The organism is Hymenobacter lucidus (assembly GCF_020447265.1).
GTDB lineage: Bacteria > Bacteroidota > Bacteroidia > Cytophagales > Hymenobacteraceae > Hymenobacter > Hymenobacter lucidus.
Window position 1 is genome coordinate 1 of record NZ_JAJADR010000001.1, and the last position, 55,149, is coordinate 55,149.

Annotated in this window: 53 protein-coding genes (1 of these 53 only partly in view); 22 read left to right on the plus strand and 31 right to left on the minus strand. The window is 59.8% G+C overall.

Features of this window, described 5'->3' with window-relative positions:
• Window positions 1-305: 305 nt before the first annotated feature.
• Window positions 306-1,877: an alpha,alpha-trehalase TreA gene (treA, locus tag LGH74_RS00005; RefSeq protein ID WP_226170014.1), complete on the minus strand. Its 1,572-nt coding sequence runs from the start codon at window positions 1,875-1,877 to the stop codon at window positions 306-308.
• Window positions 1,878-2,035: 158 nt separating this feature from the next.
• A complete protein-coding gene (locus LGH74_RS00010; protein WP_226170017.1) occupies window positions 2,036-2,542 on the minus strand; it encodes a COG3415 family protein in 507 nt (168 codons plus the stop codon).
• Between the two features lie 350 nt (window positions 2,543-2,892).
• Between LGH74_RS00010 and LGH74_RS00015 the strand changes: the two genes are divergently transcribed.
• A complete protein-coding gene (locus LGH74_RS00015) occupies window positions 2,893-3,939 on the plus strand; it encodes a LacI family DNA-binding transcriptional regulator (protein WP_226170020.1) in 1,047 nt (348 codons plus the stop codon).
• A 246-nt stretch (window positions 3,940-4,185) separates the two neighbouring features.
• Here LGH74_RS00015 and LGH74_RS00020 read toward each other — a convergent pair whose 3' ends face one another.
• Window positions 4,186-4,521: an ASCH/PUA domain-containing protein gene (locus LGH74_RS00020; protein ID WP_226170023.1), complete on the minus strand. Its 336-nt coding sequence runs from the start codon at window positions 4,519-4,521 to the stop codon at window positions 4,186-4,188.
• A gap of 154 nt (window positions 4,522-4,675) precedes the next feature.
• The gene (locus LGH74_RS00025; protein WP_226170026.1) at window positions 4,676-5,890 is read right to left on the minus strand and encodes an MFS transporter; all 1,215 of its coding nucleotides are present in this window, start codon (window positions 5,888-5,890) and stop codon (window positions 4,676-4,678) included.
• Window positions 5,891-6,025: 135 nt separating this feature from the next.
• Here LGH74_RS00025 and LGH74_RS00030 point away from each other — a divergent pair, with 135 nt between their 5' ends.
• Window positions 6,026-6,886: an AraC family transcriptional regulator gene (locus tag LGH74_RS00030; RefSeq protein WP_226170029.1), complete on the plus strand. Its 861-nt coding sequence runs from the start codon at window positions 6,026-6,028 to the stop codon at window positions 6,884-6,886.
• Window positions 6,887-7,019: 133 nt separating this feature from the next.
• Window positions 7,020-8,426, plus strand: a complete 1,407-nt coding sequence (aspA, locus tag LGH74_RS00035) for an aspartate ammonia-lyase (protein WP_226170032.1) — start codon at window positions 7,020-7,022, stop codon at window positions 8,424-8,426.
• A 104-nt stretch (window positions 8,427-8,530) separates the two neighbouring features.
• Here aspA and qhpG read toward each other — a convergent pair whose 3' ends face one another.
• The 7 genes from qhpG to LGH74_RS00070 form a co-directional block, all read right to left on the minus strand.
• Window positions 8,531-9,997, minus strand: a complete 1,467-nt coding sequence (qhpG, locus tag LGH74_RS00040; protein WP_226170035.1) for a flavin-dependent monooxygenase QhpG — start codon at window positions 9,995-9,997, stop codon at window positions 8,531-8,533.
• A 14-nt stretch (window positions 9,998-10,011) separates the two neighbouring features.
• Complete coding sequence (locus LGH74_RS00045; RefSeq protein WP_226170039.1) at window positions 10,012-11,385, minus strand: radical SAM/SPASM domain-containing protein; 1,374 nt, start codon at window positions 11,383-11,385, stop codon at window positions 10,012-10,014.
• Between the two features lie 11 nt (window positions 11,386-11,396).
• Window positions 11,397-13,670, minus strand: coding sequence for a hypothetical protein (locus LGH74_RS00050; protein WP_226170042.1), 2,274 nt, complete (start codon window positions 13,668-13,670; stop codon window positions 11,397-11,399).
• Between the two features lie 16 nt (window positions 13,671-13,686).
• The gene (locus tag LGH74_RS00055) at window positions 13,687-15,198 is read right to left on the minus strand and encodes a ferritin-like protein (RefSeq protein ID WP_226170045.1); all 1,512 of its coding nucleotides are present in this window, start codon (window positions 15,196-15,198) and stop codon (window positions 13,687-13,689) included.
• 223 nt (window positions 15,199-15,421) lie between these two features.
• Entirely contained in the window at window positions 15,422-16,396 is a 975-nt protein-coding gene (locus LGH74_RS00060) for an alpha/beta fold hydrolase (protein WP_226170048.1), read from the minus strand.
• Between the two features lie 257 nt (window positions 16,397-16,653).
• Entirely contained in the window at window positions 16,654-18,774 is a 2,121-nt protein-coding gene (locus tag LGH74_RS00065) for a M13 family metallopeptidase (protein WP_226170050.1), read from the minus strand.
• A gap of 111 nt (window positions 18,775-18,885) precedes the next feature.
• Window positions 18,886-21,024 (minus strand): M13 family metallopeptidase, encoded by a 2,139-nt coding sequence (locus tag LGH74_RS00070; protein WP_226170053.1) that lies wholly within the window; start codon window positions 21,022-21,024, stop codon window positions 18,886-18,888.
• 122 nt (window positions 21,025-21,146) lie between these two features.
• On the opposite strand from LGH74_RS00070, the gene LGH74_RS00075 reads away from it, so the two are divergent.
• The gene (locus LGH74_RS00075; protein ID WP_226170055.1) at window positions 21,147-21,548 is read left to right on the plus strand and encodes an NUDIX hydrolase; all 402 of its coding nucleotides are present in this window, start codon (window positions 21,147-21,149) and stop codon (window positions 21,546-21,548) included.
• Window positions 21,549-21,693: 145 nt separating this feature from the next.
• Here LGH74_RS00075 and namA read toward each other — a convergent pair whose 3' ends face one another.
• The 3 genes from namA to LGH74_RS00090 all read right to left on the minus strand — a co-directional run bounded on the left by namA (window position 21,694) and on the right by LGH74_RS00090 (window position 23,919).
• Window positions 21,694-22,767, minus strand: a complete 1,074-nt coding sequence (namA, locus tag LGH74_RS00080; RefSeq protein ID WP_226170057.1) for an NADPH dehydrogenase NamA — start codon at window positions 22,765-22,767, stop codon at window positions 21,694-21,696.
• 81 nt (window positions 22,768-22,848) lie between these two features.
• Window positions 22,849-23,457: a pentapeptide repeat-containing protein gene (locus tag LGH74_RS00085; RefSeq protein WP_226170059.1), complete on the minus strand. Its 609-nt coding sequence runs from the start codon at window positions 23,455-23,457 to the stop codon at window positions 22,849-22,851.
• A 48-nt stretch (window positions 23,458-23,505) separates the two neighbouring features.
• Window positions 23,506-23,919, minus strand: a complete 414-nt coding sequence (locus tag LGH74_RS00090) for a hypothetical protein (protein WP_226170061.1) — start codon at window positions 23,917-23,919, stop codon at window positions 23,506-23,508.
• Window positions 23,920-24,528: 609 nt separating this feature from the next.
• Here LGH74_RS00090 and LGH74_RS00095 point away from each other — a divergent pair.
• Together LGH74_RS00095 and LGH74_RS00100 are read left to right on the plus strand one after the other, a co-directional pair.
• Complete coding sequence (locus LGH74_RS00095; RefSeq protein ID WP_226170063.1) at window positions 24,529-26,301, plus strand: serine hydrolase domain-containing protein; 1,773 nt, start codon at window positions 24,529-24,531, stop codon at window positions 26,299-26,301.
• Between the two features lie 151 nt (window positions 26,302-26,452).
• Window positions 26,453-27,481 (plus strand): Gfo/Idh/MocA family oxidoreductase, encoded by a 1,029-nt coding sequence (locus LGH74_RS00100; RefSeq protein WP_226170065.1) that lies wholly within the window; start codon window positions 26,453-26,455, stop codon window positions 27,479-27,481.
• A 134-nt stretch (window positions 27,482-27,615) separates the two neighbouring features.
• Here LGH74_RS00100 and LGH74_RS00105 read toward each other — a convergent pair whose 3' ends face one another.
• Window positions 27,616-28,392, minus strand: coding sequence for a PPK2 family polyphosphate kinase (locus tag LGH74_RS00105; protein ID WP_226170066.1), 777 nt, complete (start codon window positions 28,390-28,392; stop codon window positions 27,616-27,618).
• Between the two features lie 205 nt (window positions 28,393-28,597).
• On the opposite strand from LGH74_RS00105, the gene LGH74_RS00110 reads away from it, so the two are divergent.
• The gene (locus LGH74_RS00110) at window positions 28,598-29,239 is read left to right on the plus strand and encodes an Hsp20/alpha crystallin family protein (RefSeq protein WP_226170068.1); all 642 of its coding nucleotides are present in this window, start codon (window positions 28,598-28,600) and stop codon (window positions 29,237-29,239) included.
• Window positions 29,240-29,518: 279 nt separating this feature from the next.
• Window positions 29,519-29,902, plus strand: coding sequence for an Hsp20 family protein (locus tag LGH74_RS00115; protein WP_226170071.1), 384 nt, complete (start codon window positions 29,519-29,521; stop codon window positions 29,900-29,902).
• 98 nt (window positions 29,903-30,000) lie between these two features.
• On the opposite strand, the gene LGH74_RS00120 is transcribed toward LGH74_RS00115, so the two are convergent.
• Both LGH74_RS00120 and LGH74_RS00125 read right to left on the minus strand, forming a co-directional pair.
• Entirely contained in the window at window positions 30,001-30,324 is a 324-nt protein-coding gene (locus tag LGH74_RS00120; protein ID WP_226170073.1) for a hypothetical protein, read from the minus strand.
• A gap of 132 nt (window positions 30,325-30,456) precedes the next feature.
• Window positions 30,457-30,732, minus strand: a complete 276-nt coding sequence (locus LGH74_RS00125; RefSeq protein WP_226170076.1) for a VF530 family protein — start codon at window positions 30,730-30,732, stop codon at window positions 30,457-30,459.
• A gap of 147 nt (window positions 30,733-30,879) precedes the next feature.
• On the opposite strand from LGH74_RS00125, the gene LGH74_RS00130 reads away from it, so the two are divergent.
• From LGH74_RS00130 to LGH74_RS00140, 3 genes are read left to right on the plus strand one after another with little or no spacing between them, the layout of a single operon-like run.
• A complete protein-coding gene (locus LGH74_RS00130; protein ID WP_226170080.1) occupies window positions 30,880-31,719 on the plus strand; it encodes a glycoside hydrolase family 25 protein in 840 nt (279 codons plus the stop codon).
• An 11-nt stretch (window positions 31,720-31,730) separates the two neighbouring features.
• Window positions 31,731-32,123 carry a septal ring lytic transglycosylase RlpA family protein gene (locus LGH74_RS00135; protein ID WP_226170083.1) on the plus strand — a complete coding sequence of 131 codons (393 nt, stop codon included), beginning with the start codon at window positions 31,731-31,733 and terminating at the stop codon, window positions 32,121-32,123.
• A gap of 39 nt (window positions 32,124-32,162) precedes the next feature.
• On the plus strand, window positions 32,163-32,357 hold the full coding sequence (locus LGH74_RS00140; protein WP_226170086.1) for a hypothetical protein: 195 nt from the start codon (window positions 32,163-32,165) through the stop codon (window positions 32,355-32,357).
• Between the two features lie 72 nt (window positions 32,358-32,429).
• On the opposite strand, the gene LGH74_RS00145 is transcribed toward LGH74_RS00140, so the two are convergent.
• Window positions 32,430-32,846 (minus strand): DUF6799 domain-containing protein, encoded by a 417-nt coding sequence (locus LGH74_RS00145; RefSeq protein ID WP_226170089.1) that lies wholly within the window; start codon window positions 32,844-32,846, stop codon window positions 32,430-32,432.
• 173 nt (window positions 32,847-33,019) lie between these two features.
• Here LGH74_RS00145 and LGH74_RS00150 point away from each other — a divergent pair, with 173 nt between their 5' ends.
• The 3 genes from LGH74_RS00150 to LGH74_RS00160 all read left to right on the plus strand — a co-directional run bounded on the left by LGH74_RS00150 (window position 33,020) and on the right by LGH74_RS00160 (window position 34,702).
• Window positions 33,020-33,358 (plus strand): DUF3140 domain-containing protein, encoded by a 339-nt coding sequence (locus LGH74_RS00150; protein WP_226170092.1) that lies wholly within the window; start codon window positions 33,020-33,022, stop codon window positions 33,356-33,358.
• A gap of 75 nt (window positions 33,359-33,433) precedes the next feature.
• A complete protein-coding gene (locus LGH74_RS00155; RefSeq protein WP_226170095.1) occupies window positions 33,434-34,369 on the plus strand; it encodes a DnaJ C-terminal domain-containing protein in 936 nt (311 codons plus the stop codon).
• 6 nt (window positions 34,370-34,375) lie between these two features.
• The gene (locus tag LGH74_RS00160) at window positions 34,376-34,702 is read left to right on the plus strand and encodes a chaperone modulator CbpM (RefSeq protein WP_226170097.1); all 327 of its coding nucleotides are present in this window, start codon (window positions 34,376-34,378) and stop codon (window positions 34,700-34,702) included.
• A gap of 4 nt (window positions 34,703-34,706) precedes the next feature.
• Here LGH74_RS00160 and LGH74_RS00165 read toward each other — a convergent pair whose 3' ends face one another.
• The 6 genes from LGH74_RS00165 to LGH74_RS00190 form a co-directional block, all read right to left on the minus strand.
• Window positions 34,707-35,444, minus strand: a complete 738-nt coding sequence (locus LGH74_RS00165) for a ZIP family metal transporter (protein WP_226170114.1) — start codon at window positions 35,442-35,444, stop codon at window positions 34,707-34,709.
• Window positions 35,445-35,590: 146 nt separating this feature from the next.
• On the minus strand, window positions 35,591-36,331 hold the full coding sequence (locus LGH74_RS00170; protein WP_226170117.1) for a cyclopropane-fatty-acyl-phospholipid synthase family protein: 741 nt from the start codon (window positions 36,329-36,331) through the stop codon (window positions 35,591-35,593).
• 211 nt (window positions 36,332-36,542) lie between these two features.
• The gene (locus LGH74_RS00175; RefSeq protein WP_226170120.1) at window positions 36,543-36,914 is read right to left on the minus strand and encodes a hypothetical protein; all 372 of its coding nucleotides are present in this window, start codon (window positions 36,912-36,914) and stop codon (window positions 36,543-36,545) included.
• A 117-nt stretch (window positions 36,915-37,031) separates the two neighbouring features.
• On the minus strand, window positions 37,032-37,670 hold the full coding sequence (locus tag LGH74_RS00180; RefSeq protein ID WP_226170123.1) for a hypothetical protein: 639 nt from the start codon (window positions 37,668-37,670) through the stop codon (window positions 37,032-37,034).
• Between the two features lie 113 nt (window positions 37,671-37,783).
• Complete coding sequence (gene nadC, locus LGH74_RS00185) at window positions 37,784-38,644, minus strand: carboxylating nicotinate-nucleotide diphosphorylase (RefSeq protein ID WP_226170126.1); 861 nt, start codon at window positions 38,642-38,644, stop codon at window positions 37,784-37,786.
• A gap of 143 nt (window positions 38,645-38,787) precedes the next feature.
• Window positions 38,788-39,186: a DUF4783 domain-containing protein gene (locus LGH74_RS00190; RefSeq protein ID WP_226170129.1), complete on the minus strand. Its 399-nt coding sequence runs from the start codon at window positions 39,184-39,186 to the stop codon at window positions 38,788-38,790.
• 151 nt (window positions 39,187-39,337) lie between these two features.
• Between LGH74_RS00190 and gpmI the strand changes: the two genes are divergently transcribed.
• Together gpmI and LGH74_RS00200 are read left to right on the plus strand one after the other, a co-directional pair.
• Window positions 39,338-40,891, plus strand: coding sequence for a 2,3-bisphosphoglycerate-independent phosphoglycerate mutase (gene gpmI, locus LGH74_RS00195; RefSeq protein ID WP_226170133.1), 1,554 nt, complete (start codon window positions 39,338-39,340; stop codon window positions 40,889-40,891).
• Window positions 40,884-41,468 carry a hypothetical protein gene (locus LGH74_RS00200; protein WP_226170136.1) on the plus strand — a complete coding sequence of 195 codons (585 nt, stop codon included), beginning with the start codon at window positions 40,884-40,886 and terminating at the stop codon, window positions 41,466-41,468. The genes gpmI and LGH74_RS00200 overlap by 8 nt, the downstream gene beginning before the upstream one ends.
• A 527-nt stretch (window positions 41,469-41,995) precedes the next feature.
• On the opposite strand, the gene LGH74_RS00205 is transcribed toward LGH74_RS00200, so the two are convergent.
• The 4 genes from LGH74_RS00205 to prfA all read right to left on the minus strand — a co-directional run bounded on the left by LGH74_RS00205 (window position 41,996) and on the right by prfA (window position 45,801).
• A complete protein-coding gene (locus LGH74_RS00205; RefSeq protein WP_226170139.1) occupies window positions 41,996-42,571 on the minus strand; it encodes a hypothetical protein in 576 nt (191 codons plus the stop codon).
• An 83-nt stretch (window positions 42,572-42,654) separates the two neighbouring features.
• The gene (locus LGH74_RS00210; RefSeq protein WP_226170142.1) at window positions 42,655-43,083 is read right to left on the minus strand and encodes a secondary thiamine-phosphate synthase enzyme YjbQ; all 429 of its coding nucleotides are present in this window, start codon (window positions 43,081-43,083) and stop codon (window positions 42,655-42,657) included.
• Between the two features lie 12 nt (window positions 43,084-43,095).
• Window positions 43,096-44,583, minus strand: coding sequence for a hypothetical protein (locus tag LGH74_RS00215; protein ID WP_226170144.1), 1,488 nt, complete (start codon window positions 44,581-44,583; stop codon window positions 43,096-43,098).
• A 147-nt stretch (window positions 44,584-44,730) separates the two neighbouring features.
• Window positions 44,731-45,801 (minus strand): peptide chain release factor 1, encoded by a 1,071-nt coding sequence (gene prfA, locus LGH74_RS00220; protein ID WP_226170147.1) that lies wholly within the window; start codon window positions 45,799-45,801, stop codon window positions 44,731-44,733.
• A 469-nt stretch (window positions 45,802-46,270) separates the two neighbouring features.
• Between prfA and thrA the strand changes: the two genes are divergently transcribed.
• The 5 genes from thrA to LGH74_RS00245 all read left to right on the plus strand — a co-directional run bounded on the left by thrA (window position 46,271) and on the right by LGH74_RS00245 (window position 53,124).
• Window positions 46,271-48,715, plus strand: coding sequence for a bifunctional aspartate kinase/homoserine dehydrogenase I (thrA, locus tag LGH74_RS00225; protein WP_226170163.1), 2,445 nt, complete (start codon window positions 46,271-46,273; stop codon window positions 48,713-48,715).
• Window positions 48,716-48,752: 37 nt separating this feature from the next.
• Window positions 48,753-49,706, plus strand: a complete 954-nt coding sequence (locus tag LGH74_RS00230) for a homoserine kinase (protein WP_226170166.1) — start codon at window positions 48,753-48,755, stop codon at window positions 49,704-49,706.
• Window positions 49,693-50,988 (plus strand): threonine synthase, encoded by a 1,296-nt coding sequence (gene thrC, locus LGH74_RS00235; RefSeq protein ID WP_226170168.1) that lies wholly within the window; start codon window positions 49,693-49,695, stop codon window positions 50,986-50,988. The genes LGH74_RS00230 and thrC overlap by 14 nt, the downstream gene beginning before the upstream one ends.
• A gap of 85 nt (window positions 50,989-51,073) precedes the next feature.
• On the plus strand, window positions 51,074-51,760 hold the full coding sequence (locus tag LGH74_RS00240; RefSeq protein ID WP_226170170.1) for a c-type heme family protein: 687 nt from the start codon (window positions 51,074-51,076) through the stop codon (window positions 51,758-51,760).
• A gap of 101 nt (window positions 51,761-51,861) precedes the next feature.
• On the plus strand, window positions 51,862-53,124 hold the full coding sequence (locus LGH74_RS00245) for a protoporphyrinogen/coproporphyrinogen oxidase (RefSeq protein WP_226170172.1): 1,263 nt from the start codon (window positions 51,862-51,864) through the stop codon (window positions 53,122-53,124).
• A 58-nt stretch (window positions 53,125-53,182) separates the two neighbouring features.
• Here LGH74_RS00245 and LGH74_RS00250 read toward each other — a convergent pair whose 3' ends face one another.
• From LGH74_RS00250 to LGH74_RS00260, 3 genes are read right to left on the minus strand one after another with little or no spacing between them, the layout of a single operon-like run.
• On the minus strand, window positions 53,183-53,947 hold the full coding sequence (locus LGH74_RS00250; RefSeq protein WP_226170174.1) for an exodeoxyribonuclease III: 765 nt from the start codon (window positions 53,945-53,947) through the stop codon (window positions 53,183-53,185).
• A 23-nt stretch (window positions 53,948-53,970) separates the two neighbouring features.
• A complete protein-coding gene (locus tag LGH74_RS00255; protein ID WP_226170175.1) occupies window positions 53,971-54,339 on the minus strand; it encodes a hypothetical protein in 369 nt (122 codons plus the stop codon).
• A gap of 2 nt (window positions 54,340-54,341) precedes the next feature.
• Window positions 54,342-54,719, minus strand: a complete 378-nt coding sequence (locus LGH74_RS00260; protein WP_226170177.1) for a carboxymuconolactone decarboxylase family protein — start codon at window positions 54,717-54,719, stop codon at window positions 54,342-54,344.
• A gap of 179 nt (window positions 54,720-54,898) precedes the next feature.
• Between LGH74_RS00260 and LGH74_RS00265 the strand changes: the two genes are divergently transcribed.
• Window positions 54,899-55,149: the 5' portion of a ComF family protein gene (locus tag LGH74_RS00265; protein ID WP_226170179.1), read on the plus strand. 457 nt of this gene lie beyond the right edge of the window; the window shows 251 of its 708 coding nt (coding positions 1-251); the start codon lies at window positions 54,899-54,901; its stop codon lies beyond the right edge, outside the window.

The window sequence follows — 55,149 nt, forward strand, 5'->3', positions numbered from 1 at the left end:
AGCGCCTATGGTACTGCCTTCACCGGCGGGAGAGTCGGTCGCCGCCAACCTTTTCTTTGCCAATGCCCCCTCCGCGCTGCGTGCTGCGGACGGGGCATTGCTCGTTTACAGCCCGCCCTACCCGCCCCACCACCTCTCGCGTGCCACTAGACGGGGTAGCTCAGGGGCGGATAGAGGCTTACCAGTTGCTCCTGGAAAGGACTGTCAGTAAGTGACCATAGCTATATCCTTGTCGGGTGAGTGGCAAAGCATTATTATAGCATGACAGCGTTGGTATAGTGCGTAACTTACGCTTAGCTAGGTACTTACTTAGCTACCGCTTTTGCTTTTCTGTTAAGAAGGCTTAGTAGAACTCCATTAGTCCATCCAAAACCATCCTGCAAAGCATATTCTCCTCCACCAGCTAAGAGCGAAGTATTCAGTACATTATATTTTTCCAATAGCTTGCCCGTTTGCTGGAATACCCGTGTATTGAGCTTTACCCAGCGTTGGGTTACTGTATCAGCTAAAGCCTGCTGGTGGTAGCGGTGTAGCCCCTGAATGGCTATATACTGTAAAGGGGCCCAAGCATTGGGCGCGTCCCATTGCTGGCCACTTTTGGCCAAAGTGGTCAGTAAACCACCTTGCTTCAGAAAATCGGCCTGCAACCCTTTGGCAATAACTATAGCTTGCTTTGAGCTGGCGGTGGCAAAAGCTAGCGGGAATACGCCGGCCAGCGTGCGTAGTGGGCTGGGCTGCTGGCGCGTCCAGTCGTAATCGGTGAACCAGGCAGCCTTTTCATTCCAGCAGTACAGGCTGATTGCCTGCTGCCGCTGCTTGGCTCGTTGTTGCCACAACTGGGCGGCTGCTTTCTTGTTGGCAATGGTGTAGCTGCGGGCTATAGTTTGCTCTAAAGCAACCAATAGGCAATTCAGGTCAACAGGTAACAGCGCGGTAGTGCGGATGCTGGATAGGCTGCCATCGGGACCAAACCAACGGGTGCTGAAGTCCCAGCCGGAAGCGGCAGCAGCGCGAATGTCGCGGTAGAATTCGGTGGCGGGACGTTTACTGATTTTAGCAGCGGCGACATCTTCGGCATAGGATTCTTCGCGGGGCTCACTGCTGCTGTCCCAATAGCGGTTCAGCAACTCGCCACCTGGTAAACGCACCACCCGTTGTGTGGCCTGCCCGCGCGGCAATGGCTCGGCCCCCGCCATCCAATAAGCATATTCCTTTAGTAGCTGTGGCTGGTAACGCAGCAGGACCGTATCACCTTGCTCTTGGGCCAATAGCTCTACCATGAGCGAAAAAAAGGGCGGCTGGGAGCGGGTCAGGTAATAGGTACGGTTGCCGTTGGAAATGAAGCCATATTGCTCGATGAGATAAGCGAAATTGTCGGTCATGCTGCGTAGTAGGGTAGTGCGATGCGCCTCGCGTAGCCCCAGCATAGTGAAATAGGAATCCCAGTAATAAATTTCCCGAAAGCGGCCACCCGGCACCAGATAGGGCTTGGGCAGAGGCAGCAGGGACGAGTAGGGCACTACGGTGCTAGTAGCCGGGCGCTGCAGCACTGTCCAGAGGGTATCAAGGTGATGCCGCAGGCCCTTGGTGACATCACTGCGGTAAACGGCCGTAGCTTCAGTAGGTAGCTGAAAATGGGCCCGCACGAAACGGCTCAGATCAAAGCCCGGTTGTTGGCTTTGCTGCTGCCAGGCGGCCAGAATAATGGCTGGCGTCTGTAATGGTACCGCGTCGACGAACGTTTTATTATCGGGAAATACGTGACCCAGTTGCACAGCTTCAAATAAGCCAGGAAATAGCTGTCGGGGAGTAGCTGGCTGGGCGTAAACCGGCCCGGCTAGCAACAGCCAGGCCGCGAGTAAAAAACGTTGGTACATAACGCGCAGAAAAGGTGACTCTGCTGATACGCGAATGAAGCGGACAGTGGCTGGGCTTGCCACAGGCAGTACCCTTTGCTCAGCCCTTATAAAGCAAAATTCCTCCGCGAAGCCCAGGCTCTGCGGAGGAATTGCGCTGAAATGAGACGTGAGTACTACTAAGCAGCTTGCTCTTCGGCAATGCGGGTGCTTTGCACCATAGCATAGGCCGACTGGTCGGTGGAGGCAAGGCTGGCAGCTTGCACCTGCCGCAGGGCCCGCTGTACCGTGACGGTGCAGATACGGTCGGCATAGCCTAGCTCTACCACCCGCTTGGCAATGAGGGCCAGCGTAAGGCGCTTGCCTTTGGCCGCGGCCTGTTGGGTGAGACGACGTAACAGGGTTTCGAGCTTGGGCGTCAGCTTATTGGGCGCGCCACAACGAGGTACAGCGTGCAGATAGTCTTTGAAGCCTTGCTGCGAGAAAGCCCGGCGCATACTGTACACCCGGTCGATGCTCAGGCCCAGCAGTTCGCCCGACTCCTGCACCGACAGGTCGGAAACCCAGTGCTGGAGCACCTGGGCGCGGTTGCGCTGCTGCTTGGAGAGAATGTCAGAATTGATGAAATCAGCGAGGTAGGCCTGTTGCTTGCGGGACAGGCTCAAGGAATGACGATGACGACCCATGGACTTAACTGACGAATACTGGCAATGACTACCGGTGGAAGGTTTTGGGCATTATTAGCCGCCCAGGAAGGACGCGGCAATATCCTCTCAACCGAAAAAGAGTTTGAAGAGCCGAATGTAGGAAGTTGGTTACAATTGTGCAAACGTTTGCACAATTGTAACCAACTATTCATCTTGTAGCGCCTTAGCAAAGCCTACTGCCCGGCTTACTCGGTCTGGAAACAGTAATATTGCTGATGTACCAGCCTGAACCACTGACTAGTTTTGGCGGTTCTCCAAATGACTGTCCCGTAGCCCAGGCAGCTGATTAGCCGATTTGTGCGAACTTGCTCTCCATTTCCCTGCTTCTTGTGTCTATTCATCGCGCTTCCATATCCGATCTTGCTGCCCAACTCAATCTGTCGGTTTCGACCGTTTCGCGGGCGCTGAGTGACCATAGCCGTATTAGCGCGGCTACTAAAAAGCGGGTCTGGGAGTTGGCGAAAGAGTTGAACTACCAGCCCAACCAGTTGGCTGCTGCGCTACGTAAGGGCCGTAGCAATACGCTGGGTGTAGTAGTGCCTCACATTGATGGGCAGTTTTTTGCTTTGGTCGTGAAGGGCATTGAAACTATTGCCAATCAGGCTGGCTTCAACGTGATGATCTGCCAGTCGAATGAGGACGCGGCCCAGGAACAGAAGAACATCGAAACCCTAGTCAATGCGCAGGTCGATGGTATTCTGCTGTCTTTGTCCTTATCGACACACGACTACCAGTACCTGGACGACGTGCGACGGCGCGACATTCCGCTGGTGTTCTTTGACCGGGCCCTGGAAAGCACCAATGTGAGTGCCGTCGTACTAGACGATTATCAGGGCGGCTACCAGGCCGTATGCCACCTTATTGAGGAAGGCTGCCGGCACATTGCCCACCTGGGTGGGCCGCAGCACCTGAATATCTGCCGTAACCGGTATCAGGGCTACGCCGATGCCCTGGCGCAGCACAACATACCAGTAGACCCAGCGCTGGTGCATTTCAGCGACCTGTCGATGCAGGATGGGCGGCAGGGCATGGAGTTGTTGCTGAGCCAAGCCCCGCAGGTGGACGCCGTTTTTTCCTGCAACGACCTGGCGCTGGTAGGGGCCATGCAGATTGTGAAGCGGCGCGGGCTGCGTATTCCGCAGGATGTGGCCCTGGCGGGCTTCAGCAACGAGCTGTTTGACTCCCTGACAGAGCCCATGCTGACCTCAGTAGACCAGCGGTGCGAAGAAATGGGCCGCACGGCGGTGCAGCTACTACTGGAAATGATTCATGAAGGCCCGCAGAAAGTGCAGCCTCGGCAGGTAGTTCTGCAACCCAAATTGTTGGTGCGGGAATCGTCGCAGCGGAGCGTACTGCTGCAGGAATCCAAGCTCTAGGGAATAACGGCGTCGCAGAAACTCCTACAATAAAAAAAGCCTGGTTAATACGACCAGGCTTTTTTATTTCGACGAAGGTAAGGAGTGTGGCGCAGCCAAAGCAGGCGCAGCTGCCGCAGAAAGCGCGGGGTATTATCGGCAGAAAGATGCCAGACAGGAGGAATATACATACGAGAGAAAGTAAAGTGAGGAAAAACCGGTTGGCTGATGACATAGGCGCCGGCAGGAAAATACCCTTGGCAGGCTCTACCAGAGCTTGGTGTCGTTGATGCCGGGCGGCAAGGGCGGCAAGGAGCCGAAGCCGACCACGCACCAGCCGGCCTCAAGGCCGAAGGAACCGCCGAGCAGCACGTAGCTCACGGCCCGTAGCACGGTCTGGCCGCTGTATTGCTCGGTTTCGGGTTCGTACTCACGCAGTAGCAGCACGTCGCCCACCTGGAAGTTGCGGTCGTTCTGGCGCACGTCGAAGGGCTTGGCCCCCGACTCGACGGCGGCAAAGCAGGCTGGCCAGATCTTCAGCTCGTGAGTTTGGCGTGGGGCCAGATTAGCCAGCGGGCCGGTGAATGAATTATCGGTTTTCATGGAGTGTAGCGTTTGAGGTTCAGGCAGTAAGCACAATGCCACCAGCGGTAAGGCAGCAGCTTATTGCGGAAATCAACTGGGACGGACTGCCAGCCTGAGCGAGCAGGTCCGTTGGGTAATGTGCAGGCTCTGGAGCTGGCCACTGTTAGCCGACCTATGTGGCAGGCTGTGGCCTGGCCGTTTGGGGTGCAGCCAAGCGGAGGTTAAGCCCCACGCTGACCAGCACCACAAACAGGCCTGCTACAATGCCCAGCGCCCAGCGTAGGGTCAGGGCGTCGGCGAGCCAGCCGATAACGGGTGGCCCCAGCAGGAAGCCCCCGTAGCCGATGGTGGAAATGATGCCCAGCGCGATGCCGGGAGAAAGGTCGTGCTGCTGACCAGCGGCACTGAACACGGTGGGAATGATGGTGGCCAGGCCCAGGCCAATCAGAAACAGCCCACCAATACCGACGGCCGTGAGTGGTACCAGCAGCAGGCTCAGTAGCCCCACTAAAGCCAGCAGGCCACCTACCACTACCAGGCGCTGCGGCCCGAAACGCAGGGCCAGGGCATCCCCGAAAATCCGGCCGACGGCCATAGCCAGGGAGAAGGCCGCGTAACCCAACGGGGCCAGCGCCGCACTGGCGGCCGTATCCTGCACCAGGTAAATAGTGCTCCAGTCGGCCATGGCGCCCTCGGCCAGCATTGAGCAGAAGGCCACTACCCCCAGACCGAGCACCAACCGGCTGGGCCATTGAAAGCCGGGCTGAGCAGCTTGCGGAGTAATTTCGGCTTCAGGCGTACCAACTGGCAGTAGTTGGAAAGCGGCAACTGCTACCAGCGCCAGACTAACCAGGGAAAAGCTCAGCAGGTGATTGGCAAAGTCAACGCTCATATGAGCAGCCAGGGCGCCGGCGCCGGCACCCAGCATGCCGCCGAGGCTGAACGCCGCGTGAAACGACGACATGATAGGCTGCCGGCGTTGCTGCTCTACCTGAATGGCCTGGGCATTCATGGCTACATCGAGCAAACCCGTAGCCGCACCCAGCACCAGAAACAGGGCCATAAGCTGCCCCACACTGTGCAACAGGGCCAGACCGGGAATGAAGACACAGAACAAGACGGCGCCGATGGTCGTTAGCCGGCGGCTGCCGAGGCGGGGCATCAGCCAGCTGGCCAGGGGCATAGCGCACCAGGCACCCACGGCGTTGCAGAACAACACCTGGCCCAACTCACTATGCTCGATGTTGTAGCGGTGCTCCAGCTCGGGCAGGCGGGCGGCCCAGTTGGCAAACAGCAGGCCGTGCAGGAAGAAAATAAGCGTTACCGCCCACCGGGCCCGGCTCAGATGAACCGGGCCGGATAGGCGGTGAGTCGGCAGGCGTAGCATAACTTCTCAGATTACAAAGGCAAAGGTAGAGCGGTGCCAGTACACTCACTACCTACTGATTGGCTACTTGTAATACTATTTTAACTAAATTAGTCGTTAAATGGATTGTAGTACCCAGTTCCATGTTAACTAAGTATGAAGCTCGAATTTGAACCCATTCAACCCTCAGCCGGTAGCTCCTTCACGCTGCTGCATTACACGGAGGCGCAGGAAGGCGGAATTCTCTGGCACTACCACCCCGAATACGAGCTGCTCTACATTCCGCAGGGCAGCGGGCGGCGGCACATCGGGCAGCACGTGTCGCACTACGAAGGCGGCGAGCTGCTGTTTATGGGCCCCAATCTGCCCCACCTCAGCTTCAGCCACGAGCAGCACGGCCCCTTCGAGCAGGTGGTAGTGCAGCTGCGGGCCGACTTTCTGGGTGAAACTTTCCTGCAGCGGCCCGAGCTGGCAGCCGTGCAGCAGCTGTTTGTGCGCTCGGCCCAGGGCCTTTCATTTGGCCCCGCAACCCGGGCCGCCGTGGGCGACGCGCTGCGCCAGATGAGTGAGCAGCCGGCGGCCCGGCGCCTGCTCACGCTGCTGCAGCTGCTCTACCAACTGGCCGAAGCGCCCGACGTAACTCCGCTGCACGCCGATATGGGCAGCTCTGGGGCGCAGGTAAAGGAACAGAAACGCCTGGGCCGCATCTACCAGTACATTCAGGAGCACTTTGCCGAGCCTATTACGGTGCAGGAGCTGGCCGATATTGCCAACCTGTCGGTGCCCGCCTTCTGCCGCTACTTCAAGAAGATGACCAGCCAGACGCTCACCAATTTCCTGCAGGAGTACCGTATCAGTCATGCCCGGCTGCTGCTGCTCCAGGATTTACCCATTACGGAGGTGAGCTACGCCAGCGGCTTCAACAACCTGTCGCACTTCAACCGCACTTTCCGTCGCCTCACCGGTCAGACGCCCTCGGCCTACCGCGACCAGAAAAGCCCAGCCGTAGTAGGGTAGCTTGCGGTGGAGCTGTCGGGGAAAAATCGGTACTTGCCGGCCCGGGCCGCCGCAGGGCCCACAGTTGTTTTTCTTTCCGCCCTAGCTCCTCTGTTTGCGTAGAAGGGCCACCACCTACCTGAACGGTTTTCTTATGACAAATTCCCGGCTTGAGCACGACTTTCTTGGCGAACGGGCCATTCCTGAGCACGCGTATTACGGCATCCAGACGCTGCGGGCTCTGGAAAACTTCGACATCACCGGCATTCCGCTGCGCACCGAGCCGCTGTTTGTGCAGTCGTTGGCCTACGTGAAAAAGGCCGCGGCCCTGGCCAATAAGGAGTTGGGCGTGCTCGATGCCAACATTGCCAAGCACATTGCCCTAGCCTGCGACAAAGTAGCCGTCGGCCAGTACGACGACCAGTTTCTGACCGACATGATTCAGGGCGGGGCGGGCACGTCGGTGAATATGAACGCCAACGAGGTAATTGCCAACGTGGCCCTCGAGCTGATGGGCCACCAGAAAGGCGAGTACCAGTATTGCCACCCCAACAACCACGTCAACTGCTCGCAAAGCACTAATGACGCTTACCCCACGGCTTTCCGCATTGCGCTCAGCAATAAGCTGGTAGGCTACGCCCAAACGCTGGGCGAACTGGCCGATGCCTTTGCCGCCAAGGGCGAGGAATTCCGGAACGTACTTAAAATGGGCCGCACCCAGCTCCAGGATGCCGTGCCGATGAGCATGGGCGACGAGTTCAAGGCCTTTGCCACCAACCTGCGCGAGGAATTGCTCCGCATCGAGGACTCGCGCCGTCTCATCAGTGAAATCAATATGGGCGCTACGGCCATCGGTACCCGCGTGAATGCCCCCAACGGCTACGCCGAGCTAGTTACCGAGCACCTGCGCACCATCACCGGCCTCGACCTGAGCCTGGCCGGCGACCTGATAGAAGCTACTTACGACACGGGCGCTTACGTGCAGCTCTCCGGGGTACTGAAGCGCACCGCCGTAAAGCTCTCCAAGATCTGCAACGATTTGCGGCTGCTCTCGTCGGGGCCACGCACCGGCTTCAACGAAATCAACCTGCCGCCGCTGCAGCCGGGCTCCAGCATCATGCCGGGCAAGGTGAACCCTGTAGTGCCCGAGGTGGTAAATCAGACGGCCTTCTACGTTATCGGGGCCGACCTGACGGTAACCATGGCTGCCGAGGCCGGGCAGCTGCAACTCAACGTGATGGAGCCCGTTATTTCGTTTGCCCTGTTTACCTCTATTTCCTACATGACCCGCGCCTGCCGTACCCTGCGCGAGAAGTGCGTGGTGGGCATTACAGCCAACGTGCAGCACGCCGAAAACCAGGTGCGCAACAGCATCGGCATCGTGACGCAGCTGAACCCGGTGCTGGGCTACGAAACCAGCGCCGAAATTGCCAAGGAGGCGCTGCGCACCGGCAAATCGGTGTACGATGTGGCCGTGACGGAGCGCGGGCTGCTCACCCAGGCCAAGTGGGACGAAATCTTCACCTTCGAAAACCTGATTCGGCCGCACTTCATCCAGTAGGTCCGACCAGGACTATTGGCTCCCAAATATGCTAGCAGTGGTGCTCTTGGTAGAGGTTGGGCTTATGGCTTGGCTGATGCCAGGAACGCCACTGCTAGTGTTACTTACAACAGGTACAAAATGCCGGTGTCCAGGAGGCTAATGGCCGTGCGGGCGGCCTGCGGCAGCGGCAGCCGCTGGTTCCAGCGGCTAAGCAGGTCGCCAAAACTGGTGGCTTCTGCTGCCATTGCCAGTAGCGGAATAATGTCGGCCTCCTGAATGAACGTTATGGGCTTCGGCAGATTCGGGTGGCTTACCGCCGTTCTTTCTTCCAGTAGGTCACCGGTAACACAGGTAGCCGTAACATAGCGAAGTCGGGGCGAAGTCCGGATTTGCCGATTCCACAAGGCCGGCAAAGCTGTCCGTAAATCAATATCTGGCCGTGGAGCAGCGGAAGGCTTTTTGTCGACGACCCCAAAGGCAGCCGCTAGCTTTGCGCCAAAGGTACTTGCGGTAGCACTGCCAGCCGGCTCAAAGGCGGCTCTCTGCTGCCAGAACGATTGGCGTTGGCCGGGCCAGGCGCTGGCGTAATAGTCGCGCGTCCAGCGCGTATGGCTGACTGTGGACTCGATGAGCTGGCTCTCGAAGTACTCCTGGGCCAGGCGGCTCCCTGGCTTGCGCAGGGCGGTGTTGACAGCCAAAGCGGCCTGCAGGGAAAAGCGCATGGCTTTTTCCACCCCCGAGGAAGAGAGTGGATCCAGCGAAAACGCGCACTCCCCGATGCGGAGGTAGTTCTTGTTCCAGGGCTTGGCATGCACGTAGTTGTGCACCAGGCAAGCCTCGGTTGGTACCGACGACGCATCTCTACTCACCGTCTGAAACAGCTGACTACGAGCGGTAAAGGCCCGAAACAGGGCCCCCGGCGACTCGTGCCTGAGTGCCGCCGCATCTGTAAAAAGCATTGTCCTGAACTGCTGCCCCGCCACGGGAGAGCCCCAGAGCCAGCCCGCTTCGAGGGCTTCCACCAATACTTCCGCCGGCAGTAGCTTCGCCGGCAGGTCAGCCCATAGGGCCGCGCTGGTGGGGGCGGTGGCTATGCGGGAGCTGCTGCGGCCACCGCGCCGGCCGCGCGCATCTACTACGAAAGAGGCCGTCAATTCCTGCAAAGCGCCGTTACTGGCAATGCTGATATACCAAGTCGGCTCCCGGAAAATACTGGCCGTGTACCGCGCCGGCTGAAACAGGCATAGGCCCCGGCTCACCGCCAACGCCAGCAGACCCGCATCGAAAGCCCCCCGGCTCACCACCACGCCCCCGGCTTTCTGGTAGCTGCTGGCCGTGGTTGATTCCCATATTATGCGGGAAGTGAGGCCGCTGATACCCCCGATGCTTTCCAGGAGCCCATCGGCCCCCAAGTATTCTAGGATACTGCCAACGCCTGGCGACAATGCTTCCCCGATCTGGCTCCGGGGAAACGCTTCGGCTTCGACCAGGGCCACCGTATGGCCCATGCCCAGGAGCCGGAGTGCGGCGCAGCTCCCGGCGGGGCCACCGCCAATGATAACGACATCAAATGCAGGAGGGAAACTCATTACCGGCACTTCGCCTACTCGAACTGGCCCGGTACCAGCCGGTCGATTCGGGTTTGGGCCTGAATAGTATAGTACAGCCAGCTGCGGATATACTCACAGGCGTTCCGGCCCTTCGACAGCACTTCGTGGTGGCAGCCGCCGCCGCAGAGGTAGCGGGCCCAGCACTGGTTGCAGGGCTCCTGAGTATGCACATGCCGGGCGGCCAGCCAGCTGTTCTGCCGCTCGTGGTCTACGCCGGTATTCAGGTTGCCCATTGCGCCGGCCGGCTCATTCACGAAGCGGTGGCAGGCGGCCAGCTCACCATCGGCTGATACACCCATGTAGCCGGCCCCGGCCCCGCACGGGTAGGGTCGGTGCGTGCCCTTGGCCACTTCCTTGAGGGCATTCACCATGTTGAGAAACGGGTACCGCACCCCGGCCAGCGACTTTTGCTCGAAGTTCAGCCCGCATTCAATCATGGCCTGCAACATACTTTCCAGGTCCTCGGCCGACATTTCTCCCGTGCCGCTGCTCGAATTGAGCAGCGGCGAAAAGCCTACGCTATGGAAGCCGAGGCCGATAAACTCATCCAGCGTCTCGGCCAGATCTACGTTGGTGGGCGTTACCGTTACGCGGGCGGCCACCTGCATCTGGCGCTGCCGGGCGAGCAGCGGCTTTATCTTTTCCATAATGACGGCGTAGCTCCCACGCCCGCCTTTCATGGGCCGTAGCTGGTCGTGCTGCTCCTGCTTACCATCTAGGCTGATGGTAACGGAAAAGCCGTATTCTTCGAAAAAAACGGCGTCGGCTTCGGTGAGCAGCGTACCGTTGGTGGTGATGGAGAAGCCCAGCCGGATTTGCTTTTCCCGCGCCTTAGTAGCTGCGTACAGGGTAGCGGCCCGCAGCACCGGCCGGTTGATAAGCGGCTCACCTCCCAGAAACGTGAGTTGGGCCTTGCCTCCCACTGGGCAGTCCGCCAGCAGCAGATCAATAGATTGCAGCGCGGTTTCGAGGCTCATATTTTTTACTGCGCCGCCAAAGTCGCCTTGGTTGGCGTAGCAGTAGGAGCAGCCCATATTGCACTTTTGCGCCACGGCCAACGACAGCGCATACAGCGCCGGTGCCTGCAGCGGCACATCGGTGACGTACTCCGGCGCCGTTATTCCCAGCGTGTTCAGCTCTTGGGTGATGCCGGTTTCGTCGCCGGCCAGCAAATAGGCGCGCAGGCGCTGCTCCAGCTCCTGGGAAATGTCGTAGAGTCGGCTGCCGTTCACAACGAACAGCTTGGTGGCACTACCGGCCTGAATCAGGTGAATCTGCGCGGATAGGGGCCGTGCCTGCGCTGCTATCTGCCGGGATAAGATGGTTGCTATACTTTTGGTATCGGCCTGCTCAATATCGTAACTCATAGTAGTAAGCATCAAACGGCTGAGTCGGGGCTGCCGGAGGCGGTTTCAATGGCGTCCTGGCCCTGAATAATAAAGCTGAGCTCTCCCTGCCAGTTTTTGAACAGGTCGTCGTAAGACAGTAGTCGACTGTCAGTGCGGTCGTCGGGAATATACTCGCCGGAGCGCTTCTTCGCCATCCAGTTGTCGCCGGCGCTGAGGCCTCTTTCGTTGGGCTGCACGTTCACGAAATCGGGGCGGCTGGCGGCCCAGTAGTAGCAGGCACATTCCCGGTAATCGTTTTGCCAGGGGGCGCAAAGCCCCTGGGTAAGCTCGCCCGGCTTGATAATCTCGTCCGACAGCGCCGCGCTGTCGGGCATGAAGATGTGGTTTACCGTCAGGGTTGCTTGCTGGTACTTTTCCGGATTAGAGAGGTCATCCTTGTTGGCTACCACCTCGTGCAGGCTGGGGTTTTTCGTAAAGTGACATACCACTTCCTGGCCCTGTTTCTGCAGCACATCGGCCAGTGAGTTTGACCATTCCATGAAGGACACTCCGTTGGGGTTGTCGGCGGTCTGCAGTGGCACATTGTCGCCGCCCGGAAATACCGGCCCGCTGGTGGCTACCGTAGTCAGCTTATGGTCGACGGCTACCAGGCGGCAATGCAGCAGATGCTGGTACTCCTCCGTGGTTTCTAGTACGTAGTTGTTGTTCTCAATCAGCACGATACCCTGAAAAACGCGGCGCCACAGATTGCGGAAGTCAAACTCCAAGCCCGGAAAGCAGTTGGAAATGGCCGTGCGCGGCAGTACCGAAATAGGGTTGCCCTTGGCCTGGTAGTGCAGTTGCGCCGTGAGGTTGGCCGCTTTCAGCGGCGCTTCGGCGGCGGGAGCTGCCGTGGTTGCTGCCGGTACTTGGTCCTCAAACATGGCGCTGACGGCCGCTTTAATAACCGTATTAATCTGCCGGTGCGTGAGTGTGAGGGCCCGACCGTCGGCGCCGCGCATAAGGGCCGGCATCTTCCGGCGCATTCTATCCGATAAGTCCCCGATTTGATCGGGCCGGCGGAACACGTCGGAAAACCACGGCGCGGCCCCGGTACTCAGGCCACTGAAAATCCGGTCGTGCAGGGCCAGTACCGCCAGATTGTCGACGATGGACTGGGCCATGATGGGCTCATATAGCCGGCCGAAGTCGTTGGTGTCCTGGCGGACCATGGTGCTGGCCGTGTTCCATTTGCCTTCGAAGGGGTTGCCATTCATCACCGCCGTATTCATGAGCCGCACTGTTTCCAGGGCCCGCCGCACGATTTCTTCGGCCTCATCAATGGTGGCTCCGTCTACTTCCGGCCCCAGCAGAATCTGCTCCAGCTCATCCGACACAACCCGCACGGGCAGCGTATCGGGCGCAAAAGCCGGTGGCCCCGCGCTAATGTGGGCCCGGGCCAGCAGCGGGCCTCCCGGGGCTTGCAGGTGAAACTCCACGAACCCGTCACACTCGTCGTCGAGGTAGCCCCAGCTCACGCGGTTGCCATTGCTGGCGTTGTAGCCCGCGAATATCTGCGCCGGGTTTGTGTAGAGCGGGTTGGGAGTGCCCGTTTCGGAATATCCTAGCCACTTACCTTTCTGCTTGTCGTAGAGAATCTGCTCCTCCAACTGAATAATCGGGTCCGGCTGCATTGTGCCCGTGTCGTCTTTTTGCCGCTCCAGGGCGGCCCCGTACACGGCCCCCGTAGCGGGCACAAACCGTAGCCGAATCTGGGGAAACTCCTGGGTGGGTGCAATGAACTGCACAGTGCCCAGGGGCAGGGTTTTGCCGTCAATAAAATTGCCGCACACGCCGGCCAGTGCCTGTACTTCGTGACTCCGAATATCCCGCAGCTCGGCAATAATCTTGTCCTGCTCATCGCCGGTGCGGCGGAACACCTTGATATTGCCGACCGACACCTGCCAGTGAATATCCTGCATCGTGCAACCCGCCTGCTCCAGCATATCTACTGTGAGCGGCACCAACGCGTCGGGGGCCTCGTCGGTGATGGCGAATACCTCCAGAAAGGGCGCTACCGGCCGGATACGACCGTCTTTTGCCCGCACGGAGGCGGCATCCTTGAAACGGATGGACTTTGGCAAGTACTCCGTTGCGGTGCCGGTGGCCGTGTCTATCTGTAAGGTGTCGCGGGGAATAATCTGCCGGAAATCAAGCGGCTTGTCGGCGGCTATGGCTAGGTCGTAGGCTTCCAGAGGGGTTTCGGAAGCGCCCAGCCGGCCAATGGCAATTGGGGGCAGAATGCGTAGGGCTATAATATTCATGGTGGGGTAGGCTAACTTATAGGGGCGATTTAGTCGTGAGCTGGGTAACCAGCTGCAGCAGCTGCTTATCGGCTTCTAGCAGTGAATTCAGGTACGTTTGATTGGTGGCGCTCAGGGCCATAATGTCGTGGGCAACCGTGGCGGAGGCTTCCAGCAGGTCTTTGTGCTGCAGCCACTTGTTGAGTTCCCCCATGGGCAGGTCCAGGGTGTAGGGAATCATGAAGGGCGGGCCGGCCAGCTTGTCGCCAGTATCGGCGAGCGGCAGCCGCACCAGCACGTTGGCAATGCTGCGCAGGTTGTACATTTCCCCGAAAGTGGCGGCAATGATGGTGCCCCGGGGCGTGCGGGTCCCGTAGATATCGGCGCTGTCGTCTAGCTGGAAACTGTGCATCAAATAGTTCAGCAGCATACGGTAGCGCAGGTTGAACAACTCGGCCCAGGCCTTGGCTTCCTCATTCGTAATTGGCTCGCAGGTATAGTCGGTAGGCTGGCCGCTCTTGGTCAGGTTGGTGCTGGCTTCGTCTGGCTGCCCGGAGCCCACGTAGGGATTGGTGGCCAGGTTGCGCGAGGGTAGCCAGCTGCCGCCGGTGTTGGCCAGCACCTCCCGCATTTCCTTGTAGATGGTCAGGAACCGCGCAAAGTGGGAGGGGCCTGATTCGTCGGCGGCCACGTGGGGTGCTTCGCCCTGCTCCGATATAGCCAGCAGCGCGTTGTAGGCATCATCCCGCGACAGCAGGGGCATCACCAGCACATCGGGAGTGCCCGGCGGGTTGCCCCCGGTGGTGTTGCCCCGGTTGCCGCCCGTGTAGCCCCGGCCCCACTCGTCAAATTTCGCCTGGTAGGGGTAGGTTTTCGACTGAAAAACCTCGTCGCTAATTAAGTCTGGGTCCTGAATAAGCTGCAGAATGACAGTGAATAAGGTCCCAACCCGGTGCGGATCGGCGGTTACCTGCTGCATCTTTTCCTTAATTTCCCGCGCAATCGGGTCGTCGCTGTCAATCCAGCCTTCCGGCGACTCCGCAAAAACGTACTTGGCCAGCGAGTCGAGCGTGAGGGGTTGCAGCGTAAAAGGGAAGGGGTAGAATGGCGTATCCCAGGGGTAATCGTCGCGGGCGAAGTTCAGCGGCGCGCCAATCAGGCGCAGCACATTCTGACAGGAAATGAAGTGACCCATTTCCTCTTTCGCAATGCCCAGGATAACCTCCTGCCACCGCCGGACCCGGTCGCGGTACTGCTCCGGCACCTGCTCGCCGCCGATGCTGTAGGCGGCGTAGAGGTACTGCACCATCAGGCCATGCTCGATTTCAGCGTTGATGTGGAGCAGGAACCCCAGGTACCCCTTGCCGGTGAGCTCGCGCGGAATGACGGGCTTGGCCGGGGCCGCTGCTTCTGTGGTAGTGGGGGCGGCAAGCAGAGCCTCGGCTCCTGGCGCCAGGGCTCTGGCAGCGCGTAGCTGAACAGCTTCCCGGTGGGTTTTTTCGGCGATACTGAAGATTGGCTCCAGATAGCGGGCAATATTACCTTGCATAATGAAGAGAGTAGGATAAGACTAACTGGTCGTAAGTAGCAATAAAAATTGTTATATAACTATATAAAACAACGAGTTGTAGTTTTTTGCCGGCCTTGCGGATTTCTTCCGCCTAGGTCGGGCTTTGCTCGTGGCTCAACTGATAGAACCGTCTGTAATTCAATAGAAAGGGCCGCCCGATAATACGGACGGCCCTTTCGGCGCAGGTAAGCTATTGTAGCAACTAAGCCTTGCGTGGCAGCTTTTTCAGGAAGGTGGCTATGGCTTGGTTAAACTCCGTGGGGCTTTCGATGAGGGCGTAGTGCCGACCGGGCACGAGGGCTACCTGCTGGTTGGGGAAGCGAAAGGACTTGTAGTGGTCGGGGCCCACCATGTAGTCGTCCTGGCCCGAAACCACCAGCACCGGCATCGTCAGCTTGGCCGTGGCGGGCGTCAGATCCTGTACGTAGCCCTGAATGGCCGGGCCCTGGAACAGCGTAGTGGCAAAGTCGCGGTTGGTGGGCACGCCCTTCATAGCCCGGCTCAGGCGGGCCGGCGTCGAGTCGTTGGCATACATAAACTTGTTCATCAGGCCCTGCTGGCCCAGCATACCCATCACCATACCGAAGCGTTGGGGCAACGGGGCGTTGGGGTCCATGGGAGGGCGGCTGGCGGCGGGCAGCAGCTGGTAGCCGTTGGTAGCGGTGCTTTCCATGGAAGCCGGCAGGTTCAGAATGCTGTTGACCAGCACCAAGCCCTGCACCCGCTCGGGATATTTGCTGGCGTAGGCCGTGGCAATGATGCCCCCGAAGGAGTGCGACATCACCACCCATTTTTCCAGCTGCAACTGCTGGCGCACGTCTTCCAGGTCCTGCACAAGCCGGTCGATGACGTAGTTCTTGTTCGGGTCACTGGCCGAGCGGCCGCTACCGCGCTGGTCGAGGTAAATCATCTGGAAGTTCTGCTCCAGCGTTTTGCCAGCCAGTGCTTCGATGCCGTAGCTGCCCGAGCCGGGGCCGCCGTGTACAAACACGCAAGGCAAGCCTTTGCCGGCTACTTTGGTGTAGAGCTTCACACCATCGGTTGTCGTCATGGTAGGCGTACCGTTGGCCAGGGGCGTGGCTTTGCGCTGGGCCACGGCCAGCTGGGCAGTAGAAAAAGCCAGCAGCAGGCCCAGCAGCCAAGTAGAAAAACGGGGCAGACGAAGAACAGAATCCATAAGATAAAGCAGGTTAAAAGTAGATTTGAGCGGAAGATAGAAATTCCGCTGCCGCTAGCTACTCCATTGGCGGCTTTATCGGATATCCATGGGGAAAGGGGCAGCAGCTGCTCGGGGTTGCAAAGGTTGCCTTCGGGATTATCGGCCCAGTTGTAATGCCCGGCTACGGGCGTGGGCACTGCCGGGCCGCCGGAACGAAAAAAGGCGCTCCATGTGCTATGGAGCGCCTTTTAAGCTGCTAAAACGAAGCTGCGGAATTACCAGATTTTGGCCCGCTCGTTGGCGGCGCGTACCATTTTGGCATCTTCCTTACAGCCGAACGCCTCGTAGAACTGGGGCATGTTCATCAGGGGGCCGTTGGTGCGATACTGGGCCGGGGAGTGCGGGTCGGTGAGCACCTGCTGGCGCAGGTATTCGGGCCGGGCGTTGGTGCGCCAGATCTGGGCCCAGCTCAGGAAAAAGCGCTGCTCGGGCGTGAAGCCGTCGTAGTTGGGGCGCGGGTTGGAGCCGTATTTCTTCTCCAGCTGCTTTTCCAGAGCCGAATAAGCCAGGGCCAAGCCGCCGAAGTCGGCCAGGTTTTCGCCCATCGTGAGCTTGCCGTTTACGAACACCGAGTCGAGCGGGGAGAAGGCCGAGTACTGGGCGCCCACCATGTCGGCGCGCTTCGTGAAGTTGTCGGCGTCTTCCTTGGTCCACCAGTCGCGCAGGTTGCCTTCGGCATCCGACTGCCGGCCTTTGTCGTCGAAGCCGTGGGTGATTTCGTGGCCGATAACGGCCCCCATGCCACCGTAGTTTACCGCGTCGTCGGCCTTGGGGTCGAAGAAGGGTGGCTGCATGATGCCGGCCGGAAACACGATTTCGTTTAGTGACGAGTTGTAGTAGGCATTCACCGTTGGCGGCGTCATGCCCCATTCGCCCCGGTCAATGGGCTTGCCGAATTTTTGGGCGTCGTCTTTGTATTCCCAGATCCGAGCCGCCATTACGTTCTGCAGGTACGACTCGCGCGACATATTCAGGGCCGAGTAGTCCTTCCACTTGTCGGGGTAGCCGATTTTAACGGTAAACGAGTTCAGCTTTTTCAGGGCTTCGGTCTTGGTCGCGGCACTCATCCAGTCGAGCTGCTGAATATGCTCGGCCATCGAGGCCTTGATGTTGTTCACCATTTCCAGGGCCTTCTGCTTGGTTTCGGGCGTGAAGGCCTTGTCCACGTAGAGTTGGCCGAAAGCTTCGCCCAGCGTGCCGTCGGTCGAGCGGAGCATACGCTTCCAGCGGGGCTGCTGCTGCTTGGCGCCGCTCAACACTTGGCTGAAGCGGAACGCTTCGTCGCTGTAAGCCTTGGGCAAAGCTGAGGCCGTGGAGTTGACAAGGTGCCAGCGCAGGTAGGTTTTCCAGTCGCCCACCGGCTCAGCTTTCAGGGCGGTGCTGGCTTCCTTCAGGAAGTCGGGCTGGCCCACAATTACCTCTTTGGCCGAACCCAGACCCAGTTGCTGGAGCAGGCCCGTTACGCCCAGGTTGGGAAATTGCTGGCTGGCCTGGGCCACCGTCATCTTGTTGTAGTTGGCGTAGGGGTCACGCAGGGCTACGCGGTCCTTGGAGGCCTTGGCTAGGCGCGTTTCCAGGCGCACTACGGTGGCCGCATTCTTGGCCGCGGCGGCTTCGGTGTCGCCGAGCTGCCGGAACATGTTGGTCAGGTAGGTAACGTAGGCCGTGCGTACCTGCTTCGAGCGGGCATCGTCCTTGAGGTAATAGTCACGGTCGGGCAGGGAGAGGCCGCCCTGCATCATGTACACGGCGTACTCGGTGCTTTTCTTGCGGTCCTGGGCCACGCCCACGCCCAGCACCGAGCGGGTTTGGAGCATCTGCTGGCGGGCCAGGGCGGTTTGCAGCCCTTTCAAATCCTTGATGGCGGCAATGCGGTCCAGCTCGGGCTTGAGGTATTTCAGGCCGGCCTTTTCAATGGCGGCCGAGTCCATGGCTGAGGCGTAGAAGTCGCCTACTTTCTGCAGGTTGGTACCCTTGGCGGCAGTGCGGTTGGCGGCGGCATCGTCCAGAATCTGCCGCATCACGGCTTCGTTCTGGTTGATGAGCGTGTTCCAGGAGCTCCAGCGCGACTCGGCGGCCGGAATCGGGTTGTTCTTGAGCCAGGTGCCCGAGGCGTACTGGAAGAAATTGTCGCAGGCCGACACCGACTTATCGATGTTGTTCACGTCGAGGCCCACGCCGGGAATGGAGGGCTGAGCGGCTGGCGCGGCGGCTACGGCGGTAGTGGCCGCCGCGGTAGTGGTAGCCGTAGTGGCGGTGCTGCTGGCGGCGCAGCCGGCCAGCGTGAGGCCGGCGGCAGCTCCAACGGCGAGCAGGAGTTGATTTTTATTGGTCATTATGGGAGTAAAAGTGGGAAGCAGAAAAAGGGCGGAACCCGATGCACCGACAACCTGCCGGGCGGTCTGGTTCCGCTGAGGAAAGGTAGCGGGTGATTTTGAGCGGCGCAATTACCAGATTTTGGCCCGGTCGTCGTCGGCCCGCACCATCTTCTGCCCGGGCTGGCAGCCAAAGGCTTCGTAGAACTGGGGCATGTTCATCAGCGGGCCGATGGTGCGGTACTGGTCGGGGGAGTGGGGGTCGGTCAGGATCTGCTGGCGCAGGGCTTCGGGCCGGATGTTGGAGCGCCGCAGCTGGGCCCAGCTCAGGAAAAAGCGCTGCTCGGGCGTGAAGCCGTCAATCAGCGGCCGTTTGCCCACGCCGTACTGCTTGTCGAGCTGCTTCTGTAGGGCCTTGTAAACCACAGTCAACCCGGCGAAATCAGCCAGGTTTTCGCCCATCGTGAGCTTGCCGTTCACAAATACCGAGTCGAGCGGGGAGAAGGCCGAGTACTGGCGGCCGACCACGGCGGCGCGCTTCGTGAATTCGGCCGCGTCGGAGGGCGTCCACCAGTCGCGCAGGTTGCCGGCCGCGTCGTACTGCCGGCCCTGGTCGTCGAAGCCGTGGGTCATTTCGTGGCCCATTACCCCACCGATGGCGCCGTAGTTTACTGCGTCGTCGGCGTTGGGGTCGAAGAAAGGTGGTTGGAGGTAGCCGGCCGGAAACACGATTTCGTTCATCGGCGGGTTATAGTAGGCGTTAATTGTGGGCGGCGTCATGCCCCACTCGTTCCGGTCGATGGGCCCGCCGTACTTTTTCAGGTCCTGGCGGTAGTCCCACTCCCGGGCGGCCAGCAGGTTGCGCACCAACGACTCCCGCGAGATTTTCAGGGCCGAATAGTCTTTCCACTTGTCGGGGTAGCCGATTTTCACCTTCAGCGCGTTGAGTTTTTTCAGCGCTTCGGCCTTGGTGGGTTCACTCATCCAGGTATTGGTTTGGATGTGCTCGGCCATCGAGGCCTTGATGTTGGCCAGCATGTCGAGGGCCTTTTGCTTGGCGGCCGGCGAAAAGGCCTTATCGACGTAGAGCTGGCCGAAGGCCTCGCCCAGGGTGCCGTCGGTAGCGGCCAGCATCCGCTTCCAGCGGGTGAGCTGCTGCTTGGTGCCGGCCAGGATCTGGTTGTAGCGGAAGGTTTCTTCCACGTAGGCCTTGGGCAGCCCCGCCGATACCGAGCGGACCAGGTGCCAGCGTAGGTAGGTTTTCAGGTCGCCCACGGGCTCGGTCTGCAGCACTTTGTCCAGTTCCTCGAAGAAAGCCGGCTGACCCACGTTCACCTCCTTGGCCGCGCCCAGCTGCAGGGCGCTCAGCAGCCGCTGCGGGTTCAGGGTGGGGTAGCGCTTCTGCAGCTCGGCTACGGTGAGCTTGTTGTAGTTGGCCTGCGGGTCGCGCAATTCCACGGGGGCGCGGGAGGCTTTGGCCAGGCGGGTTTCAATGCGCTCCACGGCCGCCGCATTTTTCTGGGCCGTGGCCTGGTCGTCGCCTAGCAGCCCAAACATATTGGTCAGGTATTTCCGGTAGGCCCCGCGGATGGCTTCGGTGCGGGCATCCTGCTTGAAGTAGTAGTCGCGGTTGGGCAGGGTGATGCCGCCCTGGTTGAAGCCAATGGTATACTGGGTCGACTTCTTTTCGTCCACTTCTACCCCGGCCCGGAAGAAGGAGCCGGTCTGCAGGAATTTCTGCCGGATAATCTCATCCTGCACGCCTTTCAGGTCCTTAATGGCCGCAATTCGGTCCAGCTCGGGTTTCAGGGGCGTAATACCGGCCTTTTCAATGGCCACGGTGTCCATGGCCGCCGCGTAGAAGTCGCCTACTTTCTGCAGGTTCGAGCCTTTGGCGGCGCTGCGGTTGGCAGCGGCTTCGTCCAGAATCTGGCGCAGCTGCAGCTGAATACGGTCACTGAGCAGGTTGCGCGGACCCCAGCGGCTAGCGTAGGAGGGCACGGGGTTGTTCTTGAGCCAGTTGCCACCCGAAAACCGATAGAAATCCTCGCAGGGTGCCACCGACCGGTCGAGGTCGGCGAGGTTGATGCCCACGCCCTCCTGGGCAGTGGTGGCGGAGCCCGTAGTAGTGGGCGCTAACGAGGCCGTAGCCGTAGGGGCTGGTGTGGGAGTGGCGGCCGTTTGGGGCGTCTGGCTGCTGGTAGCGCAACCGGTGGCCAATGCCAGGCCGGCGGCCACCGCGCAGGCCTGGAGAGTAGTACGTTTGGTCATGCTGAGAACATGCAGGTTGGGGAGTTGGCCCAAAGACCAGCATTGGCGGGCGGGGCTGCATTGGCCCAGCTTATCTTTGCGCGCGCACTCTATATATAAGGTGCCCAATTATCAACTGCCCTATGCACGTCATCGACAAAGTGGCCTGGCTGCATCTGCACCAGGGCAAGGTGCTCAGCACCAGAAGCCACGGCAAAAACCGTTACTACTTTCCCGGCGGCAAGCGGGAGCCCGGCGAAACCGATGCCCAAACCCTGATCCGAGAAATCCGGGAGGAGCTAACGGTGGAGCTGGAGCCCGGCAGCCTGCGCTATATCGGGACGTTCGAGGCTCAGGCCCACGGCCACGCCGCCGGGGTGCTGGTCCGGATGATTTGCTACGCGGCCCGGTACGAGGGCGTGCTGCAGCCCGCCGCCGAAATTGCGGAAGTGGTCTGGCTCACCTACCAGCACCGGCCCCAGGTGTCGCCCGTCGACCAACTAATTTTCGACTGGCTGCAGGCGCAGGGCCAATTGGCTGATTAGGGTCAGGGCCCACCCTAAAATAACGTCCTGCTGCGCTTGCCGAAGCATCTATACTGCACCGGTAAAATCAGTTACCATTGCGGGAGAGATGCTTCGGCAAGCGCAGCAGGACCGTTTTATATTTAGCCTTAATTGCCAAGCGCACCTACTTCTTCGCGCGCTTCGCCCGGGCGTACTGATCGGGCCAGGCCACGTCCACGCCCAGCTCCTGGGCCGCGTGCAGCGGGAAGTACGGGTCGCGCAGCATTTCGCGGGCCAGCAGCACCAGGTCGGCCTGGCCGCTGGCAATGATGGCCTCGGCCTGGGCCGCGTTGGTGATAATGCCCACGGCCCCGGTCAGGATGTCGGCTTCCTGGCGGATTTTTTCGGCAAACTGCACCTGGTAGCCCGGGCCCACCGGAATATCAGCGGTAGGCACGTTGCCGCCGGTCGAGCAGTCAATCAGATCCACGCCCCGGTCTTTGAGAATGGCGGCCAGCGCCACCGAGTCGGCGGGCGTCCAGCCGCCCTCGGTCCAGTCGGTGGCCGAGATGCGCACAAACAGCGGGTACTCGGCCGGCCACTCGGCGCGGGTAGCTTCCACTACCTGCAGCAGCAGCCGGATGCGGTTGTCGAACGAGCCACCGTAGCTGTCGGTGCGGGCGTTGCTCAGCGGCGACAGAAACTCCTGGAGCAAGTAGCCGTGGGCTGCGTGTATCTCAACCACCTGAAAGCCAGCAGCCAAAGCCCGTAGCGTAGCCGCCCGGAAGTCGGCAATTACCCTGTCGATACCGGTCTGGTCCAGCTCCGTGGGGGCGGGTTGGCCGGCGTGAAAGGGAATGGCGCTGGGCGCTACTGTTTGCCAGCCGCCTTCCGCTTCGGGCACGATGCCGCTGCCTTTCCAGGACGTGTAGGTGCTGGCTTTGCGGCCGGCGTGGGCCAGCTGAATGCCCGCCACCGCGCCGTGCTCGGCCAGAAACGTGGTAATGCGCTTGAGGCCCGGCAGGTGCTCGTCGTGCCAGATGCCCAGGTCGTCGGGGGTGATGCGGCCCTCCGGCGACACGGCCGCCGCCTCGGTAATAATCAGGCCCGCGCCGCCCACGGCCCGGCTGCCCAGGTGTACCACGTGCCAGTCGTTGACAAACCCATCGATGCTGCTGTACATGCACATGGGCGACACGGTAATGCGGTTTTTAATCGTGAGGCCGCGAATGGTAAGCGGGGTGAACAGGCTGGACATAGGTAGAAGGGAAGGTATAATGGACGAACGTAAGTAAGCTAAACTACCACCGGCCAGCCAGGGTTTTGCCGCGCTAGCGGCCTACTCGACAATCACGCCGTATTTGCCCACCAGCCCGAGCAGGCCGGGCAGCGTGAAGCGGGCCTTGGTAAGCGTGTTGCCGTCGGGGTCGATGCTGAACTGGGAGGCGGTGGTGAAGTCGGCGGCCGTGAGCAGGGTATTGCGAAACACGGCGTTGAGCAGCGTGCAGTCCTGAAACACGGCTTCGGTGAGGTCGGCGCTGGTGAAGTCGGCCTCGGTGAGGGAGCAGCCCACGAATCGGGCGCCGCGCATCTTCTTGCCAAAAAACGAGGCGTAGTGCAGCTGGCAGCCCGTGAAATGGACCTCAAACAGAAAGTCGCGGCAGGCTGCAAACTGTAGGCCCGAGAGCTTGCAGTCGGTGAAGGCCACGTTCTGCAGGCCCGCGCCCGAGAGCTTGGCCGAGGCCAGGTTGCAGCGCTCAAACAGACAGTCGGTAAACCGAAAAGCGCCTAGGTTAGCCCCTGAAAAGTCGCCGCCCACGAAATGGCACTGCTCAAACTCCGTATCGGGGTGGGCGGCCAGCGTGCGGGCATCCCACTGCTCGAAGCGGTTTTCGGGGGCAAATACGGTGGACTTGCGTGAAGACTGGGCGGCGCGGCGTGGTTTCATGGCTGCTAGTAGAAAAAAGGGTAATTCAGGTTCCTAGCTGATAACAACTTACAGCTGGCGCTGCAGCCACGCAATAGCCGCACCTTCCTCCACAAACCGCTCCCCTAGAAATGGCTTGTCCTGAAAATAGGCCGCGGGTGGAAAGGCAGCGTCGGCATCCTGGTCGCGCAGCGTAACGGGGGCCAGCAGGTAGGCCAGGTAGGTGCGGGCGCCCAGGCGTGGCTGCAGCAGCGGCAGAAAGGTAGCGACCATCCATTGAGCCCCTTCCCGGTCGGTATTGAAGCGCCGCCGCCCATCGAGCAGCCAGTGCCGGCAGCGGTAGTGTGCCGCGTATTCGAGCAGCAGCAGGTAGCCCTGCTGCATTTCGGCCACCGTAATTAGCCGCTGCCACCGCACCACCAATATGCCCAGATCGGGGCGGTAGTCGATGGTTAGAAACTCGGGCGGCGGGGGCAGCATCATGGCGGGCTTTAAGCCGGTAAAGCTACGGCTCAGCTCTGCAATCCGGAACGGGCGGCCGGAATATTGCGGCGGGCCAGCAAAAAAACAGGCACGAGACAAAGCCCCGCGCCTGTAAACAAGCGGGTTGAGAGTTCAAACGCCCAACCACTACTTGCCCGGATCTGGCGCCGGAGCGCCGTATGTAGTACGCTTTATTGACGAAGACGCCGGCTCCGATACGCCCCACCTGCCCCTGAATTACTCTTGCCGTCGGCAGCTAAGACGAGCACAATATTCCTCACCGGCGTCTGCTTCCGCAATACCCACTTCTGGGTATTCTGCCGGCCGCACCAGAGGCCGAGCGAGCCTGCCGGGGCCGGCCTGTCGCCACGCCAGATGCGCTTATAGTTCTATTGGGCTGGGCTGGCCAAGAAGGCCGGCAATTGCCTTTGCCATTGCTAACCGTTGTTAGTCAGTTGGGTAGTCAGTGTTCAGGCTTGAAAAATTACAAGTTATTCTATTTAACGAATAACCATTTGTTCGGAATAATACAATAAACTTGTAGTTCAGTCGGAAGACTGAGCTGGCCTGAAATGGTCGGCTTAGCCTGTTACCTGCCAAGTTGGATTTGTGAAGAAATTACTGGCCCTGTTGCTGGGGCTGCTGGCTTTTCCTGCGCTAGCCCAAACCGGAGCCTCCACCCCGCAGCTCGCTCACTGCGACGCGGCCATCGAGCAATTTATGCAGCGCTGGAAAATTCCCGGTGCTTCCGTGGCTATCAGCCGGCAGGGCAAGCTGGTGTATAGCCGCGCCTTTGGCTACGCCGACCTGGCCCGTACCGTGCCCCTGCAGCCCTCTCACCTGCTGCGAGTAGCCAGCGTATCGAAGCCCGTGACGGCTACGGCCATTATGAAGCTGGTGGAAGAAGGGCGCATCGAGCTGAGCCACAAAGCCTTCGGGCCGGAGGGCTACCTACAGTCGGCCTACTACACCAGCGCCATTCACGACGAGCGGATCTACGACATTACAGTACAACAGCTGCTGGAGCACAGCGCCGGCTGGAACCGCAACAACGGCACCGACGGCTTCTCCACCTCCGACCCCATCGACTTCCCGCTGCACGTGGCCGATGCGTTGAGCGTACCCAACCCCGTTGGCGACTCCACGATGGTGCGCTTCCTGCTCACTAAAGGCCTCGATTTCCGGCCCGGGGCGCGGTTTGCCTATTCCAACGTGGGCTACCTGGTGCTGGGCAAGATTCTGGAAAAGGTAACCGGGCAGCCCTACGAAGCCTGGGTACAGCAGCACATTCTGGCTCCGGCCGGCATTCAGGAAGCCCACTTGGGCCACAACCTGCTGGCCGACAAAGCCGAGCGGGAAGCCGAATACTTCAGCAAAGACCACCGCGCCTCGTGCTACGGCACCGGCAAAAGCGTATCGGCCCCTTACGGCAGCTGGAACCTGGAGGCCATGAATGCCCACGGCGGCTGGCTGTTTACGGCCCGCGACTTGGTGCGCTTTCTGCTGGCCACCGACGGCAACCCCGCCCGCCCCGACGTGCTGGCGCCGGCCACCGTGGAGCTGATGCAGGAGCCCTCAGAAAATAACCGCCACTACGGCAAAGGCTGGATGGTGAGCAAAAAGGTGAACTGGCACACGGGCAGCCTCGACGGCACCGCCAGCTGCGTAGCCCAAACGGCCGACGGCTACACCTGGGCCATTCTGCTGAACGGCCGCGCCAACCCCAACCGCTTCTGGAACGACCTGGAAAAGCTGGGCTGGGAATGCGTGGAAGGTGTGACCGAGTGGCCCGCCCAGGATTTCTTTCCGCCCGACCAAAACGCGGCCCATCTGCGCGGTACCGCCGTGCAGCCCACCACCGCCACCCTGCGCTGGACCAACGGTAACGGCACTCGGCGCTTGGTGGTGCTCAAGGAAGGTAGCCCCGTCGAAAACCTGCCCCAGGATGGCACCAGCTACGCCGCCGATGCCAGCTATGGCCACGGCTCGGCGCTGGGCAAGGGCACCTTCGTGGTAGCCGCCGGTCCCGACAGCCTCGTGGCCCTGCGCAACCTGCTGCCCAACAAGACTTACTACGCCCGGGTGGTGGAGTATTTTCAGAATGAGGCCACCGGCCAGCAAGCCATGTACGCCCTGGATGGTAACCCTACCTGGCAGTTTCATACGCCGGCTGCGCCTTCACTACTGGCTAAGATGAGTCGGCCGGCCACCAAGAAAGCATCGGCGGCACGACACACCGGGAGAAAGACCAACGTGAGCAAAACACCCGCTAAAAAGCCGCTTCCGGCCCCAGCCACACCGGCCGCCGACGACCCCACCCACGTGTCGCAGTCGTACCTAGAGAAGCTGCGTACGTTGCTTAAGTGGTTTGCTAAAGCATAAGACCAAAAAACAGCGGAACAGAAGTAGCGGCTGTTTCTGGGATACTGCTGGTTACTGAAATAAAGGAAAAGTCCGGGCGGGGCGTGTACTTTGCACCTGCCGGCCGCCGGGCCGTACACTGAGCCGTACACTGGCTTTTCCGCTTTCAGTTATGACCAAGATTCGCACGGGCCTGCTGGCCTACGGTATGTCGGGCAAGGTATTTCATGCCCCGTTTGTAGCCACCCACCCCGGTTTCGAGCTGGCCGCCGTAACGGAGCGCAGCCGCAAGGAAGCCCACGAGCACTACCCGCAGGTGAAAAGCTACGACAGCGTGGCCGAGCTGCTGGCCGACGACTCGCTGGAGCTGGTAGTGGTAAATACGCCCAGCAACACCCACGCCGACTTCACGCAGCAGGCGCTGCTGGCCGGCAAACACGTATTGCTGGAAAAGCCTGTGGCTACCTCGCCAGCCGAGGTGCGGGAGCTGTGGGCCCTGGCCCGGCAGCAGGGTCGGCATCTGCTGGCCTATCAGAACCGCCGCTGGGACAGTGACTTTCAGCAGGTGAAGCAGGTGGTGGAAAGCGGGCAGCTGGGCCAGCTCATCGAAGTCACGTTTCGGTACGACCGGTTCAAAACGGCGCTGAACCCTAAGCCTTTCAAGGAAACGCCCCTGCCCGGCAGCGGCCTGCTCTACGACCTGGGCCCTCACCTGCTCGACCAGGTTATCAGCCTGTTTGGGCAGCCGCTGAAGTCGCGCAAAACCACCGGCCGCTTCCGCGCCGGCACCCAGGTCGACGACTACTTTTCCATTCAGCTGCTGTATTCGGGCTTCACGGCTACGGTGGCATCGGGGCTGCTCATTGCCGATGCGCTGCCGGCTTTCGTGCTGCACGGCACGCAGGGCAGTTTCCGCAAGCACCGCAGCGACGTGCAGGAGGCTCAGCTCATCAGCGGCCTTTCGCCCCTGGCGCCCGGCTACGGCATCGAGCCCGCCGAACACGCCGGCAGCCTTACCCTGGCTGGGGCCAACGATGTGAAAACCACCACCGTACTGCCTTCTCTACCGGGCAATTACACCGGCCTGTTCGAAGCCGTGTACCAAACCATTCGCCACGACGCGCCTTACCCCATTCAGGAGGAGCAACTGGTGTGGCAGAACGAAATATTGGCCCAAACCGACGACGCCTGGATGTTGTAACGTAGCAAGAGTACTGCTGAAAGAACGTCATACGAAGTATCTCGCGTGCTAACGTTGTTGGGTACCGACAGTAAAACGACCGTCCTGCTTGAGCAAGCTCAGCAGGACGGTCGTTTTACTGTCGGTACGGCTTCTTACTCCCGGGGGCGGGCCAGCTTACTGGCCGGGTACTGCGGATTCAGCTCTTTTAGCGCATCGCGCAGGGTTTTGGCTACCACGTAGGCCTTGTACCAGTTTTGGTCGGCGGGCACCAGGTGCCAGGGGCAGCTGTCGGGGCTACAGTGCCGGAATACGTCTTCGTACATCTTGCGGTAGAGCGGCCACTGCCGGGCTTTATCCTGGTCGCCGGCTTCGTACTTCCACTGCTTGGCCGGGTCGCTGATGCGCTCCTGCAGCCGCTCGCGCTGCTCATCTTCCGATACGTGTAGGTAGAATTTGAGCACCGTGGTGCCGGCCTGCTGCAGTAGCTTTTCAAAGGCATTAATGGCCGCGAAGCGCCGCCGGGCTTCCTCAGTCGTTATCAGCTTGAGCACGCGGGTAATAAGCACATCCTCGTAGTGGGAGCGGTTGAACACCTGAATCATGCCGTGGCGCGGGGCGTGCATATGCACCCGCCACAGAAAATCGTGGGCCAGCTCCTCGGTAGTGGGCTCCTTAAACGAATGCACCCGCACGCCCTGCGGATTCAGCCCGCTGAACACGGTGCGGATCAGGCCGTCTTTGCCGCTGGCATCCATACCCTGCAGAATGATAAGCACGCTCTGCCGATTTTCGGCGTAGAGGCGGTCCTGCAGCTCCACTAGGTCCTGACGAATTCGGGCGGTTTCGCGCTTGGTTTCCTGCTTGTGCAGCTCGTGGGGTGCCCGACTAGGTAGTTTGCGCAAATTGAAGCGGGCGGCCGGCTTTTTCATGAGTTCGGGACGGGGAAAGTCAGGAGATGGAGACGTATACGTAGGTGGCAGCAGGGCGCCGGAAGTATCATCTTAGCAGGTAATTATGATATTTTTAGGGCCTGAAAAAAGCACTAAAAAACTGCTTTTTTAGTGAAACCCGGGAGAATTGGCCCGCCGTATAAAGCACGTTTTTTCTGTTCCACCATTTTAACTAACCACTACAATGGCTATCCAGAAATTTCAGGACAACCTCTCCGACATGATGCCCGCCTCCTTTAGCTCCATGTTGGACCGATTCTTCAACGACTCGCTGGCTTCCCGCGGCCGTCTGTCCAGCTTCTCTCCGCAGGTAGATGCCTACGAAACCGAGCGAGGGTACGAAATCGAAGCTGCTTTGCCCGGCATGAAAACCGAGGACATCAAGCTTGATTTTCAGCAGGGCCGCCTGACGATATCCGGGGAACGGCGTTTCCAGAACGAGCAGAATGAGCGGCGCTACCACGTGGTCGAAAGCTCGTTTGGGTCCTTCCACCGCTCCTTCCAGCTCCCCGATATTGTTGATCCGCAAAAGATTGAAGCCCGCTTTGAGCAAGGTGTACTACGCATCACCGTGCCCAAGGATGAGCAGAAAACCATGCGGCATCAAATTGAAATAAAGGCCGGCCAGGTCAACGCCGGACAACCCCAGGGCCAGATGTCGGAACGCGTGGGCCAAGGGGCTACCGACGTGCCGGTACAGAACATGGGCAACGAGCCGGAACGCACCGGCACTGGTACTCAGCCGGTCGGGCAGGAGCAGCGCGCCACTTACCAGACCAGCGCACAGGGACGGGCCAATAAAAACGGCCATCGAGCCAATGCGTAGCTGATGCTGAGTAGCTGATCGACAAAAAAGGCTCTCTTCCGAGGAGCCTTTTTTGTTGCCCGGTAAGGCACGCCCCCGCCGTTGGGCAAAAATGATAAAGCGTCAGATAACCTGCTGTAAACCCTGAAGAAGCACGATTTTAGGTGCCATTATGGCCGTAAAAGGTACTTGGGAGGCAACGTTGCCGGCCAATATGGCTTGAATGCTGCGTTTCGGCCGGGACCTTAGAGCTGGTACAGCATTTGTATTTATGCTCTCAACCAAGAAAGGAAAACCGCCATGAATCTGATTAGCCGAGAGTTTATTCGCAACATTGCCCCCCAGCTCGATTTGCTCAACACGTTGGGTGGCGGCACGGCGCAGGCAGCAGTGCGCGTAGATACCCGCGAGCAGGGCGTGGTCGTGCGGGTGGCTGTGCCGGCCGTAAGCCCCGAAAACTTCCACGTAGTGCTCGACAATAGCCGCCTGACGGTGTACTGCGAGTTCCGCCACCAGCCCGAGGATAAGCTGGCCGCTCCGCTGTTTGCCCATACCCTCGACCTGCCCGCTACCCTCGACCTGAGCCGTATCGACGCGGTGCATAAGGGCCACGAGCTGCAGGTGCGCATTCCGTTCAAGGATGCCGCCGCCCAGAAGCGCGAAATCGAAATCAAGCAGCGCTAGGAATCTGCTCCAGCTGCTTTGTATATATCGTCGGGGCCGACCGACGCCATTGTTCCACCTGGCCACTGCCTCCGCAGTGGCTTTTTTATTGCCCTGCTTCAGCCAAACAGCGGAATCAGCAGCACGAAACCCAGCAGCAGCGAGAGGTAAAACCAGCCCATCACCTGCCCACGGTAGCGCCGGGGCAGCCGGTTGCTGAGCACCAGCACGGCTCCTACTACCAACGCTAGGTGCAGCAGCAGAAACACCACGGTCTTCACCCAATTACTGACGATAGTATTCTCGGGCTGCATCTGGTCGGCCATGCCCAGGCCCGAGGTCAGGTACTTCAGCAGGTAATACGCGCCGGTTTCGAATGCAATGAATAGGAACAGGCCGACAAGGCGCGCCAGTGGTCCGGTTTTTTCGGTGATTTCAGCCATCGGGTCCCAAGCTACAAAAACAAGTCGGCCAGTGGAGCGCGCCACTGGCCGACGGCGGTTATCAGCTACGGATGGGAGCCGGAATACCTTCTTTCCCTTTCAAAGGTCATCATCCATCGTGCGGGGCCGGTGTTAAGGCAGCTTCCGACCCAGCACCTCTGCCGTGCGGGTTTTTATGTACAGATCTTCCACCTTGGTGCGGGCCCAAGGTGTGCGGCGCAGAAACGTGAGGCTCGACTTGATGCTGGGGTCTACCGCAAAACAGTTGACTTTGATGCGCTCATCGAGGCCGGGCCAGCCGTAATGGGCCACCAGGTATTCTAGTATCTGGGCTAGTTTGATACCGTGCAGCTCACGGATAAGATGGCCGGATTCGTCGCGGACGTCGGTAGGATCGGGGTGAGGCATAGGGAAAGCAAAAAGGAACTACAAAGGTGCTCAAAAGCCTGTGCATATACGAGCCATGCCCTTTCTTTGCCATTAGCAGGCTGGTTTTGGCCCCTGCCGGGCATCACTGGGCCCAAGATGTTCGTTACCTTTGGCATGGCCACTCTCATGAACCGACGTCCACGACCTACTTCCCGCCGCCGCGCCGCTTCGCCCTGGCGCCGCTACCTAGGCCTGGCTGTGCTGGCCTTGACCGTAGCGGCTCTGGCGACGTACCTGCGGTATCAGCGCCAAATTCACCGTTACGCCCGGCGGGCCTACGCCAGCTTCACGCTGGGCAGCCTCACGGGCCGTGAAAAAACGCCGCTGCTGGCCGGCTACACCGTGCACGGCATCGACGTATCGTCGTACCAGGGCATTATCGACTGGAAAACTGTGGCCGAGCACCAGGTGCGGTTTGCCTTCATCAAGGCCAGTGAGGGCGTTACGCTGCGCGATGCACGTTTCCGCCGCAACTGGCGCGAGGCCCGGGCGGCCGGTGTGTACCGAGGGGCTTACCACTATTTTCAGCCCAATTACGACGGGGCCAAGCAGGCCAACCTGTTTACGCGCACCGTGCCGCTTTCCCCCGGCGACCTGCCGCCCGTGCTCGACGTGGAAGCGCCCGAGTTTCATGATGTGGCCGTGATGCGGCGCGGCGTGGGCACCTGGCTGCGCCTCGTGGAGCGGCACTACGGCGTGCGGCCCATTCTGTATTCCAATTACAGCTTCTACAAGCGCCACCTGGCTGGGCACTTCGACGACTACCCACTCTGGCTGGCCCACTACGAGGTGGAAACCCCGGTATTGCCCCGCGAGAAGTGGATTATCTGGCAGCACAGCGACGAAGCCTACGTACCCGGCATCCGGGGTACCGTCGATTTTAACGTGTTTCAGGGCAACTTCCAAAGCCTGCTGGCCCTGCGTATTCCCGAAGCCAGCAAGAAGCCCCGACCCGGCACCAACTAACGATTCTGCTGATGACCGTATCCTTTTTTCGTGCCGTATCGGGCAGCCTGCTGGTTGCGGCGGCCCTGCTCAGCAGCTGCGGCGGCAGTAAAGATGCCTTTACCCAGTCGGGCGGCGCATCGTATTACGCCGACAAGTTCAACGGCCGCAAAACGGCCAGTGGCACCACCTACCGGCCCAACAAGCTCACGGCGGCCCACAACACGCTGCCCTTCGGCACGGTAGTAAAAGTGACTAATCCGCGCAACAAACGCTCGGTGAAAGTAACCGTAACCGACCGTGGTCCGCACGCCAAAGGCCGTATCATCGACCTTTCACGCAAGGCAGCTCGTAAAATTAACATCGTGGAGGCCGGCGTGGCCCCGGTGCAGCTGAAGGTGGTGAAAGCCGCCGGCAAGCGGTAAGCCTCCCCATCTTTTTTCACTTCAAACCGCTGTTGCTATATGCGCATCCGCAAAAAAGTAAAGTGGCTCCAGCCCGCTGAAGCCGACCGGTTTACGGCCCTGAGCGTCTTCGTAAAAGCGGCCGAAGCTCAGAGCTGGACCGAGGCCGAAATTCAGTTCGTCATCAATGAAATCGTGGAAGCCCGCGACGATAACGAAGTGCGGGAAATCCTGCTGGACTACACCCAGCGCTAAGCCCCAAAACCAAAACAAGCTCCGGCGCGCACGGCCCCGGAGCTTGTTTCATTATAAATAGCCGGTAAAAGGCTACTTGCGCTTGGCTTTCATTTTAGTTTTGCCCCCGCCGTTTTTGGCGGCCATCATCAGGCTATCCTGCTCGGCCTTCATGGCGGCCGTGGTGAGGCGGCCGCTGAGCGACATCATGTCGCCTTCCGTGAGCATTACGCTGCTACCGTCAGCCTTGGTTACGGTGCCATCGGCCATGATTTTGGTGCCGTTGGTCAGCGTGGTTGGCTCCGTCAGCGACATGGTGTGGCCCTGCTGGGTTACCAGCACTTTGCCGCCCTGCATCACTACGCCGTCCTTCATCGTAACGCCTTCCCGGACCACTACTTTTTCCTTGGGAGCTACTGCCCGGCGCGGGGCAACTTTGGTTTGAGCCTGCGCGGCGAAGCCTGCCACAGCCAGCCCGAGAGTCAGCAGAAATGAGAAACGGAGTTGCATACGCTAGTAAGTTGGGGTGAGAGAGGATTTCGACTGTTGTCAGTGGTGTAAAATACAAAAAGCCGGGTAAAGTTCCCGGCCGCTTTAAAGTAACCTCCGATGCATTCCCGGCGTTAGAAAAGTGTTTTTGCACTGCCAATGCATCTTTTTTAACTTAATTTAGACTCAACAGTATGACTACGTCTTCCAACTCAACGGATATATACGCCGAATTCCGCCAGCAAGTGAATATGACGGCCTCGGAGCTAGAGCAGTGGCTGGCCACGGCAGAGTCCAAATCGGTGGGGCAGGATGCCGGCGACGGAGAGAGCATCGGCCATAAATCCGGCCAGCATATTATTGCCATTCTACACAAGAAAAAAGCCGACCTTACCAGTGCCGATGAGGCCCACATGCACAAGGTCCATGCCTACATCAGCCGGCACCTGGCCCAAGGGCCACACGCCGATAAAGAACACTCGCGCTGGCGCTACTCACTCATGAACTGGGGCCACGACCCACTGAAAAAGTAGCTGAGTGCAGGTTGAATGAAAGGCTGCCTTGCCTTTGATCAACCCACACTTAGTCACTCATCCGCTCATTCATCAATGGATTACAAAGACTACTATAAGATTCTGGGGGTAGACAAAAATGCTACCACCGACCAGATCAAGAAGGCTTACCGCAAGCTAGCCCGCCAGCACCACCCCGACGTGAACCCCAACGACGCCCAGTCGGAGCAGAAGTTCAAGGAGGTAAACGAAGCCAACGAAGTACTCAGCGACGAAGAAAAGCGCCGCAAATACGACCAGCTGGGCGCCGACTGGCAGCGCTACCAGCAGGCCGGAGCTGGCCGCGGCAGTCAGCCGGGCGGCGGCGGCTTCGACTGGTCGCAATATGCCCAGCCGGGCGGCGGCTTCGGCGGGGGCGGCAGCAACGACCCATTCGGCGGGGCCGACTTCTCCGATTTCTTCAGCTCCATCTTTGGCGGCGCCAGCGGCCGGGCCGGGGGTAGCCCCCGCGCAGCCGCTGGCCAAGACTACCAGGCCGAGCTGGAGCTGACGCTGGAAGATGCCTACCAGGGCGGCCCCCGCACGCTCACGGTGAATGGCAAAAAGCTGCGCATCACCATTCAGCCCGGGGTAGAAGATGGCCAGACCATCCGGCTGCGCGACCAGGGCGCGCCCGGCCGCAACGGAGGTCCCAGCGGCTCACTCTACATTACCATCCGCCTCCAGCCCGACGCCCGCTACACCCGCACCGGCTCCGACCTGACGATGGACGTGCCCGTAAGCATCTATAAGGCGCTGCTGGGCGGAGAGCAGGTAGTCGATACGCTTTCCGGGCCGGTGAAGATTAAAATAAAGCCCGAAACGCCGAACGGCACCCGCCTGCGGCTGCGCGGCAAAGGGTTTCCGGTGTACCGGCAGGCCGGCCAGTTTGGCGACCTGTACCTACGCCTCACCCTGACGCTGCCCCAGCACCTGACCGACGAAGAAAAAGGCCTGATTCAACAGTTGGCCGCCCTCCGCAACGAAGCCTGACCCGTTATGGAAACCCACCTCATCACCATCACGCTGCGCGAATGCTCGGTCCAGTACGGCTTGAGCGAAGCCGATATCCGGGAGTTTATCGAGTTGGGGCTGCTCCGGCCGGCCGATACGCCCGAAGCCATTCTGGGCGAAACCGACCACCTGGCCCGCCTTGCCCGCCTGCACCACGACTTAGGCATGAGCAAAGAGGCCATCGACATCATCGTTGCTATGCGCCAGCGGCTTGTCACGCTCCAGGAGGCCCTGAACCGGCAAACCGCCCGCACTACCCAACTCGAACGGTACCTGCGCGGCTCCGGCCCCACCATCGACGCCGACTTGTAAGCGCTTACACCAGATCTACGGCCAGGGCCAGGGCGCAACCGGCCACTGTGGCGCCTAGTTTGGGCAGGTTCAGGTGGTGCTCGGGGCTGGTTTCAAACAGAATGGTAGTGGATACGTGCAGGAAGTTGCCAGCCACCAAACCCAGCAAGGCCGCGTACCAGCCGTCTTGTAGCAGCTCTTCCAGCACCACGTAATTGCTGACGATGATACCGGCTGGGCCGGCCAGCGCAAACACCACTAAGTACGGGAAAGCCCGCTTAAAGCTGTTGAGCCGTAGCAAGAGCGCCGCCATCAGGGCAAAAGCCGCCGGAATATGGTGCAGGGCAATGCCAGTCAGAATGGAGTAGAAGTTCTGGCCCACACCCGCTGCGTCTGGCGACTTCACTAATATGCTGCCTTCCAGAAATGAGTGTAGCACCAGCGAAAACAGCAGCAGAAAGGGCACCCGGCCGGCGTGGGAAGTGTGGTAATGCACGTGGCCGTGCTCCACGCCCTGCGAGAAAACCTCCAGCAGCAGCTGCCCAAAAAAGCCTGCCAACACGAAATAGCCAATGCGGTGGCTTAGAGCGGGAGCCAGGCTCAGGGCCTCCGGCAGCAGATGCATAATGGTGAGCGTGAATAGATAAGCCCCGCTGAATGCCAGCAGCGGCTTCATCCAGGTAGTACGTGCCGTTGGTACAAAGCGCGTCAGCCACCCCGCGCCCATCACGGTAAGAAACAACAGAAAAACGGCAATCCACATGGTTAATGTGCTAATGTGGGAAATGTGCTGATGTGCTAATAGGATGTGGTCAATGCGCCGAATGTGAGCAATGTGGGCAATGTGTTGTAATGACGCCCAACTACCTTTAGCACATTCTCCCCATTAGCACACCAGCACATTAATTTTCATTTCTTCAGAATAAAGATCATGCGGGGGCTGGTTTTCTCGGTGTAGGGCGCTAAGTGGTAGTCGCCCAGCACTTCGGCCAGCCTTAGCCCTGCCATCTGGAAGTATTCCTCAAACCGTTCCTGGCTCAGGGCCCGCACCCGCTCCTCGAAGTGCTGCGGCTGGCCCTCCCGGTCAGCAAAGCTTATTTCTTTGACAATAAAGTCGTTATCGAGGTGGCGGCGCAGTTGAAAGGTGATGCCATCCACCGTCTTTTCCTCCCGGGCCACCAGTTCACGCACGGTCAGCTCGGTATTCATAAAGTCGATAACCATCTTGCCGCCGGGGCGCAGCGCCGCCGCCGCCGAGCGTAGCGCTACTACGTTCTCGGTTTCGTTGGCGAAGTAGCCAAAGCTGGTAAACAGGTTGAATATGAAATCAAACGGGCCGTAGGGCAGTGGGTCGCGCATGTCGTGCACGTAGAAGCGCAGTTGTTCGGTGGCATACTGTCGCGCGTAGTCGATGCTTTCCGGCGACAGGTCTACCCCGGTTACGTCGTAGCCTTTCTCACTCAGGTAAATGGCGTGCCGGCCCTTGCCGCAGCCCAGGTCCAGCAGGCGGGTAGCCGGCTTGGGGTGCAGATGTACCAGTAGCTCGTCGATAAAGGCCTGAGCCTCGGAGTGGTTACGGTCCCGGTAGAGCAGATGGTAGTAGGGCGAATCGAACCAGGTACTAAACCATTCAGCAACAGGTTGTGGCATCAGGCAGGCAAAAGTGGGCGGAAAAGGAGCGGCACATCGGCCACTACGAAGAGACGCAGCGGCGTTATTTTGCAACAATGTTACAAAAAGCTGCCGACACTTGGGGCGCAGCCCGTCGCCAGTAGAATACATCGGCCCCAACATCAGCTACCCCGACCCAAAGGCAAAGGCAGCTGGCGCTGGGGCCAAACGATTTATAGTAAAGAGGTTTCTATTCCTCTTTCATCTTTTCAGCAGGCTTCTCGCTGTTGTCATGGGGCGTTTCGGCCGAAGCGGGGGCAGCTGCCTCCTTTTTGGTGCGGTCAGTCTCCTCGCCGTTGGCCGAAATGCCGTGCTCAGCAGTAGGATGACGGTCTTTCTCGAAGTCGGTGTGGGAGCTAACGGGCTCGGCAATGGCGCCGCCCTTAGCCTGGTGGGCTTCTTCCGCAGTGCCTTGGTCAAAGTTGTCGGTAGAGCGGGAGCCGGGCGCTACCTGGTCGAGCGATACTTTAGCTTCCGGACGCAGGTCCGAAGGTTCGCCGCTGCAGGCGTTCAGGGCCAGGCTGGCCACGGCCAAAGCGGAGAGCAGGAGGGTCTTAGTCATGTTCGTAAGAAGTTGAAATGCAAAGTAGATAGCCGGTAGCAAGCCGCAAGTCGGCCAATTACCTATGGCCCAGCCAGCGGTAGCCGAAATTACAGTACCGGCCGGGCGGGCGCAAAGTTACGCGGAAGTTGGGCTCGTCGGCGCGGCCGGCGCGGGAGATTGGGCCGGCAGCAGGTTTTTCCGGCGCAGCATCGAGTCAAACAGCTTGATATCGTTGGGCGAGTTGAAGATGCGCAGGGGCAGGTGCAGGAAAATCGGCACATTGAAGGTGCGCGCCATCCAGCCCTTGAAGCCTTGCAGCTCGTCGGCCGCGGCCGGGGGCTGCAGCCACAGCAGGTAGGCGTCGTCGTCGCGGCGGGCCTGCCCAATCATGTCCCAAGTGAGACCCATGCCTTTGGTTTCGCTCTGGCGCAGCACGATCTGGCGGTTGTCGATTTCGTAGTTCATACGCTCAAACAGCGCCTTGCTTTGCTCCATCTGGGCCACGCCCGTAATCTGGGCCGAACGCAGCAGCACAAACAGCAGCGTGAGCAGAAAAGCACCCAGCACCCACCACCACGAGGGCCAAATGAGGGCCGGCAGCAAACCAATAGCTAGTGGAATCAAGGCATACCACCATTCTTTCTTCCAGACCTGCGCCATGGCCATGCTCGTGTAAGTATCAGTGCTGAGCTGGTATTTTTTGGTTCGGATGGCCATGGGCGCGGGGCCCTGGGCCTGCTGCCGGTAGCTGCCGCGTTGGTTGGGTTGTTGCATTGGGGTAATGAGAAAATGTGTTTTGAATGTGGTGAATGTGAAAATGACGATGTGGATTCAGTTCGTAGAACACTCCACATTCAGCACATCTACCACATTCTTCACATTTGAAATTAAAACGCTTTCAGGCTCAGATCTAGGCTCTTAACCGAGTGAGTAAGCGCGCCTACCGAAATATAGTCGACGCCAGTGCCGGCTACTTCGGCAATGGTTTGCTCAGTAATGCCGCCCGAAGCTTCGGTTGGGCAGCGGCCGTCAACCAGGTTCACGGCCTCGCGCAGCAGGCTGGGCGCCATGTTGTCGAGCATAATCCGGTCGATGCCGCCAATGTCGAGCACCTGCTGCACTTCGGCCAGCGTGCGGGTTTCGACCACGATGGGCAACTGCCGGTTAGTGCGCTCTAGGTAAGCCTTGGTGGCTTCAATGGCCGGGCGGATGCCGCCGGCGTAGTCTACGTGGTTGTCTTTGAGGATGATACCGTCGAAAAGACCGTATCGGTGATTTACGCCGCCCCCGATAAGCACTGCCCACTTCTCGCAGATGCGGAAGTTGGGGGTGGTCTTGCGGGTGTCGAGCAGCTTGGCCTTGGTGCCGGCCATCAGGCTGGTGAGGTGGGCCGTGTAGGTGGCAATGGCGCTCATGCGCTGCATACAGTTGAGTACCAAGCGCTCAGCGGTCAGGATACTTTGGGAACGGCCTTCTACGATAAAGGCAATGTCGCCGTGTTTTACCCGGTCACCGTCGTTGAGGAGTTGCTCTACCTGCAGGTCGGCATCCACTTCCCGGAAAATAAGGTGGGCCAGCGCTACGCCCGCCAGCACACCTTCGCCTTTTACCAGCAGATGCGCCCGGTTGTGGGCTTCGGCCGGAATAGCCGCCAGGGAAGAATGGTCGCCGTCGCCGATATCCTCGGCCAGGGCCGTGCGAATAAAGGTGGTGAGAGCGTCGGGGGTGAGGTAGGGTGGAATTTGCACGGTGCAAAAATAGAAAAAGGCCCCGACTTGCGCCGGAGCCTTTCCTGGAATCCTCAAAAACAATTGGCCGCTTAATGGGTATCGTAGGGAAGCAGTAAGTGGCTTTTTTTCAAATTCTTAGCGCTTCGGAGCCAGTCAGCGGACTATTCCTTGGTAAAATCGATGGTGTCGATGACCAAATTGCCTTGGGCCGACTTCATCTTGACGAACATCCGGTAGGCACCGGTTTTGCTCACGTACTTGCCAACCGCGTAGGGCGTTCCTTCGTTACTACCACCGTAGTGCACAAAGTCGAAACCGGCGGGAGAATTCTTGGCGAAGAAGTCTTTCATCACGAATTCAGCCTGCGTCGAGCTATAGCTCTGCTTGTCACCGTCAAAGCTCAATTCCACCGTCGAGCCAAAATACTGGGAAAGTTCTCGGGAAGAGCCGCTCCGGATGGCATTGCGCACCGGGGCGAAGGCCTCACCCTGCGCCAGTACCGTTACGGAGAGTAACAAGAACCAAACGACGGTAATAACCTGGAATATGTTGCGTTTCATACTAGAGTAGGGAATGTATCATGCTGTTCGCTAAAACTATGCCAAGTAGGCATTGTCCATAAAATGTCCCCACAGCCAGCCGCCACGGCTCCAAGGTAATCCAAACCAACAAAATGTGCGCGTTCCGAGTGGTGCGCTTATCTTTGCAGCTATGAATAAACAGGTATTGCTGGTAATCTTGGACGGGTGGGGCTTGGCTCAGAATAAGGACGTATCGGCTATAGACAAAGCCAATACTCCATTTGTTGATTCCCTGTTTCAACGTTTTCCGCACAGCAAGCTACAGGCCTCCGGCGAAGCCGTGGGTTTGCCCGATGGGCAGATGGGCAATTCGGAAGTGGGCCACATGAATATCGGGGCCGGCCGGGTAGTGTACCAGGATCTGGTGCGCATCAACAAATCCATTCGGGAGCGGAAGCTGGGCGCTATGCCCGCGCTGGAAAAGGCCTTCGAGTATGCCCGCACCACGGGCCGCAACCTGCACTATATCGGGCTGCTGTCGGATGGGGGCGTACATTCCCACATCGAGCACCTGAAAGCCCTTTGCACCCTGGCCCACGACGCCGACGTGCATAAGGTCTTCATTCACGCCTTCACCGACGGCCGCGACACTGACCCCAAAGGTGGCGTGAACTATGTGAATGACCTGGAGCAGAGCTTAGCCCGCAGCGGCGCCAAAATTGCCTCGGTGGTGGGCCGCTACTACGCCATGGACCGCGACAACCGCTGGGAACGGGTGAAAATAGCCTACGACCTACTGGTAAACGGCAAGGGCGCGCCTTCCCAGAACCTGATTCAGAGCATGCTCGACTCCTACAAGGACGGCGTGACGGATGAGTTTCTGATGCCGATTGTGAAGGTGGGCGCCGACGGACAGCCGCTGGCCACCATCCAGGAAGGCGACGTGGTCATTTGCTTCAACTTCCGCACCGACCGGGGCCGGGAAATTACGCAGGCCCTAACCCAGCAGGATTTCCACGCCTTCAACATGCACCGGCTAAACCTGCACTACCTGACGATGACCAACTACGACGCCACGTTCGTGGGCGTCACCCCGATTTTTGAGAAGGATAACCTCGAAAATACACTGGGCGCAGTGCTGGAAGCCAACGGTAAAAAGCAGATCCGGATTGCCGAAACCGAAAAGTACCCGCACGTCACGTTCTTCTTTTCGGGCGGCCGGGAAGTGGAGTTCAACGGGGAAACTCGCCTGATGCGTGCCTCGCCCAAAGTGGCCACCTACGATTTGCAGCCCGAAATGAGTGCCTACGAGCTGCGCGACGCGCTGGTGCCCGAGCTGCAAGCTAAGTCGGCCGATTTTGTGGTACTCAACTTCGCCAACCCCGACATGGTGGGCCACACCGGCGTGTTTGAGGCCGCCGTGAAGGCGGTGGAAACTGTGGATGCCTGCACCCGCGACGTGGTAACGGCCGCGCTGGAAAGCAACTACGCCTGCATCGTTATTGCCGACCACGGCAACGCCGACATGATGATTAACCCCGACGGCACACCAAATACAGCTCACACCACTAATCTGGTGCCCTGCATCCTGGCCGATACTGACTTCCGGGGCACGCTGGCTGATGGCAAGCTGGGCGACATTGCGCCAACCGTGCTGGCGCTGATGGGCCTGCCCCAGCCCGCCGATATGACCGGCGTTTCACTGCTGCAACCCACTGGCATTGCTACTCCCACGAATGCGTAGAGCATTTTGGGCCGCCGCCTTCCTGCTCCTGACTACGGCCTGTAGCCAGGAGCAAGAGGCTGTCCGTACTGGCCAGCCCGTGCGCAAGCCGCTGTATTTCGACGTGAAAGGCTTTCTGGACCAGCAGACAAAGCTGCTCACTGATCAGCAGCCGGCCGTGGAAAAGCAAGTGGCCCTGCGCGACGGAAAGATGGAAACCACGCGGGTAGAAAAGGTTGATTGGAGCAAGGAGCTGCAGATTTTCTACCAAGCCGATATTAACAAGCCCGCCCTGCGCGGCGCCTATGATTCATTGGCTGCCCCAACCGGTGACACGATAGCCATTGGTAAGGTGTACCGCCGAAAAGTTGGTATCGAGAACATCGTAGACCAGCTGCGGGTGACGCAAAACGATACCAAAGACGGGACTATTGAGGCCGTGCTGACGCAGGATAATCCATTGTTTTTCTCGCGCAAAACCCTAACACTACAGTATCAGAATGGGCTGCTGAGCAGCTATGAAGTGCGGGGCGTGCAGAAGCTGGTGATGTTCGACACACTGCGTTATTCAGCCACGGTGCGGGTGTTAACGCGGTAAAAGCAGGCAATGGTCTGGCTCGGTCAACTCCTGACAGCTAACTATAATGGGTACGCCCTGGTAGCTCCACTGTTACTGCTTGTGGGAAAGCGACAATGGCTGACTCAGAAGGCGCATCTGTTGCCCCTGCTGAATCTATTATTGGCACTAGATGGTCTGCTGGGAGCTGTTTTGCTCTGCTATTCCCTTTTCTCAGCTTACACTGCCTCGGATGAATCTGAGTGGTTCGCCCTTGCAAACCGCTACACAGGCCCTTACTGGTGGGCGACGCTATTATACTGGCTGCCGCTACTATTGGCGCAGCTGTTTTGGCAAAGGCGGTTTCGAGGCAGCCGGCTGGTAATGGTGCTGATTATAGTGCTTATGTGGGCTATCCGGGCGGCTCCTTTTCTGCCGTTGCTGTGTGCCGGTTGCCTACCCAGTGTCGGGGTGCTGTTTACACCACCACACGTTTTGCTGCTGGAAATCCTGGGGTACTGTGCCGTGGTGTTGGGCCTGAACCAATGGCGGTTGAGTCGCCAGCAACATTAGTCCAGATACGGCTCCACGCGGGCTACGGCGGGTTTGCCTTCCGAGAAGGTAGCCGACACATTATTGGCCCGCTCCGTGTCGCGAATCTGCATTTTGATGCAAGAGCCACCATTTTGCCGGGCCGAAGCATCCAGGGTCACGCGAAGGCGCTGGCCGTAGGCAGGGCGGAAGTTGGTAATGACAGCCCGCCGCAACAGGCGCTGCTCGGGCATGCAATAGAACTCGAACTGGTTGCCTTGATGCTGTAGCGTCAGAATGGTGTCGGTCTGGCCTTTCTCGTGCACGTTGGCAAACGGCTTACGCGAAACCACTTTGGCCCCCGCGCTCAGCAGCTCGGCCACAGTGGGCTCGGTGCCGAAAGGCTGCCCGGCCAGCGTGTCGTTGGTGGTAATGCAGGAGGCTTTGGCTACGGGCTTAGCCACCGGGGCTTTTCGTCGGGCAGGAGTCGGGGGCGCGGTTTGCGCTTTAGCCACCGCCGTATCGTCGCTGTGGCACGCGCCCAAGCCCAACGCCGCGTATACGGCCAGGGTCGTTACCAGTTTGGCGGAAGAAAGTACGGCGGCAGAAAACATAGCGCGACAAGGGCCTTTTCTGCCTCTTACGCAAATAGATGCCGCCCGGCCTGCTACGCGCGGGGTTTATTTTCGGGGTCCGGCTAACCCTCGGTGCCCATCAGCGTGGCCACTATCCAGCGGCGGCCGCCGTGGTTGCGGTGCTCCCCCAAGTAGATTCCCTGCCAGGTGCCCAGGGCCAGTTCGCCATTGGTAATCGGGATAGAAATGGAGGTGCCCAGCATGGCGGCTTTCAGGTGGGCCGGCATATCGTCGGGGCCTTCCTGTGTGTGGTGGAAGTAGGGTGCATTCTCGGGCACGGCCCGGTTGAAATACTGCTCGAAGTCGTGCCGCACGGTGGGGTCGGCGTTTTCGTTGATGCTCAGGCTGGCCGAGGTATGCTGAATAAAGAAGTGAGCCGTCCCAATTTTTAGGCCTTCGAGCTCGGGTAATTCGGCCACCAGCAAGTCGGTGATGAGGTGGAAGCCGCGGCGCACGGCCGGCATCCGCAGACGTTTCTGAATCCAGATCATAGCAGTAGCAGGCTAGTCGCGGCGCTCGTAGGCACCAGGGTCGGGCGTGGCCGGGTTGCGGGGCCGGTTGAGCATATCCACCGCCACACCGAAGGGCTGGGCCTTGTCGCGCACCAGCGAAAGGGTATCGAGGCTGTAGTCGAACTTATCGATAAACTGGCCGGCGGGCCGCTTGAACTTGGGCTCCACGTTGATCAGGTTACCGAAAACGCTGCCGGCAAAGTCCGTTTTATAGAGTTGGGTGCGCAATACGCTATTCTGAATGCTCAGGGCCGCATAGTCGCCGCCGTTTTTGAAAAACAGCTCATCCGGAATCGAGCCCCAGACAATGGAGTTGCGGATGGTGACCCGCATAAGCAGTGGCCCCGGCACCGTCTTCAGCACCGACTCGTTGGTAAACCAGAGCGACTCGGATTCGCGCCGGAACTTGGGCGTGAAGTTGGCAACGGTGCAAAAGTTGAGGTTAAACGTGCCGCCAGCCTGGCCTAGAATAGCATACTCGCCACAGTTGGTAAACAGGCAGTTGGTCAGATCAAACTCGCCGGCAATGCTCAGTACGCCCGCCCCGTCGAAAGTCTGGCCGCCGCTGGCAAAGGTGAGGCCGGCCCCAGAAATATTCTGGATAATGCTGTTGGCTACCGTCACCTTGGGCCGGGGCTGGCGGTTGGCGGGATTGTAGACGAGCAGGCCGAAGCTAGAATTCTTCAGTTCCGCGTAGCGGATAACGTTGTTGCGGCTGCTGGTTTCGTCGAACTGAATGCCGGCCCACTGGCCCGGAATGTCGTTGTAGAAGGGCTCCAGCCGGTCGCCGGAAAAGCGCACGATGTTACGGTCATCCGGCTTGATAGGGCCCGTAGGCGCAAAGTCGGGGTTTACCCGCAGCGTACCCTGCACAATGATGGCCGCCCCGGCGTGGGAGTACACCCGCGCGCCGGCTTCGATGGTAAGCACGCAGCCGGCCGGCACCAGTACCGAGCCGGGCAGCACGTGGGGCTTGTCGGCTCGCCACACTTCGCCGCAGGCCAGCACGCCCCGGTGGAAGGCGGCGGTACGGCCGTAGGCTACCAGCTCCACCTGCTGGTCGTTGCCGTTGGTTTTGAACCGGAGCTGGTCGGTGTTCAGAAAGGGCTTGTCTTCCGTTTGGGCCCCGGGGCCGAGCTTGGCCCGCACCAGCACCAGTACGCTGTCTTTGCCCCTGATTTCGACGTTATTGGCCACCGGTCCGGCGTCGCCGTTCACGATAATGGTATACTCTGATACGGCCGGGTTCAGCACGCTGATCTGCTCCACCTTCACGGCCCGGCTGTTGCGGTTATACACCCACAGGCGCTTAGTAACCGTGCCGACCTGGGCGAAAACCGTGTCGAACATCACCGTATCGGTCGAGAATTCGAGCTTGGCGCTTGGGTCAGTGGTAAAGACGTCTTCTTTCGGCTCGCAGCCCGGCAGCACGGTCAGCAGGCACGACAACACGAGCAGGCAGGGTAGCAGAAAGCGCATAGAAGGAATAGGGAGCAGGTTAAAAACGGGTCATCCTGAGCACAACGAAGGACCTTATGCCAGTGGAACTATTTGTTCTAGCGTGGTAAGGTCCTTCGCGGTGCTCAGGATGACAAACGGATGAGTCGGTTGCTTAGTACGTTACGCTTACGCCACGCCTTCCTGCAGACGCTCGGCGCTCTCGGCGATGCGCAGCTGCTCCACGAAGTCGTCGATGTTGCCTTCCATCACGCTGGCTAGGTTATACACCGTGTAGCCGATGCGGTGGTCCGTGACGCGGCCCTGGGGGTAGTTGTAGGTGCGGATTTTATCCGACCGGTCGCCGCCGCCAATCATGCTTTTGCGCTGGGCACCTTCGGCCTCATTCTTCTTGGCCAGTTCAATTTCGTAGATGCGCGAGCGAAGTACCTGCAGAGCCTTGTCGAAGTTTTTAAGCTGCGACTTCTGGTCCTGGCACTGGGCCACGAGGCCCGTGGGTAAGTGGGTGAGGCGCACGGCCGAGTAGGTCGTGTTTACCGACTGCCCACCGGGGCCCGACGACATAAACAGGTCCTTCCGAACGTCGTTCATGTCGATCTGCACATCCAGCTCTTCGGCCTCGGGCATCACCACAATAGAGGCTACCGAGGTGTGAATGCGGCCCTGGGTTTCGGTGGCCGGCACGCGCTGCACGCGGTGTACGCCGCTTTCAAACTTGAGCTTACCGTACACGTCCTCGCCTTTCACGGCCAGGATAATTTCCTTGTAGCCGCCCGACGTGCCTTCGGTGGCGTCCACGAGTTCCATTTTCCAGCCCATGCGCTCGGCAAAGCGCATGTACATACGCTGCAGGTCGCCGGCGAAAATGGCAGCCTCGTCGCCGCCGGCCCCGGCCCGGATTTCCATGATAACGTCCTTGGAATCGTTCGGGTCCTTGGGAATCAGCAGCTCCTTGATGATGGTTTCGAGGCGCTCCTGCTCGGGCAGCAGCGTTTCGAGCTCATCCTTAGCCATTTGGCGGAAGTCTTCGTCTTTTTCGGTCGCAATAACTTCGCGGGCCCCTTCGATATTGGAAAGCACCTGCTGATAATTCCGGTACTCGGTCACGATTTTGCCGAGGTCCTTGTATTCTTTATTCAAGGTCTTGTAGCGCTTCATGTCGCTCATGGCCTCGGGCTGCATCAGCTGCTCGTTTACGTCTTCGTAGCGCTGGCGAATGGCCTCCAGTTTATCTAGCATCTTGCCTTCAGGGAATTGTATTTGCAACTGCAAAGGTAAGCAAACAAACACGATGAACCCCGCCTAGCGTTCCGGGTGGCCAGTAGAATATAGTAGTAGCGCGAACTTTATGGTTCGCATGCCAAAACGACCTTGAATGGCGCGGGCTACGCAAACTACAACCGAAGGTCGGCGTAGCTAAAGTTCGCGCTACTGGTAAATATTCAAAACCAATGTTGGACGGGCCGGAATATTCACTACTTTGGGCCCACACTCGTATCTGAATGCCTAAGATTTTTCTGAGTCTTCCGTTTCACACTGCCCTGACTGTCACCTTCGCAGTCACGCCCACACGCATGGACATTACCCGCTAGCGGGCTGCCCATACCTCTCCCGTTTCTTTTCGAGTCAGCAGCCCGCCGCCCCCGCATTCTTCGGAATCCGGATGGACGAAGCGGGCTTTTTCATGTGCGTTCCAACCCCAATAGTTATGCAGGTTTTAAAATTCGGCGGTACTTCCGTAGCCAACGCGGCCAACATCAGCAAGGTCATCGACATCATTACCACCGCTGCGCAGCAGGAAACCACGCTGGTGGTGGTATCGGCGCTGGGCGGCATTACCGATGCCCTCATTGAGGCCGGCCACCTAGCCGCTACCGGCAACGAAGACTACAAGCAGCGCCTGCACCTCATCGAAAGCCGCCACATGGAAGCCGCCCGGGAGCTAGTGCCAGTAACCAACCAGAGCAGCGTGCTGAGTTTAGTGAAAAAGCACTGCAACGAGTTGGAAGGCATCTGTGACGGGATATTTCTACTCGGCGAGCTGAGCGTGCGGACCCTGGATAGAGTCATGAGCTTCGGCGAATTGCTGTCGTCGCAGCTGGTAGCGGCCAGCCTGAAAGCGCGGCAGGTTCCGCACCAGTGGCACGACAGTCGCCAGCTCATCCGCACCGACTCTCAGTACGGCTTTGCTACCGTCGATTTTGCTGCTACCAATCAGCTTATCAACAACTTCGTGGCCGCCCAGCCCGAATCCTTATACCTCGTGCCCGGCTTCGTGGCCGCCGACGCGCAGGGTGCTACTACCACCCTCGGCCGCGGCGGCTCCGACTATACGGCCGCCATTTTTGCCGGTGCGCTGGGAGCCAGCCGCTTAGAAATCTGGACCGACGTGAGCGGCATGATGACGGCCGACCCGCGCTTGGTGCCCCACGCCCGACCCATTCCGCGCATTTCCTACCAGGAAGCCATGGAACTGTCGCACTTCGGGGCTAAGGTGCTGTACCCGCCCACTATTCAGCCCGTGATGAGCCAGGGAATTCCCCTCTGGATCAAAAATACCTTTGCGCCCACCGACCACGGCACGCTGGTGGAAGTGAGTCCGCCAGCCAACGATCATATCGTGCGGGGCTTGTCGAGCATCGGGCAGCTGGCCCTGCTCAGCCTCGAAGGCAGCGGGATGGTGGGCATTCCGGGCTTCTCCAAGCGGCTGTTTGAGGCCCTGGCCCGGGAGAAAATCAACGTCATTCTCATCACCCAAAGCTCCTCGGAGCACTCCATCAGCGTGGGCATCAACGCCCGCGACGCGGCGGCGGCCCAACGCTCAGTCGACCAGGAGTTTGCCTATGAAATAGCCGTGGGAAAAGTAGAGCCGCTGCACCTGGAAACCGACCTGGCCATTGTGGCTTTGGTGGGCGAAAACATGAAAAACCACACCGGTATCAGTGGGCGCATGTTTGGGGCGCTGGGTACCAATGGCGTCAATATCCGGGCTATTGCCCAGGGCTCGTCAGAGAAGAACATTTCCACCGTCATCCGGGCCCAGGACGTGAAAAAGGCCATCAACGTGCTGCACGAGTCGTTTTTCGAAGCCACCAGCAAGCAGGTAAACCTCTTTGTGGTGGGTGTGGGCAACGTGGGCCGCAAGCTGCTGGAACAACTGGCCCGGCAGCAGGCGTATCTGCAGGAAAAGCTAAAGCTGAACGTACGCGTGGTGGGCGTGGCCAACAGCAGCCGGTTTGCCCTACACGAGCAGGGCCTGGAGCTGCACGAGTGGCAAGCCGCGCTGAAAAATGGCGAGCCGCTGCACCTGCCCACGCTGGTGGAAGCCATTCATGCCCGCAACCTGCGCAACGCCGTGTTTGTGGACGTGACGGCCAGTGCCGACGTGGCCCAGGTTTATGGGGCGCTACTCGAAAAAAGCGTGGCCGTGGTAGCGTGCAACAAGATTGCCTGCTCCTCGGAGTACGTAAACTACGCCCGGCTGAAGTCGCTGGCCCAAGAGTTCAACACCGATTTCCTGTTCGAGACCAACGTGGGTGCCGGGCTGCCCGTTATCGGCACGCTCAACGACCTGCTACGCAGCGGCGACGTGGTAAACCGCATCGAGGCCGTGCTGTCGGGCACACTCAACTTCGTCTTCAACCACTACGACGGAAAGCGGCCCTTTGCCGAGGTGGTACGCCAGGCCCAAAAGGAGGGCTATACCGAGCCCGACCCACGCCTCGACCTGAGCGGCACCGACGTGGCCCGTAAAATCCTGATTCTGGCCCGCGAAACGGGGGAGAAGCTGGAAATGGAGCAGATTCAGAACGTGTCGTTTCTACCCGAGTCGTGCATGCAGGGCGACGTAGAGGAGTTCTACGGGCAGCTAGCCGTGCACGAGGACCACTTCCGGGGCCTGTACGAAGCGGCAGCGGCCCAGGGCAAAAAACTCAAATTCGTGGCCCGCTACGCCGACGGCAAAGCCAGCGTGGGGCTGCAGTCCATTGCGCCCGGCCACGATTTCTACGCCCTGCATGGTAAGGACAACGCGGTATTGTTCTACACCAACCGCTACGCCGAGCAGCCCCTGGTGATTAAAGGTGCCGGCGCCGGGGCCGAGGTTACGGCCTCGGGCGTATTTGCCGACATCATCCGCACGGCGCGGGGGTAGCAGAATCAACGATTTCAAGCGTTTTATTATCAATCATATGTCTCGTTCCATTACCGTGCTGGCTCCGGCCACCGTGGCCAATGTCGTCTGCGGCTTCGACGTGCTGGGCTTTGCCCTGGCCACGCCCACCGATACCATGCACCTGCGCCTGACCGACACGCCCGGCGTCACCATCATCAACGAGGACGACTACAACCTGCCCACCGAGCCCACCCGCAACGTGGCCGGCGCGGCGCTGCTAGCGTTGCTGCGGGCGGCTCCGGCTGGTACGGGCATCGAGGTCAGGATTCAGAAAAACATCAAACCCGGCAGTGGTATTGGCAGCAGCGCGGCCAGCGCGGCCGGGGCCGTAGTGGGGGCTAATGAGCTGCTGGGCAACCCATTCAGCAAGGAAGAGCTGGTGCGTTTTGCCATGTTTGGCGAGGAAGTGGCCTCGGGCGTGCAGCACGCCGACAACATCGCGCCGGCCATTTATGGCGGCATCACCCTGATTCGCTCTACCGAGCCCACGCCCGATATTGTGACGCTGCCCGCACCCGAGCTGCACGTGACGGTAGTACACCCCCAGATTGAGGTAAAGACCTCCGACGCCCGCCAGATTCTCAAGAAGCAGGTGCTGCTCAAGGACGCCATCCGGCAATGGGGCAACGTAGGTGGGCTGGTAGCGGGCCTGCTCAAAGGCGACTACGACCTGATTGGCCGCTCCCTAGAAGACGTCATCATCGAGCCAGTGCGCAGCATTCTGATTCCGGGCTTTGCCGCGGTGAAGGAGCAGAGCCGGTTGGCCGGGGCGCTGGGCGGCGGCATTTCCGGGTCGGGGCCGTCCATCTTCATGCTGAGCCGCACCGAGGAAACGGCACAGGCCGTGGCCGAGGCTATGCAGCAGATTTACCGTGGCCTGGGCATCGACTTTCACACCTACGTCACGCGCATTAGTCCCGCCGGAGTGCGCGTGGTTCCCTCTGAAATTCATTCCAATGCAGTACTATAGCTTAAAGCACCAGGCTCCCCGCGTCGATTTTCGGGCCGCTACTATTGCCGGCCAGGCGCCCGACAGCGGCCTGTACTTCCCCGAAACTGTGCCGCGCTTCGCGCCCGAGTTGCTGCAAAGCCTCAAAACGCTACCCAAAGCCGAGCTGGCTTTCCAGGTGATGCAGCCCTACGTGGGCACTACGATTCCGGCCGCCGAGCTGGCCCGCATCTGCGCCGACACCGTGGACTTCCCGTTTCCGGTGGTGCCTGTAACGGCGCAGATTGCGGCTCTGGAGCTATTTCATGGCCCTACGCTGGCTTTTAAGGACGTTGGCGCGCGGTTTATGAGCCGCTGCTTGGGCTACTTCTCGCGCCAGCAAACCAAAACTATAACCGTGCTGGTCGCCACTTCCGGCGACACTGGTGGGGCCGTGGCCAACGGCTTTCTGGGCGTGGAAGGTGTGGAAGTCGTTATTCTCTACCCAGCCGGCAAGGTAAGCCCCGTGCAGGAGCAGCAGCTCACGGCCCTGGGCCAGAATATTACGGCCCTGGAAGTGCAGGGCGACTTCGACGACTGCCAGCAGCTGGTGAAGCAGGCCTTCACCGATGCGGCCGTCACCAGCCACCTCACGCTCACCTCGGCTAACTCCATCAACGTGGCGCGGTGGCTGCCCCAGCAGCTGTATTACCTCTACGCCTGGCAGCAGTGGCCGCACCCCGAGCCGCCGGTGGTGGCCGTGCCCAGCGGCAACTTTGGCAACCTCTGCGCTGGGCTGCTGGCCTATGCGTCGGGCTTGCCGGTGGCCCACTTTGTTGCCGCCTGCAATGCCAACGACTCGGTAGCCAGCTACTTACGCACCGGCGACTTTGCCGCCAAAGCTGCCGTAGCTACCATTTCCAACGCCATGGACGTGGGCAACCCGAGCAATTTCACCCGCATTCTGGAACTGTTTGCCCAGAGCCACGCCACCATCAGCAGCCTTATCAGCGGCTACACCGTGACGGATGCGGCCACCAGCGCCACCATTCGGCAGGTGCACCAGCAAACCGGCTACCTGCTCGACCCGCACGGCGCGGTGGCGTTTCATGCCCTGGCCGACTATCTGCAAACTCGGCCCGGGCAGCACGGGCTGTTGCTGGAAACGGCCCATCCAGTGAAGTTCCCTGATGTTGTGGAGCCGCTTATTGACCAGCCCGTTGCCCTGCCCGAGTCGTTGGCCGATTTGATGCGCCAGCCCAAGCGCAGTATTCCGCTAGCGCCGCGCTACGAGGAGTTGCGCGAGTATCTGCTGAGCCGCTAGCGGCCAACTTCTGATTCTTTCCGTTGTTTGCACTACCGAATCCGGTGGTTGCCGGTTTGCCTGTTTTCCGTGTTTCCCTGCCGTTATGCGCTCTGCTTTTCAATTCCTGGCCGCTGGATTCCTCTTGCTCAGCCTGCTGGCCGGCTGCCGACCCGACCAGATTGAGCACATCGAAAACGGGAAGCAGATTGCCACCACTTTGGAAAACATGGCCGTGAAGCGCATTCTGCCCGCCGACTTCCTGCACGCCACGCGCTGGGCCGGCGACTCACTCACGGGCCAAGCCGACCGGGAATTGCGCCGCCGGCTGGCCGAACAGTTGCAGGCCGGCGGCGTGGCGGCGGCGCTGTCCTACTGTCGCCCCGAATCTTACGCCTCTACCGACACGCTGGCCCGCATCCTGCTGGCCGCGCCGCGCCGCTTCTCCACCCGCCCCCGCAACCCCCGGAACCAAAGAGCCATATCGACCGACGAAATTCGGCCCGATACGGTGCGGCGCATCGAGCGGCCGACGGCTGACGTGTTTATCTACCAGCGGCCTATTGTGCTGGCCGATGCGCAATGCCTGCGCTGTCACGGCGCTGTTGGTAAGGATATTACAGCTGCCGACTACACCCTAATCAAACAGAAATACCCCACCGATATGGCTACCGGCTACCGCCTCGGCGACGCTATGGGCGTGTGGCGCGTGAGCTTTGCCCGCAACGGCATAGCCGAGTTTTACACTATGAAAACTCGCAAGGTGATGAAGCCGCGCAAGCCGTTGTTTTAGCTGTCGTGCAAAGCTGAGTTTACGGCCCGGGGTCTTTAATTCCGCCAGAACCACTGCCCATTTTGCCTAACCTTCCGGCCCCTATTGGAGTTGAGGAGGCTATGAGCCACTCTTCTGCTTCTCCCATCATCATTATCGGGGCCGGTATGGCGGGCCTCACCTGTGCCAATTACCTGCACCGCGCCGGCCGGTCCGTGCTGGTGCTCGACGCGGCCGACGCCGTGGGAGGCCGGGTCCGGACCCACGTGACGCCCGACGGCTTCCGCCTCGACCGTGGCTTTCAGGTGCTCCAGACGCGCTACCCCGAGGTGCAGCGCCTGCTCGACTACGGCGCGCTGCAGCTGCGGGCGTTTCGCTCGGGGGCCGTTATTCGCCTCGCTGATGGTCGCCAGACCACCCTAGTAAACCCATTGGACCAGCCACTGGCCGCTTTTTCAGCGCTGGCCTCACCCATTGGTACGCTCTCCGACAAGCTGCGTATTCTGGCCCTGGCCCAACGGGTGAAAAGCAGCTCCAGCCAGCAGCTGCTGGAATTTCCCTCGTCCGACACGTTGGCTTACCTACGTCAGCACGGCTGGAGTGAGCAGATTATTGACTCTTTTTTCCGGCCTTTCTTCGGCGGCGTTTTTCTGGATCGGGGACTGAGTACGGCTAGTAATTTCTTCGAATTTGTGTTCAAGCAGTTCGTGGAAGGCGAAGCGGCTATTCCGGCCCTGGGCATGCAGCAGATTCCGGAGCAGCTGGCCGCCCGCTTGCCCGCCGGCAGTGTGCGTCTCCATACCAAAGTAGAAGCCGTGCAGGGCACCACGGTACAGTTGGCCAATGGTGAAACCCTGACGGCCGCTGCCGTAGTAGTGGCTGTGGAAGGGGAATCGGCGGCTCGGCTGCTGCCCACGTCCCGCCTGAGCTACCCCACCGCCTGGCGGCGCACCACCTGCACCTATTTCGCCGCCGACCACCCCCCAGTCAAAGCCGATAAGCTTCTGCGCCTCAACGCTGCCCCCGAATCGCTGGCCCACAATGTAGCTTTCCCCAGCGACGTAGCGCCTAGCTATGCGCCCGAGGGCCGCACCCTTGTTTCTGTTAGCACCCACGGTGCGCAGAATCTGCCGGAGGCTGAGCTGACGGCCCGTCTGCGCACCGAGTTGGCTGCCTGGTTTGGCCCAGTGGCTGAGCAGTGGCAGCATCTGCGCACTTACCATATCCCCCAGGCCTTGGCTGTGTACCCGGCCGGGCAGCCCCCGCACCAACCACTACAGCTAGCCGAAAACCTTTACCGTTGCGGCGACTACACCGCCTATCCGTCATTGAATGCGGCTATGGCTTCGGGCCGGGAGGTGGCGGAAGCTCTGCTGGCATCGTAGCAGCAAGCCAAAACTAACCGGCCCCAGCGCTGCTTTTGTCAAGCACTGCTGGGGCCAGTTAGCTCAACTCCACCACAGCCGGGCAGTGGTCGGAGTGAATCACGTCGGGCAGCAGGGCGGCATTGACAATGCGTGGCTGCAAGCTCTGGTCGACCAACAGGTGGTCGAGGCGCCAGCCTACGTTGCGGGCCCGGGCTCCGGCCCGGAACGTCCACCAAGAGTAGTGCCCAGTGGAGTCGCCGTAGTGGTGGCGGAAGGAGTCCACGAAGCCATCGGCTAGGAAATCGGCAAACCAGGCCCGCTCCTCCGGCGTGAAGCCGGGGCTTTTCTGGTTGGCCTTGGGGTTGTGCAGATCAATGTCGCGCTGGCAGCAGTTGTAGTCGCCGCCAATAATGAGCGGGGGTACGCTGCCCTTGATCTGCTCGATGTAGCGTCGGAAAAAGTGTAGCCACTCCACCTTGAACGCCTGCCGCTCCTCACTGCTCGTGCCCGAGGGCATATACACGTTAAGCACCGCGCAGTCGGCAAAGTCGAGGCGTAGTACACGGCCTTCTTGGTCGTAGCACTCGGTGCCGCAGCCGTATTCCACGTGCTGCGGCGCTATTTTGGTAAAGGTAGCCACGCCGCTGTAGCCGGGCTTCTGGGCCGGATGAATGTATGCCTGGTAGCCCAGCGCCTCAAAGCCGGCCACGTCCAGCGCTGCCGTCCCCGCTTTTATTTCCTGCAGGCACAGCACATCGGGTTGGGCTTCCTGCACCCAATCAAGCAGGCCTTTGCTTAGCGCCGAGCGGTAGCCGTTGACGTTGTAGGTAATTATTTTCACAGACTCAGGGGTAAGGCCGGGCGTTATTCTTCTTCCCGCATGAATGCCTCAAAATACTCCAGCATGTGCCATTTCAGCATCCGTTCCTGCTCCTTGAGGTTGGCAAAAGGCACCGGGCGCACCAGCTTGTAGTGAGGCCAGCCTTCGGCATCCACATGGTCGAGGGCATAGTGGCCCGACAGGCTGAAGAGGCGGCAGGTGGCAATGTGCATCAAATCCTGCTTCTGCTCCTTGGTGAAGGGCCCGGCTCCCTGGCCCAACTCCTGCACTCCAATTAGCAGCAGCAGTGCGTTCAGGTCGGGCTTTTTGCCAAACCGGGCGCGCATCTCGTTCATCAGCTGCCACCAGCGGGCCTCAAACTGCGCTTCGGTTTCTTCCGTGTGCAGGGCCATTGCTACGCGTCGTGGTGGTGGGGTGGGGCTACGGGCGCGGCTTCCTCCTTCAGAATCTCCCAGTACTCCACGGCCCGCCGAAAGTGCGGAATCACGATGCTGCCCCCAATCAGGTTGGCAATGGCAAACACCTCGTAGATTTCCTCGTCGGTGAGCTTCTCCTCGAAGCACTTACCCAGGTGGTACTTGATGCAGTCGTCGCAGCGCAGTACCATAGAGCAGGCCAGGCCCAACATTTCCTTGGTTTTCACGTCCACGGCCCCGGCCTGGTAGGTGTTGGTATCGAGGTTGAAGAAGCGCTTGATGACTTTATTATCGGCCGCCATGATCTTCTCATTCATGCGCTGGCGGTACTCATTAAACTCGGTGACTTGGCTCATGCGAACAGCTTACTAAATGGTGTGGGCTATAAACACGAAAGTAGGTACAAAAGTCGCCCATCGGTGCCACCGGTTTTGCCTGCGTGGCTCAGTGTGCTCATTCCCGGACTTTTATAGCGGGCAAGTCAGGCAAATCCGTATCTTTTCTGCCGCTACCCTTATCCGTTATTGCGTATCCCATGTCGTTACTCCCCACGTTGTTCGCCGATTTCTTCGGTCTGGTTTTCCCGCAGGTCTGCCTGGCCTGCTCCGATTCATTAGCCCGGGGCGAAGACCACATCTGCACCAGTTGCCGCACCCAGCTGCCCTACACCGACTACCATACGCTGCCCGAAGCGCACAACCCCATTGCCCGCCGTTTCTGGGGCAAAGTGCCGGTGCGCCACGCCTTGAGTTACCTGCGGTTTCTGCGCCACGGCCGCGTGCAGCA

Excerpts from the sequence above, each read along its gene's own strand:
- LGH74_RS00130 (WP_226170080.1), top strand. The coding sequence starts at position 30,880 with ATGAACCGACGTCCACGACCTACTTCCCGCCGCCGCGCCGCTTCGCCC.
- LGH74_RS00200 (WP_226170136.1), top strand. The coding sequence starts at position 40,884 with ATGCGTAGAGCATTTTGGGCCGCCGCCTTCCTGCTCCTGACTACGGCC.
- LGH74_RS00245 (WP_226170172.1), top strand. The coding sequence starts at position 51,862 with ATGAGCCACTCTTCTGCTTCTCCCATCATCATTATCGGGGCCGGTATG.
- LGH74_RS00160 (WP_226170097.1), top strand. The coding sequence starts at position 34,376 with ATGGAAACCCACCTCATCACCATCACGCTGCGCGAATGCTCGGTCCAG.
- LGH74_RS00230 (WP_226170166.1), top strand. The coding sequence starts at position 48,753 with ATGTCTCGTTCCATTACCGTGCTGGCTCCGGCCACCGTGGCCAATGTC.
- LGH74_RS00135 (WP_226170083.1), top strand. The coding sequence starts at position 31,731 with ATGACCGTATCCTTTTTTCGTGCCGTATCGGGCAGCCTGCTGGTTGCG.
- LGH74_RS00165 (WP_226170114.1), bottom strand. The coding sequence starts at position 35,444 with ATGTGGATTGCCGTTTTTCTGTTGTTTCTTACCGTGATGGGCGCGGGG.
- LGH74_RS00090 (WP_226170061.1), bottom strand. The coding sequence starts at position 23,919 with ATGATGCTGCCCCCGCCGCCCGAGTTTCTAACCATCGACTACCGCCCC.
- LGH74_RS00120 (WP_226170073.1), bottom strand. The coding sequence starts at position 30,324 with ATGGCTGAAATCACCGAAAAAACCGGACCACTGGCGCGCCTTGTCGGC.
- LGH74_RS00010 (WP_226170017.1), bottom strand. The coding sequence starts at position 2,542 with ATGGGTCGTCATCGTCATTCCTTGAGCCTGTCCCGCAAGCAACAGGCC.
- LGH74_RS00240 (WP_226170170.1), top strand. The coding sequence starts at position 51,074 with ATGCGCTCTGCTTTTCAATTCCTGGCCGCTGGATTCCTCTTGCTCAGC.
- aspA (WP_226170032.1), top strand. The coding sequence starts at position 7,020 with ATGACAAATTCCCGGCTTGAGCACGACTTTCTTGGCGAACGGGCCATT.
- LGH74_RS00050 (WP_226170042.1), bottom strand. The coding sequence starts at position 13,670 with ATGAATATTATAGCCCTACGCATTCTGCCCCCAATTGCCATTGGCCGG.
- LGH74_RS00110 (WP_226170068.1), top strand. The coding sequence starts at position 28,598 with ATGGCTATCCAGAAATTTCAGGACAACCTCTCCGACATGATGCCCGCC.
- LGH74_RS00075 (WP_226170055.1), top strand. The coding sequence starts at position 21,147 with ATGCACGTCATCGACAAAGTGGCCTGGCTGCATCTGCACCAGGGCAAG.
- LGH74_RS00175 (WP_226170120.1), bottom strand. The coding sequence starts at position 36,914 with ATGACTAAGACCCTCCTGCTCTCCGCTTTGGCCGTGGCCAGCCTGGCC.
- thrA (WP_226170163.1), top strand. The coding sequence starts at position 46,271 with ATGCAGGTTTTAAAATTCGGCGGTACTTCCGTAGCCAACGCGGCCAAC.
- LGH74_RS00215 (WP_226170144.1), bottom strand. The coding sequence starts at position 44,583 with ATGCGCTTTCTGCTACCCTGCCTGCTCGTGTTGTCGTGCCTGCTGACC.
- LGH74_RS00260 (WP_226170177.1), bottom strand. The coding sequence starts at position 54,719 with ATGAGCCAAGTCACCGAGTTTAATGAGTACCGCCAGCGCATGAATGAG.
- thrC (WP_226170168.1), top strand. The coding sequence starts at position 49,693 with ATGCAGTACTATAGCTTAAAGCACCAGGCTCCCCGCGTCGATTTTCGG.
- LGH74_RS00190 (WP_226170129.1), bottom strand. The coding sequence starts at position 39,186 with ATGAAACGCAACATATTCCAGGTTATTACCGTCGTTTGGTTCTTGTTA.
- LGH74_RS00140 (WP_226170086.1), top strand. The coding sequence starts at position 32,163 with ATGCGCATCCGCAAAAAAGTAAAGTGGCTCCAGCCCGCTGAAGCCGAC.
- LGH74_RS00025 (WP_226170026.1), bottom strand. The coding sequence starts at position 5,890 with ATGCTACGCCTGCCGACTCACCGCCTATCCGGCCCGGTTCATCTGAGC.
- LGH74_RS00100 (WP_226170065.1), top strand. The coding sequence starts at position 26,453 with ATGACCAAGATTCGCACGGGCCTGCTGGCCTACGGTATGTCGGGCAAG.
- LGH74_RS00060 (WP_226170048.1), bottom strand. The coding sequence starts at position 16,396 with ATGGATTCTGTTCTTCGTCTGCCCCGTTTTTCTACTTGGCTGCTGGGC.
- LGH74_RS00125 (WP_226170076.1), bottom strand. The coding sequence starts at position 30,732 with ATGCCTCACCCCGATCCTACCGACGTCCGCGACGAATCCGGCCATCTT.
- LGH74_RS00150 (WP_226170092.1), top strand. The coding sequence starts at position 33,020 with ATGACTACGTCTTCCAACTCAACGGATATATACGCCGAATTCCGCCAG.
- LGH74_RS00255 (WP_226170175.1), bottom strand. The coding sequence starts at position 54,339 with ATGGCCCTGCACACGGAAGAAACCGAAGCGCAGTTTGAGGCCCGCTGG.
- qhpG (WP_226170035.1), bottom strand. The coding sequence starts at position 9,997 with ATGAGTTTCCCTCCTGCATTTGATGTCGTTATCATTGGCGGTGGCCCC.
- LGH74_RS00145 (WP_226170089.1), bottom strand. The coding sequence starts at position 32,846 with ATGCAACTCCGTTTCTCATTTCTGCTGACTCTCGGGCTGGCTGTGGCA.
- LGH74_RS00105 (WP_226170066.1), bottom strand. The coding sequence starts at position 28,392 with ATGAAAAAGCCGGCCGCCCGCTTCAATTTGCGCAAACTACCTAGTCGG.
- LGH74_RS00055 (WP_226170045.1), bottom strand. The coding sequence starts at position 15,198 with ATGCAAGGTAATATTGCCCGCTATCTGGAGCCAATCTTCAGTATCGCC.
- LGH74_RS00210 (WP_226170142.1), bottom strand. The coding sequence starts at position 43,083 with ATGATCTGGATTCAGAAACGTCTGCGGATGCCGGCCGTGCGCCGCGGC.
- LGH74_RS00170 (WP_226170117.1), bottom strand. The coding sequence starts at position 36,331 with ATGCCACAACCTGTTGCTGAATGGTTTAGTACCTGGTTCGATTCGCCC.
- LGH74_RS00070 (WP_226170053.1), bottom strand. The coding sequence starts at position 21,024 with ATGACCAAACGTACTACTCTCCAGGCCTGCGCGGTGGCCGCCGGCCTG.
- LGH74_RS00065 (WP_226170050.1), bottom strand. The coding sequence starts at position 18,774 with ATGACCAATAAAAATCAACTCCTGCTCGCCGTTGGAGCTGCCGCCGGC.
- LGH74_RS00155 (WP_226170095.1), top strand. The coding sequence starts at position 33,434 with ATGGATTACAAAGACTACTATAAGATTCTGGGGGTAGACAAAAATGCT.
- LGH74_RS00085 (WP_226170059.1), bottom strand. The coding sequence starts at position 23,457 with ATGAAACCACGCCGCGCCGCCCAGTCTTCACGCAAGTCCACCGTATTT.
- LGH74_RS00045 (WP_226170039.1), bottom strand. The coding sequence starts at position 11,385 with ATGAGTTACGATATTGAGCAGGCCGATACCAAAAGTATAGCAACCATC.
- LGH74_RS00180 (WP_226170123.1), bottom strand. The coding sequence starts at position 37,670 with ATGCAACAACCCAACCAACGCGGCAGCTACCGGCAGCAGGCCCAGGGC.
- gpmI (WP_226170133.1), top strand. The coding sequence starts at position 39,338 with ATGAATAAACAGGTATTGCTGGTAATCTTGGACGGGTGGGGCTTGGCT.
- namA (WP_226170057.1), bottom strand. The coding sequence starts at position 22,767 with ATGTCCAGCCTGTTCACCCCGCTTACCATTCGCGGCCTCACGATTAAA.
- LGH74_RS00205 (WP_226170139.1), bottom strand. The coding sequence starts at position 42,571 with ATGTTTTCTGCCGCCGTACTTTCTTCCGCCAAACTGGTAACGACCCTG.
- LGH74_RS00115 (WP_226170071.1), top strand. The coding sequence starts at position 29,519 with ATGAATCTGATTAGCCGAGAGTTTATTCGCAACATTGCCCCCCAGCTC.
- prfA (WP_226170147.1), bottom strand. The coding sequence starts at position 45,801 with ATGCTAGATAAACTGGAGGCCATTCGCCAGCGCTACGAAGACGTAAAC.
- treA (WP_226170014.1), bottom strand. The coding sequence starts at position 1,877 with ATGTACCAACGTTTTTTACTCGCGGCCTGGCTGTTGCTAGCCGGGCCG.
- LGH74_RS00020 (WP_226170023.1), bottom strand. The coding sequence starts at position 4,521 with ATGAAAACCGATAATTCATTCACCGGCCCGCTGGCTAATCTGGCCCCA.
- LGH74_RS00030 (WP_226170029.1), top strand. The coding sequence starts at position 6,026 with ATGAAGCTCGAATTTGAACCCATTCAACCCTCAGCCGGTAGCTCCTTC.